A 57,671-nucleotide genomic window follows, 5' to 3' on the forward strand; every position below is an offset into this window, starting at 1 on the left:
AGCCCAGAAAAAAATAAATTGCCGGTGACAGACCAAAAGTTGTCTATCACCGGCATCAAACATCATCTCTAAAAAAGCATTTTTAACAGCAGATAGCTTACCAGCCCCACACCTATGGAGCCATAGATCAACAGTCAGGGCGTGCAGTTATCACCGGCTTTTTTAATGATAACTGTCAGCGCTATCACTCCTATCACAGCTGCTGCTGCCAGTAAAAATATATCTTTCACGGCCTGCTTCCTCTCGTTTTATCCCCTGACCCGTACACCGGTCTTTTTTCTCAGCCGAATGGCCTTAGGGGTAATTTCAACTAATTCATCATCATTTATATATGCTATGCACTCTTCCAGGCTCATGTCAACCGGCGGGGTAAGAACAACAGCATCATCTGAACCAGAGGCCCGCACGTTGGTCAACTTCTTTCCTTTTGCCGGATTCACAACCAGATCCGCAGGGCGACAGTTCTCCCCTATAATCTGTCCCTGGTAGGTATCGATACCCGGGCCAATGAAGAGCTGCCCGCGTTCCTGAAGGTTAAACAACGCATAAGCCACAGTTGTGCTCGTTTCCTTGACCACCATAACACCGTTGATACGCTGCTGCAGTTCGCCCGCATAAGGCCCCCATTCGGCAAAGACATAGTTCATCACACCCATGCCTCTGGTATCGGTCAAGAACTGCGAACGATACCCGAGTAAACCGCGGGTTGGCACCTTGAATTTCATTTTTGCCATCTGATTCTCGACCTGCATGTCGAGCAACTGGCCTTTTAGTTTGCCCAGCTTTTCAATCACGACCCCCTGGTACTGTTCATCCACATCCACCGAGAGCTCCTCATAGGGCTCCATCATTTTCCCATCCTGCTCCATCATGATGACTTGAGGACGGGTGACCTGGAACTCGTAGTCTTCGCGTCGCATTTTCTCAATCAAAATGGAAAGGTGTAGCTCCCCCCTGCCGGAAACCTTGAACCCCACCCCTTCGGTCAGGGTTTCAACCTTGAGGGCAACGTCGGCCAGGGTTTCTCTTGCCAGCCTTTCTTCCAGATGGCGCGAGGTAACAAATTTTCCATCCTGGCCCGCAAACGGACTATCATTGGGAATAAAATGCATGGAGATGGTGGGTGGATCGATCTCAATCAACGGCATTGGCTGCGGATCATCAGGGTCGGTAAAGGTGACCCCAACAGTAACATCCACCATCCCGGCGACAGCGACGATGTCCCCAACAGTTGCACTTTCTGCCGGCACCTTTTTATCACCGTCAAAAAGAAAAATTTTATTAATCCGAACCGGCGAGATGGTCCCATCACGCCGAGCAACAGCAAGATTGGAGCGCAAATCCAACCGACCGTTGGCCACCTTGCCGATACCCAACCGCCCCATATACTGGGAGTAATCTATGGTATTCACCTGCATTTGCAATGGAGCTTCCGGATCACCTTTTGGTGGTGGAACGTGGTCGACAATCATATCAGAGACAACGTGCATCCCTGTTTCTGCAGACACGGGATCATCGAGCTCATTAATAGCATAGCCGGCTTTAGCAGAAGCATAGATGACAGGAAAATCAAGAACGTCATCAGGAGCGTCCAGGCGCACAAGCATGTCAAACACCTGATCAACCACCCAATCACACCGAGCAGCAGGCTTATCGATTTTATTTATCACAACCAGGATGGGCAGTCCTGCTGCCAGTGCTTTTTTCACTACAAAAAAAGTCTGCGGCATAGGGCCTTCCTGGGCATCGACGAGAAGCACTGCTCCATCTGCCATGCGCAGGACCCTTTCCACCTGTCCTCCGAAGTCGGCATGCCCCGGGGTGTCAATAATGTTTATCTTATATCCCTTATGAATATAAGAACCATTTTTGGATGCAATGGTAATCCCGCGCTCGCGCTCAAGATCCATGGAATCCATCAGACGCTCGGCAACTTCCTGATTGTCACGAAACATGCCGCTCTGGCGAAATAACTGATCAACAAGGGTTGTTTTGCCGTGATCGACATGAGCGATAATTGCGACGTTTCGAATGTTTTTCTGCTCCATACTTTCCCGCCTCTGCCAGGAAGATTTGTCTCTCTGTCCCCCCAAGAGGGGGTAGACGACATGCATACATTATCAAGCAATGATAATGTGCTATGATGTCAATTTAGGTAACGTGTAAAAGAAAGCATACACTGTCTTGCATGCCGAAGGTTATCAAAAAAAGCGCTGAGTCTACAGCAAGAGACGTAAAAGCACAAGCAAACTCTTGTAAAAAACGCACTTACAAGCAGATAAACTCCAGCACGATCACATGTACCTGTTGCAGGCATACCCTGGCCTGCTCACCAGTCAGCAAATAATTCTCTGCGGTTGACAGCAGAACGACGAAGAACGGGAACATGCTCGTCAACATAATCTATCACCACTGCCTTTTTCCCTGGAGCCGGACGCATAATTCGGCCGACTACCTGCAATAGACGGCCTGCAAACTTGATGGGGGTTGCTAAAATAAGAGTCGTTAACCCAGGACAATCAAATCCTTCGCCGATGAGCTGGATGGTCGAAATAAGCACTTCTACCTTGCCCTGCAGCACATCCTGCACGATCTGTTCCCGCTGCTCCTTGCCTACCTGCCCGGTGAGCAAAGCGACATGAACATCCCGCGCCCGCAGCAGCTCAGCAAAAATTTCACAGTGCGCAACCCGGTCGGAAACAAGCAATATAGTCCCCTGGTGTCCCTTCTTGATCAACTCTGCCACATCACCGGCAATCTGTAGATTGCGTTGCTCATTTTTGGCCAACGCTTTAATCAGTTTGGCATATTCCCCCCGATAACCATAGGTAAATTCAGTGGCTCGTTGAATAAACTCAGGCAAAACAACCGCTCCGCTGGCAGCCAACTCTTCACTGGCAACCCTGTGGATACGGTCGCCCATATAGGTATAAATCAACTTGGTCATGCCATCTTCTCTACGAAAGGCTGTCGCAGAAAGACCCAACATATAATAGCTATCAAAGGCAGCCACCACGTCTGTAAAAAGACTAGCCGGTACCCGGTGACATTCATCGACAATAATATGACCAAACAGGTGCGGCAAAGTGTCCAGCTGTTTACGGGCGGTATTGACTATGGCAACGGTCACCGGCTGCAAGTCCAGCACTCCGTCACCCGCCTGTCCGGCACTGATATCCAAAAACTGCGCAATTCGTTCTTTCCACTGAAAGAGCAGCTCTTTAGAATGCACAATCACCAGGGTTGGCTGCCGACGTCTGGCAATAATATCAAGAGCCATAACAGTTTTACCAGAACCTGTTCCAGCCTCCAGTACTCCAAAAGAATGCCGACACACTGCCTCCACGGCATCACGCTGATAAGGACGCAGTTCTCCCTTAAACTCCAGAGCAAGGGGATCACATCGCCACCGCTTATCAACCACCTGCGGCGTAGCACCGGCCAGACTACGACAGATGCGGACTGCCTGATTACCAAATCCCCTGGGAAAGCAAAGATCGCCGCCGCATTGCGTATAAAAAGAGAGCGTTGGCTTGAGCTGTTTGCCTATCCACCGGCCATATCGCTGAGCTGCCTTATATTTGGGATTATCAATGGTCAGTGCTGAGCGTATTTTCTCTTGTAACGCTTCAGGCGCCCCTTTAAGGCAACACTCCTTACCCACCACCAGCTCTATCTGTTGCCGGGATGGCTTGCCATGTTTGCCCCTCTCTGGTACCTTGCCGGTGCTCCCTGCCTCCATCTCTTCTCCTAGACCTGGATTTCTCATCATTTCAGGCGGCGTCAGGTTCAAATTTTTTGTTTATGAATAGGTAAGCGCAGACTCCGGGTAAGCGCAGACTCCGGGTAAGCGCAGACTCCGATAATAAATTATATTCATCATCAAAAGACTGAAGAAGATGAGGCTTGATGGACTGACCTTTGGTGAACACTGTGCAAAACTGTTAACTCCATTTGAGCTTGCATAACAAACAGAAATTGTGTGTACTTTAACAAGTTGACACAATGCTCATGAAAAATCCGGGCTAAAAATACCATGCCGAATACCCTTGCCCATCTTGGGGTACAGACCATAGCCACCAAGGCCGTGGATCACACGATTGACGTAAAGTGGATTGCTGTTGGCTGTATTATTCCGGATATACCGTGGATCATACAGCGTATTGTTCACTGGCTTGCTCCCGGCGTTGATTTCATCACCCTGCGCGCATATACCATGGTGCAGGCTTCACTTTTTTTCTGCCTGCTCCTCAGTGGTGCTCTCTGCCTGCTCGCTTGCAACAAGAAAATCCTCTTTTTGGTATTAAGCGGCAACAGCCTGCTCCATCTGCTGCTGGACAGCCTCCAGATAAAATGGGCCAACGGGGTCCATCTGCTCGCTCCCTTTTCCTGGCACCTGACCTCTTTTGGTTTGTTCTGGCCGGAGCACTGGGCCACCCAGGCTCTTTCTCTTTTGGGATGTATTGTACTGCTGTTTTTCGCTTTTTCAGATCGACATCAGGAACTTGACCTGGTCATTAAACCACTCAACACTCTTTTTGCCGGCCTGCTGCTGCTCTTTTACCTTGCAGCACCGCCTCTTTTCATGGACGGCCCTTTTGCAGCCGACAACCACTTTATCCAAACCCTTCGCGATCAAGCGACACGACCCGGCAACACCTTGGCCATTGACCGCGGCAACTATGACCCGCAGACATCAACCATCCAAATTTTTACCGGAGAAAAACTGCACATCCATCCAATGGCGCTTGCTGAAAAAACAAAAATTTCTCTACAAGGAATTTTCCAAGACCGGAACACTGTAAAAGTGACGGCCTATCACGTTCATTCCAGCCAGCGGGACCTTTATTCTTTTGTCGGCATTTTTACGGTACTTGCCATCTGGCTGCTTGCGATCTTTAGAAAAAAAAGTAAAGTAGCTCAACGTAAATAAACCCAGTCACTTTTCACCTACCACCTTCTTTTTATGATACGCTCTATTTTTTATCTCTTGCTGTTTGTATGTGCTGTTACTCTTTGTGTCCCTCTTGTAGCTGGAGCAGCTGAGAAGAGCCGTGACAGAGATATCATTATCACCCTTCCAGCAGAGACAGTACTACACTCATTACAAAAAATGCTCCCCCTGAAAATCAATACTAATAATCCTGATCTGCAGGGACAGATCACGCTGCAATCGTTAAAGAAATTGGCAATAAACGACAATACTCTTTCCGTCCAAGGCGTTGTCAGAGGCAAAAATCTGTCAATGGTAACCACCATTGCCAATCAAAAAATTCGCCTGAAATTGGGAGAAGTTAACCTTCCTGTTTCCTGTGATCTTCTAACTCGATTTGACAAAGGGAAACAACAACTTTTCGTCACCCCATTTTTCCCTGCCCCAGAACAGTCAGACACCGGATCCGATGCAATTCGTCCGCTCTTGAAAGCGCTCGAGGGGCAGGAGTATCCTTTACAACTGGATACACTAAAGCTAACTAACTTTAAACTTGGAGAAAAGCCATTTCCTTTGACCATGGTACCCGTTGATATTACAGGGCGTGATAACGCCCTGATGATCAATCTGCAGCCGCAACCCACACTATAAGAGGGGAAAAATGGAAACTAACTGTCTGTTTTGTAAAATCATTGCAGGAGAGATACCCGCCGACAAACTGTACGAAGATGACGAGATACTGGCGTTCAGAGATATTGCGCCGCAGGCACCAGTCCATTTCCTTGTTATCCCTAAAAAACATATTAAAGGGCCGGCCGCTGTCACCAGCGAGGATGACAAACTGATCGGAAAAATTATGCGCATAGGGAATGAACTTGCCGCCAAAGAGGGTATTGACCAGTACCGGGTGGTGTTCAACAATGGTGAACAGGCCGGGCAATCAGTGTTTCACATCCACATGCACATTCTGGGCGGACGCAGCATGCAATGGCCTCCAGGCTAAAAAGACTTCTTATTCCGGCAGCATCCCGTACAGATAGTTGATAATATCTGTACGGGTCACGATTCCGATGACCTCTTTCCCTTGCTGAACCGGCAGGTGACCGATATTTTTACTCACCATCAATTCTGCAGCTTCGCTGGCAAGGGCATCGGGATGAATAGTTGCGACATCTCTTTTCATAAAGGCCTTTACCGGGCTGTTCCACTGTTTTTCTAATTTCAGCTTTTTCAGATCCCATAGCACAATAATCCCCTGTATCCCCTGCTCGTCAGCAACAATCACTCCCCGAATTTTTTCCTGCTCCATGATGGCTCGCACCTCATGCATGGGTGTTTCTGCAGGCACTGTTGTTACGGGGAAAGACATCATGTCGGCCACCAGCGCGCGTCCACTCTGATCTTCTTTCAGGGCTGCAATAATTTTCTGACGCATGAGCCCAGGTGTGACTCCAGGTTCACTGACAACAGCTGAACCAGCTCCCGGATGTCCTCCGCCGCCAAACGGAGCAAGAAGAGCATGTACATTGATGTCTGCAACACCACTGCGACCGATAATAAACTGCTTTTCATCCTGATTGACAAAAATGGCAAACACGGCATCTGCATTGACAATTTTCCTGTACAACTGAACCACCATGGCAAGTTCTGTGTATTTATGTACCCATACGACGCCGATGCTGACATGGTGGCCTTTAATATCTATCTCCTCTGCATCGCGTAAAAGACGAAACAACACCTTTTTTTGCGTCTCACCATAGGCCATGTTTAAAAAATCAACGGCAATGGTTAAATCAGCTCCCTGCTCGAGAAGAAATGCAGCCACACGAGCATCTGCCGGAGTTGTTGAACTGAAGGTCAGCTGTCCGGTATCTTCATACAGTCCAAGCAAAAACACTGTTGCCTGTAGCGGGGTAAGTTCAATATGCTGCCTTTGTATTTCTTGAACAAATAAAGTAATCGTTGCCCCCACCGGAGCCACATTTTGCCATTGCGAGTTGACATCGCCGAGTCCCATATGGTGGTCCCACAGCAGTATTTCCACATCCAAACGATCCTTTAGCGATTCCATCCGATCAAGCCGCTTCCACTGGTTGGTATCGGCTATGATCAAGCTGTCAACTTTATTCATATCAATTTCGTTTGGCAACACAACGGTGAAAGCCGTTTTGTGCAGGGCAAGAAACCGCTTAACGTTAGGATTAACATTCTTAGGACAAACAGCCACGCAGCCGGGGTAAACAAGTGTCGCCGCCAGGATGGATGCTAATCCGTCAAAATCAGTATTCTTATGGGTCGTTGCTATTTGCATGCAATGCTCTTAAAAAGGAGAAAATAATACCTGCCATAGGCCTGTGTTGCACACCCCTCAAAAAAGAAGATATGCAGTTGCAATGGCTTCCAACCAGTAGTCTCACTTCAGTGTATATAGTTATGGGGAACTGTCAAGCCAAGAAGTCGTGAGCAAGCCCTGCTTCTCTTCCTTTCCGAAGCCATCCAGCTTGTTGATTTGGAAGACATCTGGTAGATTATTTTTTCACAGGCCATGCTCAATGCAGCAGCACCGAGCTTTGTGTCCTTCCAGGCACAAAAGACGTCTTCTTGCTCTGCAACCTCCGCATTGAGCACTTTTTTTCATCCGGATCACAAGGATATGCTGATGCCAGGGCTTTACAATCAAAATGAATTCAAGGACAATTGCGGTTTCGGCCTCATTGCCCACCTTAAAGGCAATGCAAGTCATAGATTGCTACAGACAGCCATAGAGGCGCTGACCTGTATGACGCACCGAGGCGGCATTGCAGCTGATGGGCGCACCGGAGACGGCTGCGGCCTCCTGATCCGGAAACCGGATGCTTTTTTGCGCAGCATTGCCGGCAAATGCTGCGCGAACCCGCTACCTTCGGTGTACGCAGTGGGATCGGTGATGCTCAGCCAGGACAGCTCACTGGCTGAAGCTGCCCGGAAAATACTTGCAGAAACGCTGGCGACCGAAGGACTTGAGGTTGCAGGGTGGCGGGAAGTGCCTACCAATACAGATTGTCTCGGTCCCATAGCGCTCGATAGCTTACCTGTCTTCAACCATGTGTTCGTCAACTGCAATGATTTGCCGCTTGATCAATGCAATGCCAGGCTCCTGCTTGCCCGCCGCAAAGCTGAAATCCGCCTGCAACACGATCCTGACTTTCATGTCGCCAGCCTCAGCACCTCTGTTCTTTCTTATAAAGGGCTGATGATGCCCGTTGATTTGCCTCGTTTTTTTCCCGATCTGGCAGATGAAAACCTGGAAACAGCTATCTGCGTTTTCCACCAGCGTTTTTCAACCAACACCATGCCACGCTGGCCACTGGCCCAACCCTTTCGCCTTCTTGCTCATAACGGCGAAATAAATACTATATCAGGCAACCGCAACTGGGCAGTAGCTCGAACTCCAAAATTCCAAACACCGCTGCTACCGAACCTTGACGAAATCACCCCGCTTGTGAACCGAAGCGGTTCAGACTCTTCCAGCCTTGATAATATGCTTGAGCTTCTGCTTGCTGGAGGAATGGAGCTCCATCGGGCAATTCGCATCCTGATGCCGCCTGCCTGGCAAAACGTCGAACACCTCGACCCGGATCTTCGCGCTTTTTATGAATACAACTCCATGCATATTGAGCCATGGGACGGCCCTGCCGGCCTGGTCATTACCGATGGCAGGTATGCAGTGTGTGCTCTGGACCGCAATGGATTGCGTCCTTCCCGCTGGGTGCTGACCAAAGACGATATTATCACGGTTGCCTCGGAAATAGGGGTGTACAACTATGACCCATCAGCGGTGGTTGCCAAGGGGCAGCTCGGCCCAGGAAAAATACTCTCCATCGACACCCATACCGGACAACTCATGCACACCAGAGATGTGGATGAGCAATTAAAAAAGCAAAAACCATACAAACAGTGGCTTAAAGACAATACTCTTCGTATTGAAGCTACCCTTGAAAAAGAAGATATCGAACGAAAACTGCCGGAAAACATACTCAAAGCGGCTATGAAACTGTTTCAGGTTACCTTTGAGGAACAGGACCAGCTGCTGCGCCCGCTTGCGGAAACCAGCCAGGAGGCAACCGGCTCCATGGGCGACGATACCCCCATGGCGGTACTTTCCAGGCGACAACGGCCGCTTTATGATTATTTTCGCCAACAATTTGCCCAGGTAACGAACCCGCCCATCGACCCGCTGCGCGAGGCGGTGGTGATGTCGCTTGAGACCTGCATCGGTCCGGAGCTCTCGATTTTTGAAGAAACGGAACAGCATGCAAATCGCGTTAAACTGAGTTCGCCAATACTTTCCACAGGCAGCTTCAAGGCGCTGGTTAATCTTGATCGATGGGGCTATCCGGTTCAAAGGCTCAAGCTCTATCATGATCCAGGACAGGAAAATCTGCACACAGCCCTTCAGCGTTTATGTGATGAGGCTGCAAAGGCGGTCAACAATGGTGCAGTAATACTCTTGCTCACCGATGACCATTACGAACCTGACCTGCTCCCTGTCCACTCGCTGTTGGCAACCGGTGCAGTCCACCAGCACCTGACAAGGCTCGGTATACGATGCGATGCAAATATCATTGTCGAAACCGCCTCTGCAAGAGATGCACACCAGGTAGCTTGCCTTCTCGGCTATGGAGCGACGGCGGTCTACCCATATTTGAGTTATTCCGTGCTTAACCAGCTCCACGAAAAAGATGACCTCACAGTCAGCGTGGATCAGGCCTTTAAAAACTATCGCAAAGGAATCAACAAAGGGCTACGCAAGATCCTTTCGAAAATGGGTATTTCCACCATCTCCTCCTATCGGGGAGCCCAGCTCTTTGAGATAGTAGGCCTTGGCAGCGAGGTGGTTGATTATTGTTTTACCGGTACCCCGAGCCGAATCCAGGGAGCGAGTTTCAGTGATCTTCAAGCTGACCAGCAACAATTGGCAAAGATTGCGTTTACCCCTCAAATTCCAGTCCAGGCCGGCGGGGCACTCAAATTTATCTACGGCCAGGAGTATCATGCCTTTAACCCCGACGTGGTCACCACCATGCAAGCTGCAGTCACAAGCGGCAGCTACGATAAATGGCAAACCTGTGCAGAGCTGATCAATACACGCCCACAGGCAACCCTGCGTGACCTGCTTACTCTGTCCGAATCCGGTCCCTCTGTTCCCATTGAAGAAGTTGAACCGGTAGAAGCAATTATCAGCAGGTTTGACTCTGCCGCCATGTCCCTGGGTGCTTTGTCGCCGGAAGCACACGAAGCCTTGGCCATGGCCATGAACACCTTGGGAGGCAGGTCGAACAGTGGTGAGGGTGGCGAGGACCCTGCCAGATTCGGCACCAACAAGGTTTCTAAAATAAAACAAATCGCCTCGGGAAGATTCGGTGTAACCCCCCATTATCTTGCCAACGCAGAAGTACTGCAGATCAAAATTGCCCAAGGGGCCAAACCAGGAGAAGGGGGGCAGCTTCCCGGCAGTAAGGTAACGGAACTCATCGCCCGATTACGCTATTCCATCCCTGGGGTAACGCTTATCTCACCCCCACCTCATCATGACATTTATTCCATTGAAGACCTGGCACAGCTCATTTATGACCTGAAACAGGTGAATCCCGACGCTCTGGTCTCTGTTAAACTGGTTTCCCGTCCAGGCGTAGGGACCATTGCTGCCGGGGTAGCGAAAGCATATGCAGACCTGATTACCATTTCAGGATATGACGGGGGCACAGCGGCAAGTCCGCTTTCTTCCATTCACCATGCCGGATCTCCCTGGGAACTTGGACTCAGTGAGGTTCACCAGACGCTGCGGGCTAACGACCTGCGCGACAAGGTCCGGTTGCAAACCGACGGTGGCTTAAAAACGGGGTTGGATGTTGTCAAAGCAGCCATCCTGGGTGCAGAAAGTTTCGGGTTTGGTACTGCGCCCATGGTTGCCCTGGGATGTAAATATCTGCGCATCTGTCATCTCAATAACTGTGCAACAGGGGTTGCGACCCAGCGCGATGATCTCCGCCGGAATCACTTCTCCGGTACCGTGGAAAAGGCCATGCATTACTTTCGCTTTGTTGCCCAGGAAGCTCGGCAATGGATGGCCTTTCTTGGCGTACGTTCAATCAATGAACTCATCGGAAGGGTTGATCTGCTTACCCCGGTGTCCGGTGCAACAAGCAAACAGAACAAACTCGACCTAACCCCGCTTCTCCATCGCGACCCAGAGCTTGACCTTAAGCCGCAACACTGCACCATCGCCAGAAACATTCCCTTTGACCGAGGTGAGCTGGCGGAAAAAATGGTTAGGCAAATGATGCCGGACATTGAAAAACAAAATGGTGGCACTCACGCCTTTACCCTAACCAACTGTGATCGATCCATAGGTGCCAGACTTAGCGGGGAAATCGCCAAAAGGTACGGTAACACAGGCATGAACGCTAACCCGCTCAAGGTGAAGCTGACAGGTATTGCCGGCCAAAGCTTTGGCGCTTGGAATGCAGGCGGCTTGGAAATGTACCTTGACGGTGATGCCAATGATTACGTCGGCAAAGGGATGGCAGGCGGCAAAATCGTTATCCGACCGCCCCACCAGTCAACCTTCAAGAGCAACGAAACCAGCATTCTGGGCAATACCTGCCTCTATGGTGCCACCGGAGGCAAGCTCTTTGCTGCTGGTCTTGCCGGCCAACGATTTGCGGTTCGTAACTCAGGTGCCCATGCTGTTATCGAAGGGGCCGGCGACCATTGCTGTGAATACATGACCGGCGGTTTGGTCACCGTTCTCGGCGCGACCGGGGCAAATTTCGGCGCAGGCATGACCGGTGGATTTGCCTATGTTCTTGATATGGAGAACACCTTTGTCGATAAATACAATCACGAACTGGTGGAGATACAACGTATTCACTCCGGCTACATGGAGGAATACCGACATCATCTTCACATGGTGATTGAAGAGTATTGCCGGGAAACCAACAGCGACTGGGGCTGGCATCTCCTGGATGATTACATGGATTATATCGGTAAATTTTGGATGGTGAAGCCTAAGGCTGCCGACTTTTCCAACCTCCTCAACCGACTCCGCCAACGCGGTGAATAGCCGATAACAAGCGCACGAACAGACAATGCCATGAAAAACAGATTTGAGAATGCATTCCAGTTTCTTGATGTTGAACGTAAATTACCCCCCAAGGTGAGCATCATCACCCGTAAGGCCGCTTTTCGTGAAATCTATGAAGAGGTCCCCTTGCAGCATGTACAGGATCAAGCCCACAGATGCCTGGAATGCGGTAATCCTTACTGTGAATGGAAGTGCCCGGTCCACAATTTTATCCCCAACTGGCTCAAGCTCATCACAGAGGGAAATATTAATGAAGCGGTCGAGCTTTGCCACCAGACCAACACCCTTCCCGAAGTCTGTGGTCGGGTCTGCCCACAAGACAGGCTGTGTGAGGAGGCCTGTACTTTAAACGACGGCTTCGGAGCCGTGACCATTGGTAATGTTGAAAAATATATTACCGAACGTGCTCTTGCCCAAGGGTGGAGGCCGGACATGTCCCATGTGCAGTGGACAGACAAAAAGGTGGCCGTCATTGGCGCAGGCCCAGCCGGACTTGGCTGTGCCGACGTACTGGTCCGCAATGGCGTCCGCCCGGTGGTGTTTGATCGTTACCCGGAAATCGGCGGCCTCCTGACCTTTGGCATCCCTGAATTTAAGCTCGAAAAAAGCGTACTTCAACGGAGGCGCGAAATATTTACCGAAATGGGGATTCGCTTTGAGCTGAACACGGAAATCGCTAACAGTGAAGCCTTTGCGGAGTTGCTTGCCACCTATGATGCAGTTTTTCTCGGCATGGGGACATACCAGTCACTTAAGGGGAATTTCCAGGGCGAGCAACTGCCGGGGGTGTACGAGGCGCTGCCTTTTCTGATAGGCAATGTCTGCCATAACCTTGGATATTCAACTCAACTTGCTGACTTCATCGACACTGCCGCAAAAAACGTGGTTGTCCTGGGTGGAGGCGACACAGCCATGGACTGTTGCAGAACAGCACTTCGGCAAGGTGCTAAAAGTGTCACCTGTGCCTATCGGAGGGATAAAGCCAACATGCCTGGATCTCGAAAGGAAGTTGTTAATGCCGGGGAGGAAGGGGTCACCTTTCTGTTTAACCGCCAGCCAATGGGTATCGTCGGTGAAAACAAAGTGAAAGGGGTGGACCTGGTCACAACCGAGCTGGGAGAAGCTGATGAAACCGGTCGTCGCCGCCCTGTTATCATTCCTGACAGCAAGCAAACCCTGGAGGCGGATATCGTACTTATCGCTTTTGGTTTTCGACCGGACCCACCCGATTGGCTGATCCAAAGCGGGGTCAAAATCAACAACTGGGGTGGAATTGTGGCAACCGAAACAAGCGCATTCCCAATGCAGACCAGTCACCCAAAGATTTTTGCGGGTGGGGATATGGTTCGAGGGTCAGACCTGGTTGTTACAGCTATCTGGGAAGGAAGACAAGCTGCCAACGGTATACTGCAGTATCTTGGACAATAATTTTGCTTTAGGTGTTGTTTGCGGACAGCTCTTTACCAGCCTGCTCTATAAAGAGCTTCAACACACATTAAAGTTCAATCACCCCATGATTATTATCGACCAGTGAGGGTAAAAGGCTCTGTACCTCGGCAGCACTCCAAAGAGGGGTACCTGAAAGAGTTGCCGCATTAATATGATTCAGGCCCCGGGCAATTTCGGCGTAACTCTTGCCACGCTGACGGAGCCTGAGCACAGACTCGGACAACTCTTCCTTGCTGAATATTTTTTTATCACCATCGACATCAACGGTCCTGTTATCAGTTCCCAGCTCAACCTGCTGCATATTTTCGGCAGGTTCCGGATTATACTCAAGCTGCAACCCGACCATCAAACGCATCAGGTCGTCAATTTGACGATCCCGCCGTGCTAGCTGGCCCCGCATATCTTCCAGCTGTTCACGCAGGAGTTGAATTTGCTCTTTGTACACTTCAAGCAGTTCTGCCAGATAATCGTTGGTTGCCGCCTGGTGTGAACCTGAGACAGCACTTGTTGGTGTCGAAACGGTGGCCTGCTGCGCACCCTGTTTTCCAGCGTTGCCTTCCTGTCCATACGTTGCCAGCAAATTTCGGCCATCATGCCATCGCCGCAGATCTTCCTCACGAAATCGAACCTCCTGCTTCCCTGTGACAGGGTTCAATATCATCTTGTAAGGTAATCCTTTTTTTCGATACCTGCTGATGGTTTTGGTAGAGACATTGAGATATTCGGCAGCCTGCTTCTGTGTTACCTGGAAATCACTATCACTCATTAATACCCACCTCTTTTCCACTCAAATTCTTGGTACGCCCAGTAGCTGATAAGCTAATAAAACGTAGAAAAGGGCATCCTGCAATCTTATCTTGCCGAAAAAGTTATAAAACAATGAGTTAGCCCGGATTTCTCATCAGTTCAGGCAGTGCCGGGTTCAAAGTTTTTGGGAGTGAATTATAGTAGACTATCGGAGTCTACGCTTACCTTTTACTGCCAAAATACTGAAGAAAATGGTACCGCATGGACATGGACTGACATTTGGTGAACATTGTGAAAATTTACAACTCCATCTAATTATAGTTACGAGATATACACTCAACAAAATGTTCACCAAAGGCGAGCTTACGCTGCCTTATTTCCATGATGTCATGGTTATTATGCCTCTATTATCTCGCGCCCGGTCAAAAGAATATTTTCAAAAAACGTATCAAGCTCAGGCTTACCCACATTAAAATTTGTGACTAACAACCTAAGAGCCAGTTGGCCATCCACATAACCAGTACCTACCAATCCCCGTTCTTTTTGCTGCATACGGTTGCGCAGTCTAATATTAAAATCGCCTGCGGACTCACCCGGTGGAGCTTTGTAGCGAAAACAAACATTAAAGGATTCCCTAGGGACGACCATCTCCAACTCCGCCTCAGCGTGTATACGTTCCTCGGCATACATACAAAGTTGCAGATACTCTTCAACTCGCTCAGCCAGCCCTTTACGCCCATAAAATTTCCAATCAAGAAACCACTTTAAAGCATCTACCTTTCTGCCGCATTGCAGCGACTGACTCCCGAGATCCCGCAACTCTCCCCCAACGCCCTTACGAAAGATGTAACTCTCATCACCAGCACTGCATATTTGCTGAAGAATAGATGGCCGCTTGTTAAACAGCACCACGTTACACATAAGGGCTGTCCCGAGCATTTTGTGAAAATCCAGGGTAAAAGAATCCGCGTCCTCCACATGCGATAAATATCGTGATCGCAGCGTATCGCTCAAAATTGCCGCACCACCCCAGGCACCATCCACATGCAGCCAAAAACCATACTGCTCACGTAATGCCAGCATTGGTTCAATCGCATCATATGCTCCACGAACCGTTGTCCCAGCCGTTGCTGCCACAAAAAATGGAATCGCGCCTTCCTCCTTTACCCGTACAATCTGTTGCTCCAGGTCCACAAGGTCCATTCTGCCATGGCTATCGGTTGCGATCTTGATCAGGTTATCCGTTCCTATCCCTAAAATCGCTGCAGCCCGATCCATGGAATAATGGGCATCTCTGTTAACAAAAGCACAAAGTCTTGACTGACCGAACAACCCACAAGACTTACCCTTTTCACAAGCGACATTGCGAGCAGCCATCATGACAATCATATTCGCATTGCTGGAGCCTGTCGTCATCTGGCCGACCCCATCTTCAAACCGGACAAGAGCAAGCATTTCCCGCAGCATGTACTGCTCCATCAACGTAGATACCGGAGCGGTCTCAAAGGTGCATGCAGAGGTATTGGAAACCGCAGTCACTATTTCGCCGATGATGGAAGGGAGATTCGCTCCTGCCCACATCCGGTTAACATAGGCAGGATTGCCTGTTTTCACCGCATAGGTCAGATATTTTTCCACCCACTCGAAGAGCTTGTTCCAATCTCCTTCCGTCTGCTCATCCAGCTGCAGTAGATTGTAGAGCGCCTCGGGTTCGTGATAGGCTACATACCGGCCCTGGGTAAGATTTTCATGATACCGCTCGATGATCTGGAGAAGGTGTTGAAATACGTTTTCAGAATCCATGATTAATACTGAACGCTCCCTATAGGCAGAGACCCACTCCCTGCCGGTGCAGTCAGGGTGAGGCAGAATTATACATTGCTAATTTCGTGTGAATAACGCTCTGGTGCTACTGCCCTATACTACAGTGAAACGGTATTATCGAACAGTAAGTAAGCGTTCTAAAAAATAAGTAAAAAAAAGGCAAGAATGGGAGGGAACAAAAATGACAAGAAGCACTCAAGAGTTGTTGTCGTCAATATAAACCATACCTTCCAAAAGCAGATGATCTATGCGCTCATTAACTAACAATCGGTCTTCCTCAGGGGCCTGATCGACATAAAACAGAAAGTTACCCTCTTTCCAGGAAAGAGCCTCGAAAAAGGCATCCTTTATCTGTCGCCCAAGAGAATACGTCAGGTTGTCTGGATGGATATAGCCTTGTTGGATTAAAATATGCCCAAGTCGCTGCTCTCGATCACCTTCTCGGTGGATGGCGAGGCACTCCTCCAACTGTTGGGAGGTAATCTGCTGTTCCGCCAGCAAAATCTCACCGATCTTTTTCTGACTGGTTTCAAGCATGCCGAAGACCAAGACCCCCTTGGTGAAAAAAAAGCATCCACTGTTCCCCGTGGTGAGGACTTCGAGTTCTCCGGTAAGCCCTGCATGACTAAAAAGTTGAAAAATGTCATCAATGGAAATCGATGCGATATCGCCCTGCAGGGCGACTTTACTTGCCTTACGGAGCTTTTTTCTCCATTGCCCTTCCTCTTGAGGCGGGACATCTTCAACCAGAGGCTGCACTTTTGATCTGAAAAGTGTCTGCAAGACGGATTTCATATGACAAAATGGAGTTAAAGGGATACGAAAAAGCTTATGTTCCAGGAGAGCCTATCGGAAAATAATATTCGCAAACAGCCTCCTATGTACAGTCTCTCATCCAAGGAAAAGATGTCAAGTTTTTTCTCTTGCCAACATGAAACTCCCTGGCAACGAAACAAAGTATTGCCGCCACAGTGGCACAAATGCCACTTCGTGTCTATCATTTCCAACTACTTATATTAATCTTTTTGCCATCGGTAAACTATGGAACTGCTCCAATTTCGAATTCGAGCGCATAAAGTGCTTGCAGACACACACTGGATACAGGTCAAAGATGGCGTGAATATTCTTGCCGGCGAGGACCCAAAAGCGGTGCAGGCAGTGTTTGAGCTCCTGCAAACCATACGACCTCCGTCTTCCGCCCACCTACGGCCGCTCACAACAAACATGAGGCAAAGTGTGAGTCAAAATGGCTACACTAAACGAGTTATACCCAAAAAAAAGACAGCTGCATTTGCAATTTTTTCAGCAGACAACACTCTAGTAAGAGACATTGCTTCCCTGGATGACGCGCTGTACGAACTCGATCGAATTGAAGTGGGACGCCGCATTGATCTCAGCCGTTGGATGAATTTTGTTGAACTGTCAAGCTCAGCCAGATGGAGCGAAATCGATCAGCCGCTACGGCAACTGCTTGACGACCTAACAAAACAATGTCCGTCAAAAATCCTCCAGCCGCTCAAAGAGATGACTGCTCTACGAAAAGGCACAGACCGTCTGCACCGTGGATTAGATCAAACTCTTATTGATCAACTGACAGCCCTTTCACCCGTGATAGGCCCTGCCCAAAAAGAGATGTATGCCGGCTTGCTCCATACGGCCCAGCGTTCTCAACGATTTATCCTTGCCAAAAAAGCAATTTATCCACAAGTACCCTTGTTTATTCACCTCGTCGACCAAGTCGATGGAAATACCCGTCTCCCGCTTACCTTGTTCACCGATTTATTGAACAACAATACCGTTCTTCGATCCAACCCTACGCAGGAAGAACTCAACCAACTGATACAAAGTATGTTTGCCCCACTTTCCTCCCCGGCGAGCATTGCTCTTCAGGGGCAAACGATTTCGCTCATGGATGGTTCCTTATCGCTGCCTCACCTGGTGCAGAGCCTCGCGGCATTGCACCAAATTTTATTTGGCCGGCTACCAATTTTTCTAATCGATTGCCTCAAGTCATCACCACGCACCATTGAGGAAGTACTTTCAACGCTGCAACTGATGCGGGGCAGCAGAAGTCTTGTTGCTGCCAAAAAGAGTCACCTCGCCCTCTGCCAACCACGGTTTCGGCATGCTAACACCATCACTGATCACACGTGGCAGAAATAACCAACCCTGCTCCATTTCTTTACCATTGTCTGTGCCTAACCCGATAGCCCGAAATTGAGAATATTACGTTGAGAACAGGTAAGCGCTATAATCCGAGGCATGCACAATATTTTACAGTGGGTATGGGGTCGATAACGCAAGATACCGACCATTTATGAAAACCGCTGAATAAAAACAGGTTTTATTGGAGGTGTTAATTATCAGGGATAATTTCGTAAAAATATGCTAAAGATCTTTGCAAATTACCCTAACCCACTACTTAAGGGTGGCTTGAAAAAATAGAAAATTCGTTCAACTTCGAGGCGCATCTAAAATTTTACCACAGGCATAGAGTTGATATCGGAGCCTGCGTTTACCTCTGAGGATAAAATTTTGGGTATAGCAAAAAAGTTGGATGAATGAGCAATTTTTCAAGATAGCCCTAACAGATACTTGCCCAGACCATTAGAACACGATGAAACCATTGGAAATTATAAACATTCTTGGTAGTCCGAGAAAAAACGGCACCACTGCTCGTATTGCCAGGGCATTCACTGAAACTGCGGAACGTCGTGGCGCTGTTGTTAAAAACTATTATCTTAACGGCATGCAATATAGGGGTTGTCAAGGATGTGAAGGGTGCCATACACGTTCGGACAAATGCATTCTCCGCGACGATGCGACCCAGATTTTAGAAGATCTGTTCACGGCAGATATCACATTATTCTCTTCCCCTATTTATTTTGGGGACACCTCCGGTCAGTTCAAATCATTTTATGATCGAATGTGGTCGCTCATACGGCCTGAATATATTTCAGACCCTACCGATGCCAGCCGCCTTCCCAAGGGGAAGACAGCACTGCTCATCCTCTCCCAGGTTGATGCCCGTATCGCCCACGAAGACGTGCTGAAGAGATATAGCATGTATCTTAAGCTCTACGGTTTCTCTGTAAAAACGATCATGGCGGCTGACCTGGACATGATGCCCAATACAGATATAAGCAGTTATGCCCTGCAGGCCGAACAGCTCGCCAGAGAACTGATATTGTAATAATCAGTCGTTATTGCTTGCAAGAACATAAGCCAACAATAGCAGCCTACACACCCGGTTGAAGAGTTCAGTCGCACCCCTTCACATATATTTCAGACCGATTGTCAGGCCCCAGGGGCAGCCCGCAGGCATCGCTGCCATCTTCGGGGATCTGATCGGAAAAGACCCGTTTAATCGGGACAACCAACGGGCTGGCAATAAACCTTGCAGCAGTTCCTACCAATGCTCCTTTCCGAAGCCCGAAGTTAATATCATCAAAGCTGCCACTTATCTTTAATGGTGTTGCAAGATTAAAAAATTCCGGCTTCTTTGGTGTTGGTGAAACCGTTAAGTTCACTGTATTTTTTCTGAAATCGACCTGCCCTTTGCCACAGATACGTATTTTACTCGTATCAATGAAAAAAACATCGGGGGTCAACAGTCCATCCTCCACCTTCCATCTGCCGACGGCACAATTCACTTCAGATTGCTCCTCCTCAGTACTTGATACAATAGCTGCGATCAAATTCACCGCCCACAGATCAATAATTCCGGCACCAAGATTATCTAGATGTCCTGAAAAATCAAAATAGCCGTTTCCGTTGGCAAAAATCTGATTAACAGTACTTGCAGAAGAGTAAAGGTCCACATCGAGATTAACCAACCCCGACATTTTCGACTCCGGCTTCTGCCGACGTACATAGATGCCAATATCAAAATTATGAACTACAGCTCGAAAAGTAGCATCTGCTGCCTCTTGGCCCGGCTTAAGAGATGTGGACATCGTTATCTCACCCCCCGGAATTTGTAATGCAAGAGGTTCAATTGCCATCCGCCCGTCGCGTAAAACCGCCTTCAAGGAACCACTACCCAACTGATCTTCCCCAGACAGAACCTGGTCGGCACGAACGGTCAGGCCAATATCAAAATCATCAAGCAAATCCGGATCAAGCAGATTTCGTACTTCTTTTCCTGTCTTTTCTTTTGCTACGGTTTTCTCCTCCGTATCCTCCCCTTGCTCTTTTTCTTGCGAGACCTTTTCGCCTCTCCACGACCAGTCATCAAACACAAAATCATCAAGCTGAATCAATGGTGAATGAAAGTCAACCTCAGCAGTAACCTTTTTTTCTCTGACAAGGGTTGCCGTCCCAACAAGGCTGCTACTCCCAGTAGAAACAGCTAAATTTTTCAAATCAAACCGTTCTTCTTGCAATGTTAGGTCAGTTTCAACACTATATTTAGCCAGCGGCGGCAAATCGACCTGCAAAAGCTGGTCAAGACTTTTTAAATTTTCGCCCTCAATAATGACCTTCAGGGCCAGTGCTCTTTGAGCCGGTACAAGGTCTACCTTACCCACGAAACCAAGCAGAGTATCGGCAACCTCTGCTTGAATCTCCATCCAAGTACTGCTACTGGTGAGAAACTCCTCAATGGAGGCAACAGAAACGTTCAATGAATAAGGGAAGGTGAGTAACTCCCCGGCCATATCAAGCTGTAGAGGAGAACCAGGCATCATGGAACCAGTACATTCTTTCAGCTCGAACGTTGCAGGTTCTTTGGTCCCAGGCGTGTAGTGGGTGACGATAATATTATCAAACCGAAGCTTCTCCACCACAATCGAATCATCGGTCAATTCAAGTTTTTGCGCACCTTCTTTGCTTTTTTCAGGTGGTCGCTTTGCAACAGGCGACTTCTCCTCTGCACTGTCATCTCCAGTAAATGTCCAGTTAACAGCGCCGTTTTTATTTTCTTCAAGAGTGACGATTAATTGCTGAACATTAATTTCGGGAATATGCAGTTTTTTTTGCAAAAGAGGCAGGAGAGCTATCTGTACTCTGGCCTGATCCAGAGAAAGAAATTTCTCTTGGCTAAAACCTGCTGGGTTTTGAATTTGCAGCCCCTTGAGAGTAAAAACAGGTTGCAGAGAAGTAGAGATAACAATGGAACCGTCTATAATGACCGGTCGATGCAGGGCGTTGCTGATAATGCTTTCGACAGGATCTTTGTAAGAAGTCAGGTTAATCGGAATTTTAAAGAAAGTTACCGCACCGATAAGCAGAACAAGACATACAACCACCACCAAAAAACCCTTTACCAGCCAACGAAAAAAAGTCTTCATCACTCCCCCCTAGCCTGTGTATTATGTCAACAATCCGCTCTTTCTGTTTGAGGTAGCTGCACTCACCTCACTACCCCACACAAAAAGAATACTCTGAAATATAACAAGATATCAAGGCCATAAAGAACTAAATCAACTTTTACACTGCCGGGGATACAGCCGACAATGACAAAGAACCTTAAACAAAAGCAAGGCTAGCGGCACCACTATTTTCGAGATACAAGAGACGTAGTTACTGTTCAGCGAAGACTTAAAATTGTCGATTTGCCTCGAACTGTAACTGCTCAGCAGTGCTCCAAATGCTCACAAACTGACTGATTGAGGGAATAAGCCCTGACTTCGATACATTGGTATGCTGGGTGGGCAGATAGTTGAGAGTTGGGGTGCTTGCAGACCAGTTACGAGATATAAAACAAAAAACGCAGCAAAAGCGACAATACAAATTCGCCTATGCTGCGTTTGAAAAAAAGAAGAAATTGGCTGGTTCTAATCGAGCATGGACACCTCTCCGGTTTCCAAATTATAAAAACTTGCCACAACTTTCACCTTACCATCCTTTACCAAATCGGCAACATATGGTTCTGACTGCTCAATCTTAGTCGCCATATTTTTCGCCAATTCCATAGAGGCATTGTTCACTAAATTGCCATCTTTTCCTTGAACGTTTTTTATTGCAGCATCAATGGGTGGTGTCAAACTGGCGATATGCCCGCCTAAACGGGTACCCCCTGCCACTGCCCCCACAGCTCCGCAACTGGTATGGCCAAGTACCATCACCAAAGGACAGTGAAGATGCTTTACTGCATACTCAATGCTTCCAAGGATTTGATCATTGACGATGTTACCTGCAACGCGCAACACAAAGACATCTCCAAGCCCCTGATCAAAAATATCAACCGGAGGAACACGGGAATCCGCACAGGTCAGGATACAAGCGATTGGCTCCTGACCTTCCACTAATCTTCCCCTTGATTCCTCGCAATGATTGGGGTGCTCCAACGAACAGGAAATAAATCTCTTGTTTCCTTCTAAAAGCAGACTCAGGGCTTCGTCTGCCGTGGGTCGTGTGGTTACAATTTGCTCCATCAGTACACCTCTCTTGCATAACAGTATCAGTTAAAGTTGTGCTATATTGGCTCATACTATATACACAATGTGGTCCTTAAACAAAAGAAAAAGAATAAGAAAAATAGATGAATGATGTAAGAAAAATAAATACCAGCGCAAAATGACTTCATATAAATCGCTATTTTTAGATTATCTCCTTATTTTTTATGTCTATAGCCAGATCCTCAACTTCAGGAGAGCCATTTTTTTAACCACGGCCTGATAGGCATTAATGCTCAGCATGGCAAAAAAACTTTTTCCAAGGTACCCTTAAAATGGCTTATTACTCCTGAATGTACATTTCATTTCAAAATTTTATTAATAGCTCCTACACTGACCATGCACTACGAAGGCCCCATCTATAGACCACCAAGTGAAGCAGACTCGTTACTGATCCAAGCTACTGTCGGTTGCCCGCACAATAAATGTACTTTTTGCATGGTGTACAAAAACGGTCCGCCGTTCAAAGTGCGGCCGGTAGCGGCTATCTGCAAAGACATGGAACAAGCAGCGCAGGAGTATGGAGCTAAAGTATCCACTCTTTTTTTCCCGGCAGGCAACACCATTGCCATGAAAACCAAAGACCTCTGTACAATATGCGAGCATGCCTACCAACTCTTCCCCAAGCTGGAAAGAATAACTGTTTATGGCTCGTTTCAGTATATTCACGCAAAAGGACTGGAGGAGTTACAGCAATTAGTACACGCCGGGCTAACGCGAATTCATGTTGGCCTCGAATCCGGTGATGACGAAATTCTACGCCGCATCTGTAAAGGCACCAACAGCACCCAGCAAATTGAGGCAGGACAGTGGGTTATGAGAGCCGGCATGGAACTGAGCCTTTACGCCATGCTCGGAATCGGCGGCAAAGAACGAACCATGCAACATGCGGCAGCAACCGCCAAGGTACTCGATGCTATTGAGCCTACTTTTATCCGCCTGCGAACCTTTCTTCCCAAAAAAGACACACCGCTACTGGAGGATATCCTTAACCACAAATTCTCAATGCTCGGTCCGCATGAGGTACTGCTGGAGACAAAAAAAATGCTTGAACAATTAAACGCGTCATCTCTGCTCACCAGTGATCACTACACCAATTATATCAATCTTGAGGGAAAACTCCCCTCTGCAAAACCCTTGCTCATCAATCAAATCGATCAGGCCCTGCAGAGAGCTGAAACAACGTTTCGGCCGGTGTATATCGGCAATCAGTAATCGATACACTGCCGCCCATTTCTATATATTCGCCTCCCAATCAATAGACTTTACCAAACGACCTTGGAATGATACACACCACCCAACCCTTAGCCGAGAGAATCCGCCCTGAAACACTTGATCAATACCGGGGACAAAATCACCTGGTCGGCAACAAAGGCATTCTCCGCAAGATGCTTGATTCGGAAAACATTTCTTCTTTTATATTGTGGGGCCCACCCGGTGTAGGAAAAACCACCTTGGCAAAAATCATTGCCAAACAGTTAAACCGCCATTTCCATACTCTTTCCGCTGTGAGTTCAGGAGTTAAGGACGTACGTGCTGTTATTGCCAAAGCAGAAAAACAGAAAGTCTTTTACACGCCGAGCCCAATTCTTTTTATCGACGAAATTCATCGCTTCAGCAAATCTCAGCAGGATTCTTTGCTCGGTGCTGTGGAGATGGGGACAGTTGTCCTGATTGGTGCAACCACTGAGAATCCATCGTTTGAAATTATTTCTCCGCTCCTCTCCAGGTGCCAGGTATACGTCCTCAACCCCTTAGAGCATAAGGATCTGGAGGATCTGCTTGACTATGCGGTCGCAACCGACACGGCCTTAAAGACAAAAAGCATTTCCTTTCAGGAAAAAGACGCATTGCTCAAATTTGCAGGCGGCGATGCACGTAAACTATTGAACATGCTCGAGCTGGTTATCAATGCTCAGCAGGAAGAAGAAATAAGTATTACAAACGAGATGGTACTGCGCGAACTGCAGGAAAACCCCTCTCTTTATGATAAAGATGGCGAACAGCACTATGATATAGCCTCAGCACTGATTAAATCGATCCGGGGCAGTGATCCCGACGCAGCCGTCTACTGGCTTGCACGAATGATCGAAGGTGGTGAAGATCCAAAATTCATTGCTCGAAGGTTGGTCATATCGGCCAGCGAGGATATTGGCCTGGCCAACCCCAATGCCCTGCTTTTAGCCACTTCCTGCTTTCAGGCAGTGACACAGGTAGGGATGCCGGAATCGAGGATAATACTTTCCGAAACCGCTCTCTATCTAGCGTCCTCTCCCAAAAGCAATGCAGCCTATCTTGCCATAGGCAAAGCCCAGGCCCTGGTGCGCGAAACCGGTAATCTCCCGGTCCCCATGCATCTGCGAAATGCCCCCACCCAGTTAATGCAGGAAATGGGCTATAAAAAAGGGTATCAATATCCCCATGACTTCCCCGGAAATTTTGTCAATCAACAGTACCTGCCGGACAGCATCCGCCAACATCGCATCTACCAACCACAGACCACCCCGGCAGAGGTGACTATCATGGAACGATTAAGCTACTGGTGGAAAAGAAAGTATCGATAATAAATAACGCCTGCACCCCTGCAACAGCGAACTCTCTTTTTACTGATCAGCGGCAAGGGTAAAGCGTGCAGATCATCTTCCCTACGCTCAATTTAATAAGTTGCGCACAAAAACAAATACATGTTATAATTATTTGATTTTAGAATGTTTTTCTCAGTACCGCTCTCCCTGGAACAATGGAGCCACGCTTTTACCCATTTTCATGTATATCAGCAGGTAAACAAGCACTCATCTTCTTGCTTATAATACCACGCAGTTTTGCGTCGACTATAATTTCAACGACCTTTTCAGGATATACGAATGCAGGATACTTCCTCAGAATTATACGAAAATTACTTCAAAGCTCTTATGGAAATCAGCCAAGCGGTGATTTCTGATCACTACCTTGACGATGTCCTCAAGTTGATAGTCTTGGTTACTGCCCGAGTCACAGGGGTGGAAATTTGCTCTCTTTGGCTGCTCGATGAACAAAATGGGGAAAAAATCATCAGGTTAAAAACAACCCAGGCTATAGATCAGGTATACGTCAAAGACAGGATACTGCACTTGAATGAAGGGGTTGTCGGCATGGTAGCAACCCAGCAACGCCCATTAATTATAAAAGATGTTAAAGAGTATTCCCTGTTCAAAGAAAAGGAGATGGCCCAGAAATTAGGACTGGTAGCCATGGCCGGAGTACCGCTCAAAGTAGGAGATGATGTAATCGGTGTACTCAACTGTTTTACCGACAAACCTCATGATTTTCCCAAATCAGAAATCAATCTAATCGCCACCGTAGCCAATCAGGCAGCCCTGGCTATCCACAACACTAAACTTGCAATGGATGCCCGTAATATTCGCGAACAGTTACGAACTCGAAAACTAGTTGAGAAAGCCAAAGAAATTATAATTGCCCGTCGTAAAATCAGTGCAGACGAATCCTTCCGCTGGATTCAAAAGAAAAGCATGGATACAAGACGTTCCATGAGTGAAATTGCAGAGGCTATTATTTTATCGGAAGAATTATCCGAATAGAGGAAAAATATCCCCACCTTGTATCTCACTCAAATCAAGGGCATCTTGAATAACCCGGATTTCTCATCAGTTCAGGCAGTGCCGGGTTCAAATTTTTTGGTAATGAATTCGTCCTTCCCAATAGCCTCACGTCTCAACAGATCTGATACCCAACAACAAAACCTGCGTTTCACTTTACTAGTATCAAAAAAACCTTGACAAATTTTCAGTTTCGCTAATAATAGGCCGCAACAATTTATTTGAACTGATAAGTTCACAAGCGTACAATGGCGTATGCTAAATATATAGTTGTAGCGACAAGGGTGTCTCTATTCGGATAACGAGAGGGCACCCGTGTTTTTTTTTGTGCGACTGCTTGTTATCCTGGTGCCCTTCTTCCCACTTTGGATCATAAACAACAAGGAGTAGCAGGTAGATGCGTTTTTCAAAAGCTAATGACGTCCTCGGAACCGTAAATCGTGGCAATTCAGCTGAGTCAGGACTTTGCACCCTTTGCAGAGCAGATTGTCAGGGCAAATGCGAAACCTGGCTGTCCAGCATGCTCGGCAGAAAACTTCTTTACCCAAGAGATTTTGGTTTAGTTACCGCCGGGGCCAACAATACCAGGCATGTCGGCGTTTCTTACAACTCCCTTCGCATCCAGGGATATGCGTATGGCTCAAAAGGACTCCATAAAGATCTGCCCGTAGACGCGGACAACTGCATCTTTCCAAATGTTAATCTTGAAACCGAATTCGGTAACGAGATTAAAACCAAATGTAAAATCCCTCTTATGACTGGAGCGCTCGGCTCCACCTTTATTGCCGCCCATTACTGGGACTCTTTTGCTATTGGCTGCTCCCTGGTTGGTGTTCCCGTCGTTGTTGGAGAAAATGTTGTTGGAGTCGACAAGCAGTCCGAAATAAGCAATGGCAAGATCACCAAAGCCCCGGAACTGGATCGTAGAATCGAGACATATCTCAGGTACTACAACGGCTATGGCGCCATAATTATCCAATTGAACGTTGAGGACACCAGAAACGGTGTTGCCGAATATGTCGCGGAAAAATATGGCGACAAATGCATCATCGAGTTGAAATGGGGCCAAGGCGCTAAAGATATCGGCGGAGAAATCCAGGTCAAAAGCCTTGATTATGCCAAATTTTTGAAAGAAAGGGGCTATGTTGTCGACCCCAACCCTCTGCTTCCTGAAGTAGAAGAAGCATACAAGGCCGGAGCTATCAAGTCCTTTGCCCGCCACTCCCGTCTTGGTGGAACCGATCTTGCGAACGTAGATGACGTGAAAGAAGACTTCATGAAAAGCGTCGACTACTTAAGGAGTCTTGGTTTCAAAAGAATTTCCTTAAAAACAGGCTCGTACGGGATGGAAGAACTGGCCATGGCCATCAAATTCGCCACCGATGCCAAGCTCGACCTGTTGACCATTGATGGCGCAGGAGGGGGAACAGGAATGAGCCCCTGGAATATGATGCAAAGCTGGGGGATTCCTTCAGTCAATCTACATTCAAAGGCATATGAATATGCATCCATACTGGCTGCCAAAGGGAAAAAAGTGGTAGATCTTTCTTTTGCAGGCGGTTTTTCCTATGAAGACAGCATCTTTAAGGGCCTTGCTCTTGGAGCACCATATGCCAAGCTGATTTGCATGGGTCGCGGCATTATGATCCCTGGTTTCCTTGGCTCTAATATCGAGGGTGTCCTCAGACCGGAACGAAAATCTGCGGTCTATGGCAACTGGGACAAACTACCCAAGACAGTCACCAACATCGGCTCTTCTGCAGAAGAAATTTTTGCCTGTTACCACGATGTTGAAAAACTGGTCGGTAAAGACGAAATGAAGAACATTCCTTATGGCGCGATTGCATTCTGGACCATGGCCGACAAGATTGGCTGTGGGCTCCAGCAGCTTATGGCGGGAGCGAGAAAGTTTAGTTTAAATGAAATAGCACGCGATGATATTATTTCCGGTAACAGAGAAACCGCTCGTGAAACAGGGATCCCATACATGACTGAAGTCAACAACGAATCCGCCTTAAAAATTCTCAATACCCTCTAAAAGACATTCAGACCGATCCAACCTTCGGGCAGGCTGTAAAAGCCTGCTCGAAAATTTTCATGTAACTATTCAGCGAATATCTAAAAACTGTCAATCTACCACGAACTGCAACTGTTCAGCAGTGCTCAAAATGTTCACAAGCTGAACTATTAGGCAGATAAGCCCCGATTTCGATGCATCGATATGCCGGCCGAGCAGATCGTGGAGGGAGGTAAGCGCAGACTCCGTGGGGTGCTGCTGAATATTTACTATTTTTTCACTTTTACCCACAACAACCTGGCCACATCACCCGAAGTGTTGCTCCACCCAGCTGCCATATCCCGGCTCAGATTAACAAGCGTTCCTGCTTCCACCTCTTTTACGGCATCATTACCGCAATCCATCATAAGTGTACCGGCAAGAAGAAAACCGAATTCATCTCCTTTGTGATGGAAAAAATGAGATTTAAGCACAGTGCCTGGCGCAAACTCTATCAGATAAGGGTCAAATCCCTCTTCTCTGTTTGGGGGAATAATTTCTTTTACTGTAACACCGTTGCCACTCACACCTGGGATGGCGATTTCCACCCCCTCTGATTCCGGGTAAAAAATCCGGTCACATTCGCTCTCTTCACTGCCGAAAAAAGAGGCTATATCAACAGAAAGTAATTGACTAATCTTGAGTAAAGCCGGAATAGAAGGGTAAATCTGCCCGCTTTCCACCTGTGAAATGGTACTTGGTGTCACCCCAACGTGCTTTGCCAGTACAGTTTGCGGCAAGCCTCGACTGGTTCGGTAAGATTTAATCCGCTTCCCCAAATCATGCTTACCCCCCATTTGCCCGCTTTTATGATCAAAAACTGCCTTTCCGTCGCTCATCCGATAACTATGCGCCTTATTGGGAGCTTTCAGATCCCTGCCTTCCGCCTTTTTAACGGTAAGATAATTGGTGCCCCGCTTAACACTAAGTTCCATCACGACCTGAGCGATCTGGCTCACCCCTGATATAAGTCTGCTACTGTGCGCTTTATACTCCAACACCCAATAGGCGATAGTATTCAATTCGTACAGCTTAGGGCAGGTTCTGGTATAAAATTTGAGCGTCTTTTCCTCGGAGTCCCACAGATCCTGAATCCCAGTCAGGCTTTCAAAAATATAATTCACCTTTCCGCCACACATGCTGTATACCGTGCCTAGCGTATCAGCCACAACATCTGGATTTTCCGGTTTCTTGACAGGGATAACCTTGAAAGGAGTATCAGCTTGCAGTTTTTTATAAAATTTCAAAAAAAGTTCACTGCCCCCCCCCTTACCATGGGTGAAACAGTCCAGTATCGTCAAGCGGTTGTTTTCTGCCAGGTCCCCTAATACAGAAAGAAGATTTTTGGGAGATCTATCAAAGCTGACATACACAACATGGGCTCCGTCTTGGAAAGAAGAGCGCATAAAACTAAAGAAAAAATCTGGCGCAAGACTGCCTGACTCATCATGCCATACCACATTATCCCCTGTTCGCAACCCACCAAGAAGGCCATCAAGCTGCTCATTTCCCGTACTCTCTATCATACTGGTATCCTGTCTTTCAAAAATGTACTGTTGTACTTCGCAAACAGAATCATAGCAAAAGTTGCATAAAACTCAAATGAGAACAAGACGCAGAGGAACCGGGCGTGTTGAAATATCGGTTACGACAAAGAGAATTTGCTGCCAAAGGGAAAGAATTTCCAGGCGTTAGTGCGGGGCATGAGACAACGATTTATTTTTCAAAAAAGGGCTAGCCCAATTATGAAAGACCGCGCAAAAGACTACTCAGAAACCCCTAACCACGTAGAGGATTCTGAAATAGCTATTGAAATAGAGAAATAATATCAGCAAACCATGCAGATGTTACCCACACCTATCACACACTGACTCCACCAATCGCCTCTTCAACCAACCCGCCCTCCGACATACAGTCAAGATAACAGCTTGACTGCATAGGATTATACTCGCTGAGCCAACGCAGTCCCTTTTGCGTAATAAGCGTGTAGTGAAGGTCGGGATCGATTTCGATAACCCCCATGCCTTTCATTACCTTCAAAACGGGCTTAAGGGCAGAAAAATCCATATCCATTTTTTCAGCGATTTGTTTTGCGGGTACAAGTTGGGGATGGCTCTCCTGCAAATTATCCCAAAGAATAGTGAGAACGTGGAGAATTTGGCCTTTCTGTAACATAGAGACCTCATAGAGCTTTTTTTAGCATCTGAAAAACGATGGTCACTCACCCTTTACCTTCTAACCGGCAACACGACTGACCAATTCGCTTCCGCACGACTTCATATGGTGGATGCTTAAAAAAATAAACTCAACATTGCAAACAAAATATTAGTTTCAGTTAAAAATAATTTATTAATAAAGCTAAACTTAACCAAAACATCAAACTAAGGCACGGCCACTTTCAGCAACACCATTACTTCTCGTAATTCGATCAAAAAAAATTCCTGTAAAAGTTTCTTGTTCAGCGAATATGGGATGACCGATCAGGACTAAACGGGCATGCTTATTACCCTTTTCTTGTTCGTAGCGGTACGCCAACAATGTAGTTGCCGGAATCATCTAGTTGAAAACGTTGCCCGACTACGGTTTGCTCAACGGTCAGGGACCGGTTGCCTATCTGAAGAATGGTTCCGGCAAAGACCGTACCGTGAACATCAATGGTGAGAGTTCCTATATCAGGACCATTCGCTTTATTTTGTTTTCTATTTCCTGCGTCCTGAACCCCTTGACCACTTTTTGCCCCTTCAACAGGACTTGAGTATAGACCGGTTCCAGGAATCATATTTATCCGCAGGTAGCGTAGCTTCATTTCTTCCAGGCTCCCTTTGAGGGTCCTGAGTTTTTTGGTTCTAGCCGTACCGGTAAATTGTTTGAGGCGCTGCATAATTAACTGTTTATCATCTTTAAGGCGCTGAAAAAGTTTTCTCGAATAAAAGAGTCTCTCCGCACTGACTCCGGCCCCGATAAAAACCGGGTCAGCTCCGGATGCACCGGCATCCCCCAGTGTAATACTCCCTTCAGCAACCAGTTCTCCACCGACCACCGCACTGTGTTCCCGACACCGTATGTTTGCACCGCAATAAACCTTACTGTAATAGCATTGCTTACGGATCACACAGTTGCCGTTACAGCGAATCCGCCCCTGTTCGATAAAATGAATGTCAACATCACCCGTCCCTGTCACGGTGCTGACATTTCCGGTGATTCCTCCTTTGATGACAATATTAGCCATGCTGGTCACCTGGGTGGACATGACACTTCCCTTCACTTCTAAATCACCGCCGGTTTTCACCTGGAAACCGGGAAGAACCGAACCGTGAACAACAACACTGTTTCTCGATTCTATGTTACCGGTCGAATAATCGATATCTCCGGGAATCTCAAGCTTGCTGCAGACCTTGATCACATTGTTGTTCACAACAGAAAGGACACCGTCACTGGTCGCCAATACCTGCTGTTTTTCAGGCAAATAAACAGCATGATCAATGGTCTCAATTTCAATATCCCTCCCTTGCCTCTGGGCTATTCGTTCGCCAAGGACGCTCATTCCGGGTCTGCCTTTTGTTGCCGGCACTTTGGTAGCAATGACTTGGCCAGCAGCAACCGGAACCATTATCTTTCGTTCCCTGAAGTCGATGCTCCCATCGGGAAGCAGTTCTCCGGCAATCGGTCCGATTTCCAAATGAAATGTGAGGTGGGCGTTGATTCCAGGAGTTGGTTCTCTCCCTTTTGCCAGGGTAATGCTTTCCAGTTCACCGTTTTGAGTACGGATGTATTCCCTGGCCAGGTTCAGTTGCTTATACATGACTCCATGCACAATCCCCGCATCGATGAGTAATCGATACAGATCTTCGCTGGAGATAAGATTGTAATGAAATAGAAGCGGTTTTATTATAACGGCTGCTTCCATCTTGTTTTTGGATAACCGAAATAACGGCTCAACCCAAACATGCAGCACTTTTTCTTCACTTTCCTCTGTTGAACGAAATTCTATACGTGGATAGCCAATTGTCCCTGCCAGCACTTCCTTACCATCTTCAGAAAGGTAGACATGCTCTCCGGCAGTGACAGTTCTTCGCACAAGCTGACTGGTTTCCGGCAAACCAGAGTCGCTAAACTCAAGCATCACCTGATCTCTTTTTACCAACTCGGTTACAGGAAGTTTTTCCAGGGGATAGGTATCACTAATTTTAATTTTATTTTTCGAAAAACAGAGAGTTGGCTCAATATACTCGGTGAATGCAAAGTCTGTGGTTGGCGCAAAATCCATCTTTATTCAGCCTCTTTTTTGTACTTCTGTTAAATTTGCCGCAAACATCCAATTGATATCTCAACACATCTGTCAGTAACCGCAGTACTGTATTGTAGCAATTTTAGACGATTTTGTATAATTGCCTGTTCCCCCGCTCTCCCGGAGTCTTGCGCTTACCTCGTTATGCATAAAATTTTATCACAGGCCTCGAAGACATAGCGTACCTGACCTCGAACTTAATAACGAATCATTCAATATACCCTCTAATATCAATGATAGTTATGAAACAGGATTCGCATAATCATGAATCCTCTTGATGCGACCCTGGAGAATACCAACGGTAATTCTTGCCTCCTAGACCGTATTTCTCAGCAGTGAAGTTTTTCGCAGATCGAGGCGCAGGACACGCAGCAGGTAAGCGTAGACTCCGATAGCAAGCTACCGCAAATGGCCTGCAACAAAGAGTCTGCGGAAAAATCCGCTGACCCGGAGGCTGAGTTTTTTTGATTATCGACGAAAAAACAGTCTGTTTTTTTTAGCGCTACTGTATTTTCTATAAATATCAAAAATTTAAGTCGAAATTCAAAAAACTCATGAGAAATTCGGGCTAGAAAATACATGTACTCAATGCCTACAGTTACAGTCATGGTGATGATCATGGTGGTGGTGCTTGTGTGTATGTTCTTCTGCTCCAGATATTCGGTTGTAGATCCCGATTAACCAGGGCCACACGATGAGCAGCACCAGCGCCAGAGCGGAAATCGTAGCCACAAGGCCATGGGTTGAATGTTCGCCACCAGCCACCCAGCTCGCAATATCCAATCCAAGGTGTATATAAATCCAGTTGACAACCAGGCCTAAGGCAAGCGAGCAAAACATGATGCTTCCCACATAGATAATGGCTACCTTTCTCCCAAACAACTTGGCAACCACCGTGATGGTAGCCATATTGGTTGCCGGTCCGGCCAAAAGAAAAACCAGGGCGGCCCCAGGAGAAAGCCCCTTGAGGGCAAGGGCCGCAGCAATGGGAGTTGAAGCGGTGGCACACACATAGAGAGGAGTGGCCAAGGCAATCATAATGACCATGGAGAGCAGGCCGTCGCCCAGGTAGGAGGTAATAAATTCCGGGGAGAGGGTCACGGTTATAATGCCCGCAAGGCCGATGCCAAGCAATAACCAGGGTCCAATATCACTGAGGAGACTGCCAAAAGCAAAGGACATCCCCTGACGAAACTTCTGCCACACGACAACTATCGCCCTTGCCTCTTCAGTACCATGATCCTCACAGCCGCAATCCTGCGAGCAACAGGATGTCGATGCCATAGGCAGAGGTACAGCTGCCTTTTTTGATTCTTCGGATTCCGGCTGAACATCCCTATCAAAAAGGTTGACCAGCAGACCGGTGCAGGTGGCAGTAAAAAAGGCTGCTACCGGCCGCATCACGGTCATGATGGGATCTAACAATGCGTAGGTCACTGCCATTGAATCCACCCCCGTCTCCGGGGTGGAAATCATAAAAGAAGTAACCGCCCCTTTTCCTGCTCCCTGCTTCTGCAGGCCAGCAGCAGCAGGAATGACCCCGCAACTGCAAAGTGGTATGGGAATACCAAACAATGATGCCTTTACAATACTACGTTTTCGACTCCCCCCCAGATGCCGTTGAATGAAATCATCTGGAATAAACCCCTTGAGCAATCCGGCCACAAAAAAACCGAATAACACAAACAGGGACGACTCCAGCAAAATATCCCAAACCGCTGCCAAGACTTCAAAAGCTGCCCCGGTTATAGTTTCCATTATGTCTTCCTAGTATTTAATTCCACATCTACCTTTCGGCAATATATATACGAACAGGGGCTTGAAATATAACTTTCAAGCCTATGCTGATGATTACCCACAATCACCCCGAATATGTTCCAAACCGTCCCATAGCAATTCCCTTACATGGTCATCATCTAAGGAGTAAAAAATATGTTTCCCTTCTTTTCTCGATTTCACGATCTTTGCAGCCCGTAGCACTCGTAACTGATGAGAAATTGCCGACTGATTCATCGCTAAAATTTCAACCAACTCACAAACGCACAGTTCCTTGTGAAAAAGAATTGAAAGAATTTTTATTCGACTAAGCTCACCAAAAACCTTGAAAAAATTGGCAAGTTCCTGCATTTCCACATCTAGAGGCATTTTCCATCGTATTTCCTCAAGGGGCACTTGCTCATCACACACTGCATCATTCATATCCGCTCCTTCATTCATATCCACTCTTCCTATAAACATATGCGCACACATTCATACGATATACAAACAGTAATCACCACCCTTTTTTGGACAAGGGTAGTCATCACTTTCAACCATCAAAGAAATTTCGTCCAATAGCCGCTGGAAAACGGGTAGCCCCTTGCTTTCAGCGAGTTACTCCGAAGCCTCCCAGCCAAGTTGGTGCCATCCAGGCAAAAAATGCTTTCTTCTCTTCTCTTACAGAAGCAGTACGTTGTGTTTTCTACAAATATATTGAGTGGAACACTCCATAATCGGAGAAGACGACGATAACAACCCCAGATAGACGCATAATCATCGGCCCCAATCGATGATGATCCAAGGAAGTTATCATCTTTGATGCTGTATACAAGAGATAGATGCCCCCTCCCACTGCAAAGACGATGGAAATGGCATACACACCAAAAACGGCAATCGCTGTAACCATGCTCCCCGAATTGATCGCATAACCATACATGACGGCAGCAGTGGGACACGGCACAATCATATTCACAAATCCAACAACAAAAAGCCCACCGGCAAAATGTTTCTTGCCTTTGCTTTCTCTATAAATTGCTCGACCCGCGATTGCCGGCAGTGGTAGCTCTGGACCAAAAATATCGATGATCGTGTTATTTGTTCCTCGTTTTCCTTTCTCGATTGCCGGCAAAAATCGTCTATGCTAGACAAGTCAACACGAAAAACAAAAAACACTTAAATAGGGACTGCAAAGGCAAGCAATGGAGCTTAGAGGTTTATCAGAAATTATTGTTGAATTTTACGAAAAACTCTCGTCCTGGGAAGACTCTGTGGTCCGGGACAGTGGGCTAACCACGGCCCAGGCCCATACCATCGAAATCGTCGGCCATGCAGGCTCAATCAAAATGAAAGATCTGGCCGAGAAACTAGGGGTGACCACAGGAACCTTGACCGTGGCCGTGGACAGGCTGGAAAAAAAAAGACCTACTGGTACGAAAACCCCATGAACGGGATCGTCGGGCTTATCTTATCGAATTGACGCCTGAAGGGAAAAAATACTTTGCCCAACACCATCAATTTCATATCAATATGACCGAAGAACTAACGGTTGATCTTGCCCCTGAAGAAATTGATCAACTGGGCAGTATCCTCGAAAAAATATTGAAAAAAATTTGAAGCCTCAACTTATCATGTAAAAACGAGGCCGGGCTAAAGCTGTCTCCTGTAAACCGCAAAATAATGAGGAACAGGCGGTGTCTGGTCATCATCATAGCTTATAAATTCCGCCTCAATTAACCCTGCTCTTATAAATCCGTCAATTTCATTGCGGTCGAGTGGGACCGGGAATGTACCAGGATCCTCATTTTTCTGTCCACTACGGCAAGAAACAATGAGATCCCCTCCAACAGCGACAAGATCTGTTATGGCCTGGATAGCACGGTTACGATTTGCACCGGTTAAAATCTGAACTGTATTACATTCATACACCAAGTCAAATGACTGGCGCCAACTAGGCGGCCTGTTAAAAAGATCGGCAATCTGATAATCGACCAAGCTGTCAGGGAACCGGTGACGACACATATCGATGGCTGAGTTTGAAATATCAAATGCGGTGACGTGATATCCATTTCCTGCCAAAACCTCTGCATCATCACCTAATCCACACCCTACAAGGACAGCCTTTTTTCCGGCTCCCCCTCTTTGCTGCTTAAGCCAGGTGAGCAACATCGGATTAGGCTGCAAATCTGCCCAGTAAATTTTCTGTATATCACCGCCTGCACGAGCGTAAAACTCCTCAAACCACCCATCGGGATCACCCTGTTTGGCATACAATCTTGCCAGATCCTGGGTTTCTTCTTTTGTATGTCCCATCTCCCCTCACCTGTGAATTAGCCAACCGATGGTTTAATATTTTGGTTTAAACGGAACAGGTTATCAGGATCATATTTATTTTTAATCTCAACAAGTCGGCCCCATACCTCATCGGTGTAAGCGTCTTTGACTCTTTCTTCCCCTTCATCGCTAAGAAAATTGACATACACACCTTGGGAAAACGGTTCTGTAGCCTGATGAAAGTTTTTTGCCCAGGCCATGCACAGGTCATCATCAGCACTGTTCTGCCAGCGCGTATGAATATTAAGGACAAAAGGTGTACCACGATGGGCAAATGCTGTAAGAGTTTCACCAACCCGACTGGGAGCACCTTCCATGTGAGGAATGAATATTTCGCACTCCTCTGTCGGCATTCCTTTTGCGTAAGACAGTATTCGACCGACGCAGTCATCGGAAAGCTCTTTCAGATGGTGAGACTTCCAGTAGTTCCTGGCTCCATGTGTGACCAGACCATCAAACCCGGCCTGCCACTCTACCCATGGTGTCATACCTGCAAATTCACCATGTGATGGAGTGATATCCTGAATGGGTTTAATTAACTCCTCACCTTCAGCCTGGCTGCCCAGCCAAACAAAAGGAACAAGAAGCACCAATCTGCCATGAACTGTTTCCGGCAGAAAAGGAAGCGGTGGTGCTTTTCTGGCGACCAGCCAAACGGTCATTTCGTCTGGGAGGGTTCTTACATATTCCCGATGAAACCGGAAGTATTGCTCGGCATCCATGAATTTTTTCACAATGATACCTGCAAAAACCTCTGTACCTATGTCTGCACACTGGAACTCAAAGGAAGTCACAACGCCAAAGTTGCCGCCACCACCACACAATCCCCAAAATAAATCAGTATTTTCATCTTTACTTGCAACCAGCAACTCCCCGCTAGCTGTAACGACTTCTGCCGAGAGAAGGTTATCGATGGAAAATCCATATTTCCTGCTTAACCAACCAAACCCCCCGCCAAGCGTTAATCCTCCAACTCCTGTATGCGATACGATTCCAGCCGACACAGCCAGTCCGTAACGCTGGGTTTCCTTATCGACATCACCAAGTAATGCGCCGCCGCCGACACGAACAGTTTTACTCGTCGGATTAACGCTCACAGTACGCATATTGGAGAGATCAATTATTATCCCATTGTCACACGTTGCTTTTCCTGCTGAGTTATGCCCACCGCCACGAACCGCAACCAGCAGGTTGTGTTTTCTCGAAAACTTTACAGCTTCAATAACATCATTTGAATCAGCACATTGAGCGATAATGGCTGGGTATTTATCAAACATTCCGTTCCAAACTTTTCGGGAATCATCGTATCGCGCATCCCCGGGAACAATGAGCTCACCGGTAAGGTTGTTTCGTAATTCTTCAATGCCTGTAATCGTTTGAGGTTTCATGACACTATCTCCATGTTACGCAGACTCTATGCACCCCATAAAAACTGAAATATACATTTAACCTAATCAAGAAATGTGACAGGACAAAATAGCAGGATTACTATTCTAAGTGGCAAACCGGCTACCCTGTACCTCCCATGGCCTTTCCTCCCCATTTCACAATAAGGTTATTTTTAATAGGTCAAGGCTGTAAGTAAAAACGAGTTGTTCACATTGCGCCGAAATTTTGGTTGTTTACAAGTTGTATCAAGCTGCATACAACGAATTATGTAAAGCTTGATACAGCAACCCACAGCAAACAAACAAAAGGGTAAGCAAGGTGTATACATTATTTTTGCTTGATGCCTAAATCAGCGAGCAAAATTACCTCACAATTAAACGTTATGCCACGTTGTGGTGACTGTCAACTCAAGGAGAACTCTTAATCGGACAACTATCGGCAAGCCTGGCGGAAGTAGCACGTAGCCTGATGTGGTCAGGAAAAATCATTCCGTTGGCACTCAAGGATGGAAAACCAGTAGGCTTTTTAACACTCCACGAAAATGCAGGAGCTTAAAGCTTGTCTACATTTTGTTGCTAAAAAACGCACAACGAACTACCCAAAACAGATTAGTTTAATAAATGAAAGACGTTATACATATCTCAATACAAACAGACGGTGAAAAAAGTGGTGAAAATTATTCGTAACGTGATAGCTGCCATCGTATTTGTTTTCATAGGCATTCTTATCGCTTCAAACTATGAGGTGAGAATCCTAGAAGTTTCAGACGGAAACAACGCCATGGTGAAGGCAGGTGAACTTGTCGGTAAAGTCGCGTTTGACTTCAAGTTCGTCAATAAGCACGTGGTCATCCTAAAGAAGTAGGACAGAAAGCCCTGAATATCAGGAAATATCGAAAAAATGCCAGTATACAGGGAGGCAAGTGGCACAGGAAAAAGGAAAGTGGTAGCGAGCTAACTCGGTTACCAGTAAGGGGGAAAGCCCTACATGCTCCGATTTGAGCAAAGGCTCATCTCGATAACTCCAATAGCCTCCAAATAGTTTGAAAACGTGGTACGTCCTCTATTATTTCGCCCTATTACTACTCGGCGTACAATGCCGCATTGGAACAAAATTACAAAATATCAAACTGTAGAAAAGTTTACAAAATATTTGTACTGTGGCGCAAAACACCAAGTTTTAAACCAGGACACTAAGCAACCACCGACTTCAAGCGAGTTTCACACCCAAACGTTTGCCCGATGGCCCCGCCCGGAAGGAAACTTTGAAAAGCAATGACAGGAAACCGGTATCCTCACCGGCAAGTTCTGCTTGAGATAAAGGGTGTAGCCGTAGGATTTCCATACGTCCTGCCAGTGAATCTCCTAACCTGGGTACCAGCAAAACATTTGCTGAGCCAGTCAGGATGAAACGACCAGGATCCCGCCTCCTATCCACTTCCGCTTTTAGAGAGGTAAATAACTCCGGTACCCGTTGCACTTCATCGAGGATTACCCGCTCTGGTAGATCCGCTACATAGCCGACAGGATCAGCTTGAGCTGCAGCTCGCTGTACATCATCATCAAAGGTGTAATACGCAAAGTTTTCTTCTTCCCCGACCCATCGCGCCAAGGTAGTCTTTCCGCATTGCCGCGGTCCATGGATCAGCACCACCGGCGTATCAGCCAAGGCTTCTACAACACGAGCACGAAGAAAACGGGGATATAAATTCTGGTTTATCATAGCGGCTAATCGTAAATGAACAGCCGACCAATTGAAAGTTTACTCGCGACTAATTGAAAATGGAGTATGGCCAGATCACTCTTTAACAAACTTTTTATGGCAGTCAAGATCAGGATATCCGGAGTTACCCATTATTTACTTCATCTCCCATGGCTTTGCCTTCTTTGAATTTGATAACCGTTTTAGCCTGAATAGTCATAGCTTTACCGTTCTGCGGGTTTTTACAATAGAGGAGGGACTATGTCGCTGTAAACAGACATACACCAGTAGGCTCCGGGAATGTTCAAGGCACTTGGTAGTTGTGGCAGTAAAATGACCGAGGGAGCTGCTGCCTCGACGTTTTTTTTTGGATATCATTAGAGGAAACCTGAACAGGAGGCTGTGATAGTATGGCCTGTTATTCAGATTTGTTTTTCATGAAAGGTCTAGTTTTGAAGCGATTTTTCATGACAGAGAAACCTTTTTCGTGCCATAATGAATTTAATAAAGGGAAAAGGAATTCACAACAATGGCCATATATAACCAAAATTCACATACTGGAACCATTTTTCGTGGTTTTTCTATCCCAGAAAAAGGATCATTCCTGGCAGGGTACGCTGAACTCATTGCAGCGCATGGGCTAAAAGTGCCTTTGCCTGATACCCTTTGTATCATAGGGACCAAGCATAAAAAATACGTAGATGGACGCTGGAATGTGTTTACGCCACGTCATAGGCCGGAAGATACGCTTTATGGGCACCTCACATTTGCTCTAAAATATGAAGCGATTGATTTAGGACTCCTTAACGCCTTGTTCCAGGTGGTCAGCGCGACAGACATTGCATCCATAGTTCGATCAGAGCCAACCGGTATTTATAGCCGGAAAATCTGGTTTTTATGGGAGTGGTTACGTGAAAAACGGCTCGATCTTGAAGACGCGGCAAAATGTAACTTCGTCTCCTTGGTTAATAGCAAGCTGCAGTTTGAAGGCATACACGTCCTTTCCAAACGTCACCGGATCCGGAACAACCTGCCGGGAACTAAACATTTCTGTCCTCTTATCAGAAAAACAAAAAAGCTTGAACAATTTCTGGGTAAAAAGCTTTCAGAGGCAGCTGTCAACAACATTAGCCATACGCATCCCGACCTTTTGAGCCGTGCAGCAACTTTCCTTCTCCTGAAAGACTCCAAAGCCTCATACACCATCGAAGGGGAGAGCCCACCACATAACCGCATCGAAAGGTGGGGCAGAATTATCGGTGAGGCAGGAAGCCGCCCTTTAAGTGTCGAAGAGTTTGAGTACCTGCAAAAGCAGGTTATTACGGATAGCCGTTTCATTGAACCGGGACTGCGTACGGAAGGTGGTTTTGTCGGTGAACATGACCGGGTATCAGGCATGCCCATGCCGGATCACATTTCCGCTCGTCCAGACGATCTGAAAACGCTCATGTCAGGCCTGCTTGATACCTACGGGCATCTTCGGGAGAATGAATTTGACGCGGTCCTCATGGCGACGATCATCGCATTTGGCTTCGTGTTCATTCATCCTTTTGAAGATGGCAACGGCCGGATTCACCGCTACCTGTTTCACCATATCCTGGCCGAGAAAGGTTTTGTGCCCAAAGGGCTCATATTTCCGGTGTCAGCCGTTATCCTGGAACGTATCGATGAATACCGGAAAACCCTGGAGCACTATTCAAAACCCAGGCTTGGCTTAATTAAGTGGCGTCCAACAGAAAAAAATAACGTGGAAGTGCTCAATGAAACACTTGACCTATACCGTTATTTTGATGCGACCAAGCAGGCTGAATTTTTCTTTGAATGCGTTGAGGAAACAGTGTCACAAATTTTGCCTGAGGAGGTTGAATATTTACGAAAATATGACCTGCTCAACGCGTTTATTAAGAATTATATCGATATGCCGGACAACCTGGTTGACCTGCTGATCCGCTTTTTGTCCCAGAACAACGGTAAGCTCTCAAAGCGTGGTCGAACCAAAGAGTTTGATAAACTGACAGATAAAGAAATACAGGCTATTGAGATAAAATACGCAGAAATATTTAGATAATTGATGCATCAGACATTTCTGCACCGCCATGAGCTAGAATTTACGGCTCATTTTTCGAGTAAAAACAATTTATTGTTTCGCTTCTCCCTGAACTTGAGGAACCTCTCAAAATGAAAGTTGAAACCGGATTATACAACTCTGCCGGCGAGGTCACCCAAGAGGCCCTGAGGCTTCTCAAATCTCGTAAGGATCTCAATGAAAGCCGAATTAACGCTCTAAAATTAGACATCTAAAAAGGAAATTCCTCTTTGGATGATGATGATGGGAATGGAGATGACGAAAAAGCTTTTCAACTCCATCACAAAGAGTGGTCGGCAGCAACTTTGATTATGTTCTTTTAACTCTATATCCAGGCTTTCTATTGTTACGCATTACAGCAACAATATAAATGAAATCATGGTGTTCTTGCTACATTACAGAAAAAAAAACAGTGAAAGAAGATATCGTCTGAATCCATGTTGAAAGAGGGACCATGTGGAAGGTAAATCTCTTGAATGGCGTTGTATGCTTGTGTATTCCAAGGCAATCCGGCCACTGATTCCAGAGGATTCCGCCATCGTTTTCGGAGGGTAACGACGCATAGAATCAGATGGTAGAAGAAATCTTTTTGGACGAATACTTCAAGGAGATTTTCATACCCAAAAAGATACAGATCCGCACGGCACCACACTTGCTTCAATAGCTACGGCTCAATTAGTGGCATATTCCACTGCATATTTCAGCTTAAATACATGTTATATAATAAATATTAGTAGTAAATATTGTGGTAAAAAAGGGCTTTCCATGAAGGAAAAAATTGGATCAATGGAGCCAATGCTCCCACCTGAAAGCGCACGTGACCTTAACGATCTTGCGCTTGACTTGGTCTCTAAAGCCAGTGATTTTGCAGGAATGCTGAATCCTGTTGTAGCGCGGTCAGAGGGGGATTTGGTTCGTTCCATAAATTGCAATTACTCCAACTTGATTGAGGAGCATGACACGCATCCTCATGATATTGACCGAGCCATAGCACAAGACTATTCAAACGAGCCTGAAAAACGTGCTCTGCAAAAAGAGGCTGTAGCCCATATCGCTGTACAAAAGATGATAGATGAAGGAAAGGCACCGGCATTACCTTTTTTTTCAGGAAGTACCTTTACCCATGTGAAAGAGTTGAAGGAATACTCGGACCTCATCAACAAAAAAACGAGAGAGCAAAAAAGGCCGGATGTCACCTATATGTCACCCGACATAAAAAAAGCACTTAGCCGAAATCGACTAAGTGCTTGATATAACTGGCACGCCAGGCAGGATTCGAACCTGCGACCTACGGCTTAGAAGGCCGTTGGTGTATACTATCCCGTCATGTCCCAAAACCACCTAAACTATCCATTTAATTTAACTTTTCATTTTTCATATATCTGCTATAATACCTTAAATATCCCGCAATATACCCCTAAAAACCGCCAAAAAGTTACCTAATGGTTACCTGAAAATGAGGTCGAAATATGGCTATCCTGGTTGGCTGCAGCAAGTGTAATTCTTTTTATTCACTTAAGAACAAGGTATGCCCTACTTGCAATCTTTCTTTAGCAAAATCTAAACGTTACAAGGTAAATGTCAAGAAGCAGAACGGTAGAAGAATCACTCGAACGATTGATGGTTCACTCTCCCTTGCAAGGACCGTTGAGTCTAAGTTGAAGGTTGAGATTGTGGAGAAAAAGTTACTTCACATCCAAAGAGCTCCTCACATGCAGGATGTTTTTGAAAAATATTTACCATACGCCAAAGCACACAAGAAGAGTTGGAAAGAAGATGAACAGAGGTACAACAGGCACATCAAAGAATATCTTGGCGGTAAGAAACTGGACACAATTTTTGCAAAGGATATCCAGAAGGTCTTGAATGAGATGATGGGCCAAACCAACAACAGAGGAAAGCCCTACTCTGCCCAAAGCATCAAGCACGTCTTCAACATTATGAGGCGGTTGTTCAATTGGGCTATTCAGATGGACATCTATGAAGGAGCCAATCCATGCAAAAAAGTAAAGCCCCCAAAAGTCAACAATCAGGTTACTGAGTGTTTGAGTAAAGAAGAGGTGGATCGCTTACTCAAAACCGTACAAATATGGGGAAATAGGCGTGCTGCTTTAATCATTCATTTTGCTCTATTGACGGGACTCCGGCAAGGCGAAATTTTGGGACTACGGTTTGCAGACATCGACCGAAATGGTGGATTTTTAAAACTCGAAGACCCAAAAGGAAAACCAACGGTTCTCCCTCTTGGCGATGATGCTTTGAAAATCATCGAAGAGGCAGAGAAATTATTGCCAACCCCAGACTGCGAGTGGGTTTTTCCAAACAAATGGGGTAATCGGAGGGTATCTTTCAACAAAATCTGGAACAATATTAAAGATAAAGCCAAGTTACCTAAAAATTTCAGATTCCATGGTCTGAGACATACTTACGCCTCGTATATGGCGAGTTCTGGCGAAGTGGACCTTTATACTCTTCAAAAACTTCTCAATCATCAATCCCCTCAAATGACCCAGCGGTATGCTCATCTGTTAGATGAGGCTCTTAGAAAAAGTGCGAATATAGCTGGAAAGATTCTCAACGGCAGCAATAATGATGAGAGCATTGTGGAGTAACGTCCTTTAGGTGCCTTAGGTTAATATTGCCTATACTAACCTCTACCACAGCGATATCGTGCACCTCCTTAACCTCTCATGGAAATATCAGCTTTCAAGTCACGTGATTATTGTTAGGATTTCGACAGAGCATAAACAGGAAAAAGGTTAACCGCCGCAATTTACCGTCTATTAACCTTACCGTATCGAAGTTCTGAATTCCCAACTGCGACAACGGATGAATTTTTTACTGGAGGTATTTTTTACTCATGTGATCGGGTGCATCCGACGTTTATGGAATCATTTAACACGCCGTATCCTCTTCTCTCGTGAGACCCTTTTTTCCTGCGCACTTTTCTCATACTGATCAAAGAACGAATCAAATTTTGGGCTATATCCGGATTCCCCAACCGGTATAAACGCCTGTAGCCGTTACAGGCAGTGGCATTGACTGCACTTTTATACGGTTCGAAACTTGGCCGGTATCTGTGCAGGAATATCGACATCCCCGACTGTGAGAAAAATCATGTCGAAAAAGGCGTCTAAGGTGCGAAATCCACTGGCCCTATTTTTCACGATTTTAATGATCCTGTTGAGGCCTTCAGCAATGGCATTGGTGAGCCTGGTTTCCACAAAAGGAAGGAGCCTATGCTTATGCTTTTTTATGGTCTTCACGAAATCTTTAATCGGTTCCAATCGACTTCGATTAGCCGTTTGACACCAGTTGTCAAGGAAGTCAGCAGCTTCCTTTCGATCTTTGAAATCCCAGAACTGCTCAAACTCATCACTGAGCACCCAAGCCCTGTGGATACGCCGGTTGCCATTCATGTACAGTGACTTGAGCCGCTGCACACCATCAGCATCTCGTTTTGAAGAATGGCTGTAAAGTAGCCAGCGAAGCCCTTTCAGGGTTGCCCTTCCATCCTTGTCGGCCTTCCTCCACTGCTCCTTGCGTACTTCATCAACCGCAGCATTTAATGCCTTTACAATGTGGAAGCGATCCAGGACCAGAGTAGCTTTGGGTCACCAGTGTTCAATGGCTCCAATATATGTCCGGCTCATGTCGCAGCACGCAGCGATTATCTGTTTACGCTGATACTTGCTGAGTTCATTGACAAAAAAACGATCAATGGTTTCCCTGCCTTTGCCTTGTCCTACCCAGAGCACCTTGGAGCGTTTCAGGTCATAAACGATAGTCGCAAACTTCCTGCCCTTGCAGTAGGATATCTCGTCGATCCCGATATGCGTCAACCCTCTAATCTTGTGCCCCTGCCGCACCCTTGTAATAGTACGATGCAGCATGTCCGAGAGCGTAGATGTTGAAATCTTCAGTAACCCGGCAGCTGCCTTTTGCGTCATGGTGGAGCAGTAGATCAGGAGCGAATATTCAAACCGATAGGTAACCCTGGCATGTCGCGCCGCCCATGGAATGTTCTCCTGGATACGCCCATGTTTTTTGCATTTGATTTCTCTTGGCCGGTAGACAAGAAACACCTTCTTTCCACAGACGGGGATATCACGCCAGATACGCGGTTGTTCCAATTTGTGTACAATCTTGCCGCGTCGATCGCATATGGGGCACCTTGCACCGTTTTTGTGTGGTTTGACCTCCAACCATAGCTCTCTGTACCAGTCGAGGAAGGAGAAACTGACGACACGATACCCTTTAATATTCAGTAATTTTGTAATAAACTTCAGTATGCTCATAGGTCCTTTGTAGTTTCAAGTGAGTGTGGTGACCTACTTGAATGGGGCCTATGAGTATATCTGTCAATCCTTCGGCGGACATTTCATTTTTATCTGCGAGCACAACCCAGTTCTAACGATAAACGGACCACCGTAATTCTCTCCTTTTTCAACTCCCCCCTTAAAGTAAGGGGAGTTAAAAAAGGAGAGAATTACTAAGAGTAAATAATTGATCCAGCCCAATGAAATGCGGGCATCTTTATCCGATCCAGACACCCCGCCTCAGCGTTGGGAAATCCGGATAGACCCAAATTTTGAGTTATACTTTGCGCAGCGTAGTTTCAAGATGTTGTTGGCATAATCAACTTTCCACCAAGCGCCTGACCTCTTGAGACGAATATTGCTGATAAACTTGTTGGCACTTTCTATTGCGCCACTGCCAAGCGGATAGCCACCACGCCGTAAGCGGCCATACTCAATCCTATCCTTGTTATTCTTGAGATAGTTGACCAAGTTGTCCCGCTCTGCCATTACCTCTGCAGTTTTACACTTCATCCTGTTCAGTCCGGCAATCACATGAGAAGCATTATTATGAAATAAGCGCACCTTGGTCTGTTCTATCCACGAACGGGCCTTTTCTGTTTCAGGAAAGTGAATTTTGGCAAAATCATGTAAATGTTCCGAGCAGTGATAATAATCGAGAACTTGCCGACATTCAGGGAAATACCCTTTGACACAGTCCCATATCCACTTCGCTCCATCACCAACAAAACACAGGCGGACTTTGTCCAGTGGAATGATATCCTTCCTCCTCAGGTCAGCCAGAAACTCGCTGAATTCATTGACGTTACTGATTTGATGCCAGCTTAAAAGATGGACAACTTTATCTTTGTCCAACAAATAACCACGAATACCTTTCGCCTCGCGCCAGCAGTGAGGCTGCCTTTTTTTTTCAGTCCTGATTGGAACCATGGCACCGTCAGCAGAAAAGACGAGTACAGGTCGACGGTAATTGTCTTCAGAGATACACTCTATAATCTGAGCAACTTCCTCGGCAGTTGGAGTAATCTCGGCAAGGCTGATTTCCGAGGCGACCTGATTGGTAAGTTTATGCACTGTATCCGCAGAAATATCAAAACGATATATTTCGTTCATCATCTCCGCAGCTTCCTCAAAAGTTTCCTTGGCGCCGAAAAGGGCTGCTATTTTCTGCATATCATATTGGTACTTACCATCCCTGAGGTTAAGAGTATCCTCATATGGGGTATGAACAGCCTTGCACTTTGGGCAGACATAATACGGGCAGTTAATTGTTATTGTTCCAATTGTGGTAACGCACTCTCTTCTATTGTCATATTTTTTATGCACCCTGGAACCACAACCGGTACACGCTAGCGAGGTGATGTGCCTGCCAAGTTCGCCTTGAATAATAATCTGAACCAGTTCCGGGTCTATTGCAGGGTACTTTCTTCTAATGTTTTCGATTATCTCAAAAAGGGTATTATTAGGCGCATCAACACACTGGATAATATGATCAATTTTTCGATCAAGACTTGTATCGTACATGTCTTTATAGCTCTCTTTCCAAGTCTGTGCTTTTTGCGCTGTCGCCATGGCATAACCTCCTGATTTTGCAGAACATTACACCATAAAAGCGTTAATTTTTGAACTAAAAATTCAACTTAAGTGTCTAAAATTACTAACTAAATCGTCCCTCAGTGTGATCGGCTTACGCATTCCATAAACGTCGGATGCACCCCATGTGATCAACTACCGCCCTTTTTCATTGTTTCTTCAATACTCAATGCTATATAATATTTTTATGCAATAGCAGTATTCGTCCAGAGCAAAACTAGTTCAACATCTGATTGTACAAGGACTTTCATGGAAAATTATCTACAGCCTATGGATCGACGAACTCATGACCGGTACCTAATAAATGAAGGTGAAGATATACTCGTTGACTTTAAGGGAGATACAATAAAGGGTGTCTTTACCGTAAGGGATCTTAGCGAGGGAGGTTTAGCATTTTTTGCAGATGGCGTAAAGGGAGATGAGATGTGCAAAAGTGTTCACATTGATTTAGTTTTTGGAAATCATGATGTGATTTTCCGTTCTCTTGTATCACAGATTGTCTTCTGCTGCGACCCTACGAGGTATGGCTTGAAATTTTTGTTCCTTTCTAATTTTGAAAAAAGAGCTTTAAGGGTGTTTATTAATAAATATTGTCAGTAAGTTTTTTTCTACCCAAAACGTAATTATTCAACGAGAAGAAATAATATAAAAAACAGTGCGTTCTCATAGTTTAGCCTTATAGTTAAAGAGTTGAGACATCAACAGGTTCTTACATGCCTGGGGATTCTTATAGTTTAATAGGTGCCGTTGCCGGTTTGCTTGCAGGCAGGGTAATGACCTATGCAAGCTCCGTCTTCAAGGTAACATTCTAGTAGGGATTATCGGCGGCTTTCTCTTCAGACTCTTGGCAATCACTGCCGGTGGCCTGACAAACTCAATATTGTCTGCTGCTGAAAGTGGTCTGTTTTTGAAGATAACTGCCGGATAACTTGCGAGAACCACCATGGAAAAGAGCACGCTAGTTGCTAACACTGGGAAGGTACTGCTGGTTCGTGGCAGCGTAGTAGATATCAGTTTCCAGGTACATCTGCCTCCCATCTACACATTGCTGCACGCAAAAGAAGGGGCAATTGTAATAGAAGTGCTCGCTCAACTCGACACCCATCGTGTCCGTGGAATTGCGTTGACCCCCACACAAGGCCTCGCCCGCGGAGATGTGATCAAGGACACGGGCGGGCCACTGAAAGCTCCAGTCGGTAAGACCATTCTCTCGCGAATGTTCGATGTCTTCGGAAACACTATTGACCAGCAACCCGCGCCGACCGACGTCATGTGGCGCACAGTCCATCGCAACCCACCGACGCTGTCACAGCGCTCTTCCAAATCCGAGATTTTTGAAACAGGCATAAAGGTCATTGATGTCCTTGTGCCGCTGGAGCGTGGCGGCAAAGCCGGACTTTTCGGTGGAGCCGGTGTCGGTAAAACGGTGTTGCTGACCGAGATGATCCACAACATGATCGGACACCAGGAGGGTGTAAGCATTTTTTGCGGCATCGGCGAGAGGTGCCGTGAAGGTGAGGAGCTGTACCGCGACATGCGGGATGCTGGCGTTTTACCGAACATGGTGATGATCTTCGGTCAGATGAACGAGCCGCCGGGCAGCCGGTTCCGCGTGGGCCACGCCGCCCTGACCATGGCTGAATATTTTCGGGACGATGAGCACCGTGACGTGCTTCTGCTGATTGATAACATTTTTCGTTTTATTCAGGCTGGTATGGAGGTGTCAGGTTTGATGGGCCAAATGCCGTCGCGTCTGGGATACCAGCCGACCATGGGCACGGAGTTGTCCCATCTTGAAGAGCGCATCGCCAATACCAACGCAGGAGCAATTACCTCCATCCAGGCGGTCTATGTACCGGCAGACGACCTGACCGACCCGGCAGCGGTTCACACCTTTTCGCATCTTTCATCATCCATCGTACTGTCACGCAAGCGCGCAGGCGAAGGGCTGTACCCCGCTATTGATCCACTGCAATCCAGTTCCAAAATGGCTACACCCAGCATCATCGGCGAACGACATTATCATCTGGCGCGGGAAATCAGGCGGACACTTGCCCAATATGCTGAACTAAAGGACATAATCGCCATGCTCGGCCTTGAGCAACTGTCGCCGGAAGATCGCAATGTCGTTGCCCGTGCCCGTCGATTAGAGCGTTTTCTCACCCAGCCATTTTTTACAACCGAGCAGTTCACAGGCCTTACAGGAAAACTTGTTACCTTGGAAGATGCTTTGGATGGTTGTGAGCAAATTCTGAGTGATGAGCTGAAAGACTACCCGGAAAGTGCGTTCTACATGATCGGAACCATTGACGAGGCCAGGAAAAAAGCCACACCGAAACCAGAAAAGGAGGTCGAAAATGCAGCCGTCACTCATGACGCTTAAAATTCTCCTGCCGTTTCAGATCTTCGCCGACAAAACAGGCATCACACGTATCGTAGCTGAAACCAGGGCCGGATCGTACGGAATTCTACCGAGGAGACTTGATTGCGTCGCGCCTCTCGTGCCTGGGATATTGATTTACGAAAACGATGAAGAGGGCGAAATTTATGTGGCCGTCGATGAAGGGATTCTGGTGAAAACCGGCCCGAATGTATTTGTTTCTGTACGCAATGCCATCGACGGAACAGACCTCAGACAATTGCAGGAAGCGGTGGAGCTGGAGTTTCTAGACCTGAATGAACGTGAACAGAACGTTCGCTCGGTGCTGGCAAAAATGGAGAGTGGTTTCATCCACCGCTTTACAGAGTTTCAGCATGGCAGATAAACTCGAAAAACGGCCGTCAAAGTCGAATCCGCCGTTCATCCAGGAGGTTGGCAGGAAGGCCAAGAACAAGCTCAAGGCGCAGCGAAAGACCACCCGCAACGTATGGTTTGGCCTGGGAATGATGGGGCTTGTCGGCTGGTCGGTGGTGGTTCCGACCCTGCTCGGTGCGGCGCTTGGCATCTGGCTGGACGGGCGTCACGCAAGCAGTCATTCCTGGACCCTGATGCTGCTGATTATTGGCTTAGGGCTCGGCTGTTTCAATGCCTGGCACTGGGTGGCCAAGGAAGACAGAGAAATACAGGCGGACCAGGAGGATAATGATGAGTGAAACTTTGACGGTATTACTCGTTATAGTGGCCGGTTTTATTCTCGGACTACTGTTTTTTGGGGGCCTGTGGTGGACCGTGAACAGGGGACTGTCATCCCGGCGGCCAACCCTGTGGTTCATGGGAAGTTTTGTGCTACGAACAGCCATTGTCCTGGCGGGTCTGTATCTTGTCGCTGGCGATGATTGGCAGCGGTTACTGCTCTGCCTCTTCGGATTCATCATAGCGCGGGCCATCGTGCGCCGATACACCGACCGGCAACCCAACCAACAGTGCCTGCCAGCAAAGGAGGCCGGACATGCGACTGACTCCTGACGAGATTATTTTCTGGCAATATGGCTTTTTTAAGCTCAACGCAACTATTGTCTTCACCTGGATGCTGATGTTCCTACTCGCTGTCGGCGCAAAACTGATCACCCGGCATCTCTCCACGGACCTGACACGCTCCCGCTGGCAGAACCTGCTGGAGATCATCGTCACCACCATCGAAAAACAAATTTCCGAGGTGGGCCTCAGTCAACCACGGCCATATCTTGGCTTTCTCGGCACCCTCTTCCTGTTCATCGCTGCAGCCAGCCTCTGTACCATCTTTCCGGGCTATGAACCGCCCACTGGCTCGCTGTCAACCACAGCGGCACTCTCACTGTGCGTCTTTGTTGCGGTACCCTTTTACGGCATTGCGGAACAGGGGCTGCCTGAATATCTGCACTCCTACATGAAGCCGACACTCATCATGCTGCCCTTCAACATCATCAGTGAGATTTCACGCACCCTCGCCCTGGCTATCCGCCTGTTCGGCAACATGATGAGCGGCACCATGATAATCGCCATCCTGCTCACGATTACGCCCTTTATCTTTCCTATTCTAATGACTTTGCTCGGGCTGCTTACCGGCATGGTACAGGCATATATCTTCAGCATCCTGGCTGCAGTGTATATCGCAGCGGCGGCACAAGTCAGAAAAACCAGGCAAAAAGTCGATAACGACAGAAACCACCAACATGTACACATCTTACCCTAGGAGCTGCTATGTATGACATGACTATTATCGCGGTGGCATCGATCGTCATCGCCGGTATCACGACTAGTTTTGGCACCATGGGGCCTGCTCTGGCTGAAGGCAGAGCGGTCGCCACAGCGCTTAGTTCTCTCGCCCAGCAGCCAGATGCCTCCTCGACGATCACCCGGACCTTATTCGTCGGCCTGGCGATGATAGAATCCACAGCTATTTACTGTTTCGTGGTCTCGATGATCCTCATCTTCGCCAACCCCTTCTGGAACCATGTCATAGCCCAGGCAGCAGGGAAATAGGCATATGTTAATCGACTGGTTCACCGTGGGAGCACAGGTAGTCAATTTCGCCATTCTGGTGTGGTTGCTCAAACGCTTTCTGTACAAGCCCATCATCGATGCCATTGATGCCCGTGAAAAGCGAATAGCACTTGCACTTGCAGACGCCGATGCGAAAACGGCCGAAGCCCAAAAGGAACGTGACGAATTTCTGGCAAAGAGTGAAGAATTTGATCGGCAACGGGCTACGCTTTTCATTCAGGCAACAGAAGAGGCACATGCTGAACGCCGACGACTCTTCGACGAGGCGCGGCAAGCCGCTGAGGAATTGCGGGTGAAACGACAAGAAGCAATACGAAACGAAGCCTCTCTCTTGCATGAGGCCATCAGCCGCCGAACCCGTGAAGAGGTTTTTGCTATCACGCGCAAAACCCTTGCAGACCTTGCCACAACCAATCTGGAAGAACGGTTGGTGGAGGTGTTCACTCGTCGTTTAGAAGAGATGGATGACAAAGTGAAAACAGATCTTGTTGCATCTTTGACGAAAACATCAGATCCGGCGATAGTACGCACAGCCTTTGAGTTGCCTCCAGCGCAACAGGCGGTATTGCAAAATGCTCTCAACGAGACGTTTTCGACTGAAATCCGCATCCGCTTTGAGACTGCACCCAATCTGATCAGCGGCATTGAGCTCGCCACCGATGGCCAAAAGATTGCGTGGTCCATTGCCGATTACCTGCTGTCCCTGGAAAGGGCTATCGACGAACTGCTCCAAGAGGAGAAGCAAACTGAAGCTAAGCTTGAACCATCTACTCAGGAAAGAACAAACCCATGAAGATGGCAGCCGAAATTCTTGAGAACCTTTTCGACAGCACCTTTGCCGAGATACGCCAGGCGCGGGAAATCTTTGCTCCGCAACTGCAGCTGCTGGAGACAGGGACGATCATCAGTGTCGCTACCGGCATCGCCAAGGTATCGGGCCTCCCCGGGGTCGGCTCCGATGAACTGGTGATGTTTCCAGGGGGTGTTCTCGGTGTCGCTTTCAACGTGGACGCAAACGAAATCGGCGTTGTTCTCTTTGGTGATTACTCGCACCTGCATGCCGGCGATGAAGTGCAGCGTACAGGTAGAGTAATGGACGTCGGTGTCGGTAAAGGATTGCTGGGGCGGGTTATCGATCCGCTCGGGCGTCCCCTCGATGGTAACGGCCCAGTGGCCGTGAGCCGGCGTCTGCCCATCGAACGTCCCGCTGCCGCCATCATGGATCGCGCGCCAGTAACGGAGCCGCTCCAGACCGGTCTCAAAGTTATCGATGCACTCATCCCTGTTGGCCGGGGTCAGCGGGAGTTGATTCTTGGGGATCGTCAGACAGGTAAGACTACCATTGCCATCGACACAATTATAAATCAGCGTGACAAGGATGTCCTCTGTGTCTATTGCTCCATCGGCCAGCGGGGATCAGCCATTGCCAAAGCTCTGGCGACCCTGCAGCAGAAAGGCGCCATGGAGTACACCGTTCTTGTCGTTACTGAGGGAAATGATCCACCTGGTCTCTCGTATATCGCTCCTTACGCTGCAACCAGTATTGCCGAGTTTTTCATGGAGGCAGGACGGGATGTGCTGATCGTGTACGACGATCTCACCCATCACGCCCGAGCCTATCGTGAGCTGTCGCTATTGCTGCGTCGTCCTCCCGGACGCGAAGCGTTTCCGGGAGATATCTTTTATATCCACTCGCGGCTGTTGGAGCGTGCAACACATCTACGCCAGGAACTCGGGGGCGGCTCTCTCACCGCTTTGCCCATTATCGAGACAGAAGCGCAAAACATTTCAGCCTACATTCCAACCAATCTGATTTCCATCACCGATGGGCAGATCTACCTCTCGCCCGCCTTGTTCGAACTTGGCGTGCTGCCCGCGGTTGACGTCGGCAAATCTGTTTCACGGGTTGGGGGCAAAGCGCAGCGAGCAGCCTATCGGGCGGTAGCAGGAGACCTCAAGCTCGCATATGCGCAATTTGAAGAGCTTGAGACCTTCTCTCGGTTTGGCGCTCGCCTCGATGAGGCTACCCGTAGCATAATCGAGCATGGAAAGCGGATTCGTTTCTGCCTCAAGCAACCGGAATCGGAACCTTTATCGATGCCGACCCAAATTGCGGTGCTGCTGGCGTTGACCGCCGGACTTTTTGACAGCGTGCCATTTGACAAGATTAAGGATGCTGAACACGCTGTGCAGGAAGCCGCAGCCAACATCCCGGCTGAGGTACGTGCACGTCTGGATAGCGCTGGAAAAATGAGTAACGAGGATCGCGAATCAATTCTTTTCATCGCCCGTGAATCATGCGTACGTTTTCAGCGTGCTGCTGGATCTGCCTCCAAGCGGGATGATTAGGTATCAGACATGACAAAACAGGCCAAACCATGACAGAGGAGTGACTACGAATGCTGATAAAATTCCGATATTGGTGGCAGGAACAACGGTCGAGCTTCTGGTTCGTTCCCAGCGTGATAGTCCTGGACGCCGTAGTGCTCGCCACAATCCTGATAGTTATTGATACGACCATAGACCTTGGGGTTGTCGAAGGGTGGCCACTGGTCTTTGGTTCCGGTGCGGCTGGTGCCCGTGGCTTGCTCACCACTGTTGCCAGCTCGATGATCACGGTAGCCGGATTAGTGTTCTCCATTACTCTCGTGGCCCTTTCCCTGGCATCCAGTCAATACACATCACGAGTCATTCGTAATTTTATGCGCGACCGCGTCAACCAGGGTGTTCTCGGCATCTTTGTCGGCATTTTTGCCTACTGCCTGGTTGTACTCAGGACCATCCGTGGTGGGGATGAAGAGATGTTCGTTCCTGCGCTGGCAGTGCTGGTTGGTTTGCTTTTCGCCTTCGTTGGTATCGCCGTTCTGATCTTCTTCATTCACCACATCTCGATATCCATCCAGGCATCGAGTATTATTGCCGGGGCCGCAGAGGAAACAATTGCAGCCGTGGATCACCTGTTTCCAGAACGACTGGACGACGATGAGGAAGAAAACAAAGACGGTGATTTTTCGACATCTCTGGCCCATCGACCCTGGTATGCCGTTCCGGCCAGGAAGAGCGGCTACATTGAGAGTGCCGACATGAACATACTCCTCGATATTGCAAGGGAACAGCGAATCATTTTACGGATGGAGCGCGGAGTCGGAGAGTTTGTCGTCGAGGGGGCACCACTGGTCTCAGTCATGAATCTGATTAATCCGAAAGAAGAGCTGATAGCCAAGTTGAACTCGATCTATGCTATCAGCCGCCAGCGCACTGTAGACCAAGATGCCTCCTTTGGGATTCGGCAGATAGTGGACATCGCCATGAAAGCACTGTCGCCTGGCATCAATGACACAACCACCGCGATTATGTGTATAGATTACCTGGCGGCGATAATGGTTCGAATTGCTGCGCGCCGAATGTCGCCCCCCCATTATCTCGATAACGGCGAACTGCGAGTCATTGCCCGAGGCCCGAGCTTTGAGAGCCTACTGTCAGAAGCCTTCGACCAGATACGACAGCACGGTGCAAGCAACATTGCGATCTTGTTGCGTATGCTCGGTGCACTGCAAACCATTGCACATCAAACAACCAATGCCTGCCGGTGTCGGGAAGTCCATAATAAAGTGCAGTGTATTGCAGATCTGGCCGAACGTACCATTACGTTCCCCTACGACCGGGAACGGTTTCAGAGCCGACTGATACAGGTGCAGAAGTCGCTAATGTCGTGCTGACATTGAAAGGGGGTAAATATATGCTGCCATCTTTTCCTGATCTCATCAGGCGGTTTGGTTATAAACAACAGTGTTGGAGATGACCAATCCACAGATAATCTCGATAGGAAAATAGAACCGCGTGTCTTTCCAAACATAGCAACAAAGCCACCTGAGGCGTTATGAGTGACACTATAGCGAGCCTGCGTCGACAATTAAGCGGAGCTGAAGATCTGCAATCTGTTGTCCGCACCATGAAGGCCGTGGCTGCTTCAAGTATAGGACAATATGAAAAATCAGTGCGTGCGTTGAGCGACTACCATAGTGTTGTGGAGCTCGGATTGGAGGCATGCTTCCGGTATACAACCTCTCATCCTATATTTGCCAAGGACACCCTGCCTCAAGATGCACAGAGGACCAGTGCTGTCGTTTTTGGTTCAGACCAAGGACTGGTAGGCCGGTTTAATGATGAGGTGGCCAGTTATGCGGTGCAGACACTCTCAGCCTTGCCGATCAAACCCGAGATATGGATGGTTGGTGAGCGTGTCCATGCTCATTTGGCAGATGAGGAAATGCACCTGATGGGACAATTCGCCATACCGAACACCGTCAAAGCCATCACGCCGTTCGTCGGAAAAATTCTTATGGAGATAGGGACGCGCCACAGTCAGAATGATGGAGCTGAGTTATATCTCTTCTATAATCGGCCTGCCAGCGGTTCCGCCTATACACCAGTCAGCCAACGGCTGCTCCCTTTGGACGAAGAGTGGCAAGACAACCTTGCAGAACGTACTTGGCCCTCTGAAAACCTGCCGGAGGTCATAGGGGGCAGTATAATGACCTTGCAGATGCTCATTAGGGAATATCTTTTCGTCTCGCTCTTCCGGGCGTGTGCCGAGTCGCTGGCAAGTGAGAACGCAAGCCGTCTGGCAGCGATGCAACGTGCCGACAACAACATTAACGAATTAATGGAGGACCTCAAGAGAACATTCCATCACTTGCGCCAGAGTGGTATTGACGAGGAGATGTTTGACGTTATTTCCGGTTTCGAAGCGTTGAATGGAAAGGAAACCTAATGCACAACCAAAAGTCAAAGAAGCTGAAATGTCGAGGAGTCGAACGAGGGGAACAAAAGTAGCTGAAAGGAAAAAATCAATAACAAAACACAGGGGGCAATATGACAAAATCAGACCGCACCATGACACAAAAGATGGGGATCTGGATCGATCGCAGAGAGGCCATTTTAGTCTCATTACAAGACGCCAAGACATCTATTGAGCGGATCGAATCAAATGCCGAAAGTCACTTTCGTCCATCAGGTGGGTGGAAGGCCTCTGGGACGAGTGTGGCCCAGTCTATATCAAAAGAAAAAACAGCGGACGAGCGCCGCAAGCAACAATTTCATAAATTCTACCAGGAGGTAATCGAGAAGACTGACAAAAGCGACAATATCTACATTTTTGGCCCAGGGGAGGCGAAACTTGAATTGGTAAAAGAAATTGAGAAAATAAAAGACCGACACGAAAGAATTGCAGCAGTCGAAACCTGCGACAGCTTAACTGAAAACCAGATAGTTGCCCAAGTGAAATCATTTTTTTCATCGCTATAGTATCAGCTCGGCTGAGTAAGAGCAATTTGCATCGACACTAATCGACAACAGAACCAGGCGACGCATATTGACAGCAGGGGACGTTGGCTTATAACCTGTTGCCCCTTCGTGGTTACAGCTTGCTGCAAGCACTGCATTTCCCTGCAGCAAGTGAGCTTCATGGCATGCTGTTCAAAGTGATGGCCTCGTATGTCAACTTTTTTGCAGAGACCATCTCCACAGTCAAGATAACTTTTTGCGAGAGCATCGAAAACCAATGAATATATCAGACTGGCTGGATGAAAAAGAAGCAGAGGGTGCAGATGTATCACAAATCGTATTGCCGAGAAATATGGCGTTTGATCAAG

The 57,671-nt window shown here is 47.4% G+C and carries 46 protein-coding genes and 4 pseudogenes (1 of these 50 only partly in view); 30 read left to right on the plus strand and 20 right to left on the minus strand.

The annotated features are described in order from the left end of the window. Positions 1 to 248 precede the first annotated feature (248 nt). Both typA and JWH17_RS05570 read right to left on the minus strand, forming a co-directional pair. The gene (gene typA / locus JWH17_RS05565) at positions 249 to 2,048 is read right to left on the minus strand and encodes a translational GTPase TypA (RefSeq protein WP_205221593.1); all 1,800 of its coding nucleotides are present in this window, start codon (positions 2,046 to 2,048) and stop codon (positions 249 to 251) included. Positions 2,049 to 2,329: 281 nt separating this feature from the next. Then, positions 2,330 to 3,742 (minus strand): DEAD/DEAH box helicase, encoded by a 1,413-nt coding sequence (locus tag JWH17_RS05570; RefSeq protein ID WP_205221594.1) that lies wholly within the window; start codon positions 3,740 to 3,742, stop codon positions 2,330 to 2,332. A gap of 294 nt (positions 3,743 to 4,036) precedes the next feature. Here JWH17_RS05570 and JWH17_RS05575 point away from each other — a divergent pair, with 294 nt between their 5' ends. From JWH17_RS05575 to JWH17_RS05585, 3 genes are read left to right on the plus strand one after another with little or no spacing between them, the layout of a single operon-like run. Next, positions 4,037 to 4,933, plus strand: a complete 897-nt coding sequence (locus JWH17_RS05575; RefSeq protein ID WP_205221595.1) for a hypothetical protein — start codon at positions 4,037 to 4,039, stop codon at positions 4,931 to 4,933. Between the two features lie 33 nt (positions 4,934 to 4,966). Continuing rightward, complete coding sequence (locus JWH17_RS05580; protein ID WP_205221596.1) at positions 4,967 to 5,584, plus strand: hypothetical protein; 618 nt, start codon at positions 4,967 to 4,969, stop codon at positions 5,582 to 5,584. A gap of 10 nt (positions 5,585 to 5,594) precedes the next feature. Beyond that, positions 5,595 to 5,936, plus strand: a complete 342-nt coding sequence (locus JWH17_RS05585) for a histidine triad nucleotide-binding protein (protein WP_205221597.1) — start codon at positions 5,595 to 5,597, stop codon at positions 5,934 to 5,936. Positions 5,937 to 5,945: 9 nt separating this feature from the next. Here the strand turns inward: JWH17_RS05585 and JWH17_RS05590 are convergent, their stop codons facing one another. After that, entirely contained in the window at positions 5,946 to 7,244 is a 1,299-nt protein-coding gene (locus tag JWH17_RS05590) for a CBS domain-containing protein (protein WP_205221598.1), read from the minus strand. A gap of 345 nt (positions 7,245 to 7,589) precedes the next feature. On the opposite strand from JWH17_RS05590, the gene gltB reads away from it, so the two are divergent. Further along, a complete protein-coding gene (gltB, locus tag JWH17_RS05595; RefSeq protein ID WP_438941062.1) occupies positions 7,590 to 12,038 on the plus strand; it encodes a glutamate synthase large subunit in 4,449 nt (1,482 codons plus the stop codon). A gap of 30 nt (positions 12,039 to 12,068) precedes the next feature. After that, the gene (locus JWH17_RS05600; protein ID WP_205221600.1) at positions 12,069 to 13,487 is read left to right on the plus strand and encodes an FAD-dependent oxidoreductase; all 1,419 of its coding nucleotides are present in this window, start codon (positions 12,069 to 12,071) and stop codon (positions 13,485 to 13,487) included. 67 nt (positions 13,488 to 13,554) lie between these two features. On the opposite strand, the gene JWH17_RS05605 is transcribed toward JWH17_RS05600, so the two are convergent. The 3 genes from JWH17_RS05605 to JWH17_RS05615 all read right to left on the minus strand — a co-directional run bounded on the left by JWH17_RS05605 (position 13,555) and on the right by JWH17_RS05615 (position 16,862). Further along, positions 13,555 to 14,274: a helix-turn-helix domain-containing protein gene (locus tag JWH17_RS05605; RefSeq protein ID WP_205221601.1), complete on the minus strand. Its 720-nt coding sequence runs from the start codon at positions 14,272 to 14,274 to the stop codon at positions 13,555 to 13,557. A 377-nt stretch (positions 14,275 to 14,651) separates the two neighbouring features. After that, entirely contained in the window at positions 14,652 to 16,058 is a 1,407-nt protein-coding gene (locus JWH17_RS05610) for a pyridoxal phosphate-dependent decarboxylase family protein (RefSeq protein ID WP_205221602.1), read from the minus strand. 216 nt (positions 16,059 to 16,274) lie between these two features. Further along, positions 16,275 to 16,862, minus strand: coding sequence for a DUF4388 domain-containing protein (locus JWH17_RS05615; RefSeq protein ID WP_205221603.1), 588 nt, complete (start codon positions 16,860 to 16,862; stop codon positions 16,275 to 16,277). A gap of 258 nt (positions 16,863 to 17,120) precedes the next feature. Here JWH17_RS05615 and JWH17_RS05620 point away from each other — a divergent pair, with 258 nt between their 5' ends. Further along, positions 17,121 to 18,242, plus strand: coding sequence for a hypothetical protein (locus tag JWH17_RS05620; protein ID WP_205221604.1), 1,122 nt, complete (start codon positions 17,121 to 17,123; stop codon positions 18,240 to 18,242). 454 nt (positions 18,243 to 18,696) lie between these two features. Beyond that, positions 18,697 to 19,272 (plus strand): flavodoxin family protein, encoded by a 576-nt coding sequence (locus JWH17_RS05625; RefSeq protein ID WP_205221605.1) that lies wholly within the window; start codon positions 18,697 to 18,699, stop codon positions 19,270 to 19,272. Between the two features lie 67 nt (positions 19,273 to 19,339). Here the strand turns inward: JWH17_RS05625 and JWH17_RS05630 are convergent, their stop codons facing one another. Together JWH17_RS05630 and JWH17_RS05635 are read right to left on the minus strand one after the other, a co-directional pair. Further along, positions 19,340 to 21,370 (minus strand): AsmA family protein, encoded by a 2,031-nt coding sequence (locus tag JWH17_RS05630; protein WP_205221606.1) that lies wholly within the window; start codon positions 21,368 to 21,370, stop codon positions 19,340 to 19,342. A 486-nt stretch (positions 21,371 to 21,856) separates the two neighbouring features. Then, the gene (locus JWH17_RS05635) at positions 21,857 to 22,456 is read right to left on the minus strand and encodes a carbonic anhydrase (RefSeq protein ID WP_205221607.1); all 600 of its coding nucleotides are present in this window, start codon (positions 22,454 to 22,456) and stop codon (positions 21,857 to 21,859) included. 360 nt (positions 22,457 to 22,816) lie between these two features. On the opposite strand from JWH17_RS05635, the gene JWH17_RS05640 reads away from it, so the two are divergent. From JWH17_RS05640 to JWH17_RS05655, 4 genes are all read left to right on the plus strand, one after another. Then, on the plus strand, positions 22,817 to 23,692 hold the full coding sequence (locus tag JWH17_RS05640; RefSeq protein WP_205221608.1) for a radical SAM protein: 876 nt from the start codon (positions 22,817 to 22,819) through the stop codon (positions 23,690 to 23,692). Between the two features lie 68 nt (positions 23,693 to 23,760). Beyond that, entirely contained in the window at positions 23,761 to 25,041 is a 1,281-nt protein-coding gene (locus JWH17_RS05645) for a replication-associated recombination protein A (protein ID WP_205221609.1), read from the plus strand. A gap of 300 nt (positions 25,042 to 25,341) precedes the next feature. Then, positions 25,342 to 26,055 carry a GAF domain-containing protein gene (locus tag JWH17_RS05650; RefSeq protein ID WP_205221610.1) on the plus strand — a complete coding sequence of 238 codons (714 nt, stop codon included), beginning with the start codon at positions 25,342 to 25,344 and terminating at the stop codon, positions 26,053 to 26,055. A gap of 415 nt (positions 26,056 to 26,470) precedes the next feature. After that, positions 26,471 to 28,111, plus strand: coding sequence for a glutamate synthase-related protein (locus JWH17_RS05655; protein WP_205221611.1), 1,641 nt, complete (start codon positions 26,471 to 26,473; stop codon positions 28,109 to 28,111). 248 nt (positions 28,112 to 28,359) lie between these two features. Here the strand turns inward: JWH17_RS05655 and JWH17_RS05660 are convergent, their stop codons facing one another. From JWH17_RS05660 to JWH17_RS05685, 6 genes are all read right to left on the minus strand, one after another. Further along, positions 28,360 to 29,655, minus strand: coding sequence for a helix-turn-helix transcriptional regulator (locus JWH17_RS05660; RefSeq protein WP_205221612.1), 1,296 nt, complete (start codon positions 29,653 to 29,655; stop codon positions 28,360 to 28,362). A gap of 334 nt (positions 29,656 to 29,989) precedes the next feature. Further along, the gene (locus tag JWH17_RS05665) at positions 29,990 to 30,304 is read right to left on the minus strand and encodes a hypothetical protein (RefSeq protein ID WP_205221613.1); all 315 of its coding nucleotides are present in this window, start codon (positions 30,302 to 30,304) and stop codon (positions 29,990 to 29,992) included. Between the two features lie 328 nt (positions 30,305 to 30,632). Then, positions 30,633 to 32,396 carry a flagellar assembly protein A gene (locus JWH17_RS05670; RefSeq protein WP_205221615.1) on the minus strand — a complete coding sequence of 588 codons (1,764 nt, stop codon included), beginning with the start codon at positions 32,394 to 32,396 and terminating at the stop codon, positions 30,633 to 30,635. Between the two features lie 606 nt (positions 32,397 to 33,002). Beyond that, positions 33,003 to 34,175, minus strand: a complete 1,173-nt coding sequence (locus JWH17_RS05675; RefSeq protein ID WP_205221617.1) for an SO_0444 family Cu/Zn efflux transporter — start codon at positions 34,173 to 34,175, stop codon at positions 33,003 to 33,005. A gap of 93 nt (positions 34,176 to 34,268) precedes the next feature. Beyond that, on the minus strand, positions 34,269 to 34,634 hold the full coding sequence (locus tag JWH17_RS05680; protein ID WP_205221619.1) for an ArsR/SmtB family transcription factor: 366 nt from the start codon (positions 34,632 to 34,634) through the stop codon (positions 34,269 to 34,271). A gap of 244 nt (positions 34,635 to 34,878) precedes the next feature. Then, a complete protein-coding gene (locus tag JWH17_RS05685) occupies positions 34,879 to 35,304 on the minus strand; it encodes an urease accessory protein UreH domain-containing protein (RefSeq protein ID WP_205221621.1) in 426 nt (141 codons plus the stop codon). Between the two features lie 70 nt (positions 35,305 to 35,374). Here JWH17_RS05685 and JWH17_RS24850 point away from each other — a divergent pair, with 70 nt between their 5' ends. After that, positions 35,375 to 35,620 (plus strand): MarR family winged helix-turn-helix transcriptional regulator, encoded by a 246-nt coding sequence (locus JWH17_RS24850; protein WP_205221622.1) that lies wholly within the window; start codon positions 35,375 to 35,377, stop codon positions 35,618 to 35,620. Between the two features lie 202 nt (positions 35,621 to 35,822). Here JWH17_RS24850 and JWH17_RS05695 read toward each other — a convergent pair whose 3' ends face one another. Together JWH17_RS05695 and JWH17_RS05700 are read right to left on the minus strand one after the other, a co-directional pair. Next, a complete protein-coding gene (locus tag JWH17_RS05695) occupies positions 35,823 to 36,485 on the minus strand; it encodes a class I SAM-dependent methyltransferase (protein ID WP_205221623.1) in 663 nt (220 codons plus the stop codon). A 17-nt stretch (positions 36,486 to 36,502) separates the two neighbouring features. After that, the gene (locus JWH17_RS05700) at positions 36,503 to 37,894 is read right to left on the minus strand and encodes an FAD-binding oxidoreductase (protein WP_205221624.1); all 1,392 of its coding nucleotides are present in this window, start codon (positions 37,892 to 37,894) and stop codon (positions 36,503 to 36,505) included. A gap of 667 nt (positions 37,895 to 38,561) precedes the next feature. On the opposite strand from JWH17_RS05700, the gene JWH17_RS05705 reads away from it, so the two are divergent. Continuing rightward, entirely contained in the window at positions 38,562 to 38,759 is a 198-nt protein-coding gene (locus JWH17_RS05705) for a hypothetical protein (protein WP_205221625.1), read from the plus strand. Positions 38,760 to 39,107: 348 nt separating this feature from the next. Here JWH17_RS05705 and JWH17_RS05710 read toward each other — a convergent pair. Together JWH17_RS05710 and JWH17_RS24555 are read right to left on the minus strand one after the other, a co-directional pair. Continuing rightward, positions 39,108 to 39,617 (minus strand): annotated as a pseudogene (locus tag JWH17_RS05710) (ATP-binding protein); the annotation flags it as partial. A gap of 124 nt (positions 39,618 to 39,741) precedes the next feature. After that, positions 39,742 to 39,828, minus strand: a pseudogene (locus tag JWH17_RS24555) (hypothetical protein); the annotation flags it as partial. Positions 39,829 to 40,125: 297 nt separating this feature from the next. Between JWH17_RS24555 and JWH17_RS05720 the strand changes: the two are divergent. The 3 genes from JWH17_RS05720 to JWH17_RS05730 all read left to right on the plus strand — a co-directional run bounded on the left by JWH17_RS05720 (position 40,126) and on the right by JWH17_RS05730 (position 44,294). Continuing rightward, positions 40,126 to 41,664 carry a Fic family protein gene (locus JWH17_RS05720; protein WP_205221627.1) on the plus strand — a complete coding sequence of 513 codons (1,539 nt, stop codon included), beginning with the start codon at positions 40,126 to 40,128 and terminating at the stop codon, positions 41,662 to 41,664. Positions 41,665 to 42,447: 783 nt separating this feature from the next. Then, the gene (locus JWH17_RS05725; RefSeq protein WP_205221628.1) at positions 42,448 to 42,933 is read left to right on the plus strand and encodes a hypothetical protein; all 486 of its coding nucleotides are present in this window, start codon (positions 42,448 to 42,450) and stop codon (positions 42,931 to 42,933) included. Positions 42,934 to 43,151: 218 nt separating this feature from the next. Then, positions 43,152 to 44,294, plus strand: a complete 1,143-nt coding sequence (locus JWH17_RS05730) for a tyrosine-type recombinase/integrase (protein WP_205221629.1) — start codon at positions 43,152 to 43,154, stop codon at positions 44,292 to 44,294. Between the two features lie 438 nt (positions 44,295 to 44,732). Here the strand turns inward: JWH17_RS05730 and JWH17_RS23670 are convergent. Beyond that, positions 44,733 to 45,980, minus strand: a pseudogene (locus JWH17_RS23670) (ISL3 family transposase). A 288-nt stretch (positions 45,981 to 46,268) separates the two neighbouring features. Next, positions 46,269 to 47,573, minus strand: a pseudogene (locus JWH17_RS05745) (ISKra4 family transposase); the annotation flags it as partial. A gap of 270 nt (positions 47,574 to 47,843) precedes the next feature. Between JWH17_RS05745 and JWH17_RS05750 the strand changes: the two are divergent. The 14 genes from JWH17_RS05750 to JWH17_RS05815 all read left to right on the plus strand — a co-directional run. After that, positions 47,844 to 48,194: a PilZ domain-containing protein gene (locus JWH17_RS05750; RefSeq protein ID WP_205221632.1), complete on the plus strand. Its 351-nt coding sequence runs from the start codon at positions 47,844 to 47,846 to the stop codon at positions 48,192 to 48,194. 343 nt (positions 48,195 to 48,537) lie between these two features. Next, positions 48,538 to 49,977 (plus strand): F0F1 ATP synthase subunit beta, encoded by a 1,440-nt coding sequence (gene atpD / locus JWH17_RS05755; protein ID WP_205221633.1) that lies wholly within the window; start codon positions 48,538 to 48,540, stop codon positions 49,975 to 49,977. Beyond that, positions 49,952 to 50,359, plus strand: a complete 408-nt coding sequence (locus tag JWH17_RS05760; protein WP_205221634.1) for a F0F1 ATP synthase subunit epsilon — start codon at positions 49,952 to 49,954, stop codon at positions 50,357 to 50,359. The genes atpD and JWH17_RS05760 overlap by 26 nt, the downstream gene beginning before the upstream one ends. Then, positions 50,349 to 50,687, plus strand: coding sequence for an AtpZ/AtpI family protein (locus JWH17_RS05765; RefSeq protein WP_205221635.1), 339 nt, complete (start codon positions 50,349 to 50,351; stop codon positions 50,685 to 50,687). Before JWH17_RS05760 ends, JWH17_RS05765 begins: the two co-directional genes overlap by 11 nt. After that, positions 50,677 to 51,000: an N-ATPase subunit AtpR gene (locus JWH17_RS05770; RefSeq protein ID WP_232370928.1), complete on the plus strand. Its 324-nt coding sequence runs from the start codon at positions 50,677 to 50,679 to the stop codon at positions 50,998 to 51,000. Before JWH17_RS05765 ends, JWH17_RS05770 begins: the two co-directional genes overlap by 11 nt. After that, positions 50,984 to 51,706, plus strand: a complete 723-nt coding sequence (locus tag JWH17_RS05775) for a F0F1 ATP synthase subunit A (protein ID WP_205221636.1) — start codon at positions 50,984 to 50,986, stop codon at positions 51,704 to 51,706. Before JWH17_RS05770 ends, JWH17_RS05775 begins: the two co-directional genes overlap by 17 nt. A gap of 8 nt (positions 51,707 to 51,714) precedes the next feature. Beyond that, complete coding sequence (locus tag JWH17_RS05780) at positions 51,715 to 51,996, plus strand: F0F1 ATP synthase subunit C (protein ID WP_205221637.1); 282 nt, start codon at positions 51,715 to 51,717, stop codon at positions 51,994 to 51,996. A 4-nt stretch (positions 51,997 to 52,000) separates the two neighbouring features. Next, positions 52,001 to 52,810 (plus strand): F0F1 ATP synthase subunit delta, encoded by an 810-nt coding sequence (locus JWH17_RS05785; protein ID WP_205221638.1) that lies wholly within the window; start codon positions 52,001 to 52,003, stop codon positions 52,808 to 52,810. Continuing rightward, positions 52,807 to 54,366 carry an alternate F1F0 ATPase, F1 subunit alpha gene (locus JWH17_RS05790; protein ID WP_205221639.1) on the plus strand — a complete coding sequence of 520 codons (1,560 nt, stop codon included), beginning with the start codon at positions 52,807 to 52,809 and terminating at the stop codon, positions 54,364 to 54,366. Before JWH17_RS05785 ends, JWH17_RS05790 begins: the two co-directional genes overlap by 4 nt. Positions 54,367 to 54,416: 50 nt before the next feature. Further along, positions 54,417 to 55,736 (plus strand): DUF2254 domain-containing protein, encoded by a 1,320-nt coding sequence (locus JWH17_RS05795; RefSeq protein ID WP_232370929.1) that lies wholly within the window; start codon positions 54,417 to 54,419, stop codon positions 55,734 to 55,736. Between the two features lie 161 nt (positions 55,737 to 55,897). Continuing rightward, positions 55,898 to 56,791: a F0F1 ATP synthase subunit gamma gene (locus JWH17_RS05800; RefSeq protein ID WP_205221640.1), complete on the plus strand. Its 894-nt coding sequence runs from the start codon at positions 55,898 to 55,900 to the stop codon at positions 56,789 to 56,791. Between the two features lie 101 nt (positions 56,792 to 56,892). After that, a complete protein-coding gene (locus tag JWH17_RS05805; RefSeq protein ID WP_205221641.1) occupies positions 56,893 to 57,324 on the plus strand; it encodes a hypothetical protein in 432 nt (143 codons plus the stop codon). An 83-nt stretch (positions 57,325 to 57,407) separates the two neighbouring features. Then, positions 57,408 to 57,584: a hypothetical protein gene (locus JWH17_RS05810; RefSeq protein WP_205221642.1), complete on the plus strand. Its 177-nt coding sequence runs from the start codon at positions 57,408 to 57,410 to the stop codon at positions 57,582 to 57,584. Beyond that, positions 57,581 to 57,671, plus strand: the 5' end (the start) of a protein-coding gene (locus JWH17_RS05815) for a hypothetical protein (RefSeq protein ID WP_205221643.1). 215 nt of this gene lie beyond the right edge of the window; the window shows 91 of its 306 coding nt (coding positions 1-91); the start codon lies at positions 57,581 to 57,583; its stop codon lies off the right edge, out of view. The genes JWH17_RS05810 and JWH17_RS05815 overlap by 4 nt, the downstream gene beginning before the upstream one ends.

This window comes from Desulfogranum marinum (genome assembly GCF_016918565.1).
GTDB classification, from domain to species: domain Bacteria; phylum Desulfobacterota; class Desulfobulbia; order Desulfobulbales; family Desulfobulbaceae; genus Desulfogranum; species Desulfogranum marinum.

What these genes read in the sequence shown, in the direction of transcription:
- JWH17_RS05600 (WP_205221600.1), top strand. Translation starts at nt 12,069, where the DNA reads ATGAAAAACAGATTTGAGAATGCATTCCAGTTTCTTGATGTTGAACGT.
- JWH17_RS05730 (WP_205221629.1), top strand. Translation starts at nt 43,152, where the DNA reads ATGGCTATCCTGGTTGGCTGCAGCAAGTGTAATTCTTTTTATTCACTT.
- JWH17_RS05635 (WP_205221607.1), bottom strand. Translation starts at nt 22,456, where the DNA reads ATGGAGCAAATTGTAACCACACGACCCACGGCAGACGAAGCCCTGAGT.
- JWH17_RS05805 (WP_205221641.1), top strand. Translation starts at nt 56,893, where the DNA reads ATGACAAAATCAGACCGCACCATGACACAAAAGATGGGGATCTGGATC.
- JWH17_RS05580 (WP_205221596.1), top strand. Translation starts at nt 4,967, where the DNA reads ATGATACGCTCTATTTTTTATCTCTTGCTGTTTGTATGTGCTGTTACT.
- JWH17_RS05640 (WP_205221608.1), top strand. Translation starts at nt 22,817, where the DNA reads ATGCACTACGAAGGCCCCATCTATAGACCACCAAGTGAAGCAGACTCG.
- JWH17_RS05610 (WP_205221602.1), bottom strand. Translation starts at nt 16,058, where the DNA reads ATGGATTCTGAAAACGTATTTCAACACCTTCTCCAGATCATCGAGCGG.
- typA (WP_205221593.1), bottom strand. Translation starts at nt 2,048, where the DNA reads ATGGAGCAGAAAAACATTCGAAACGTCGCAATTATCGCTCATGTCGAT.
- JWH17_RS05655 (WP_205221611.1), top strand. Translation starts at nt 26,471, where the DNA reads ATGCGTTTTTCAAAAGCTAATGACGTCCTCGGAACCGTAAATCGTGGC.
- JWH17_RS05645 (WP_205221609.1), top strand. Translation starts at nt 23,761, where the DNA reads ATGATACACACCACCCAACCCTTAGCCGAGAGAATCCGCCCTGAAACA.
- JWH17_RS05660 (WP_205221612.1), bottom strand. Translation starts at nt 29,655, where the DNA reads ATGATAGAGAGTACGGGAAATGAGCAGCTTGATGGCCTTCTTGGTGGG.
- JWH17_RS05770 (WP_232370928.1), top strand. Translation starts at nt 50,677, where the DNA reads ATGATGAGTGAAACTTTGACGGTATTACTCGTTATAGTGGCCGGTTTT.
- JWH17_RS05750 (WP_205221632.1), top strand. Translation starts at nt 47,844, where the DNA reads ATGGAAAATTATCTACAGCCTATGGATCGACGAACTCATGACCGGTAC.
- JWH17_RS05700 (WP_205221624.1), bottom strand. Translation starts at nt 37,894, where the DNA reads ATGAAACCTCAAACGATTACAGGCATTGAAGAATTACGAAACAACCTT.
- JWH17_RS05795 (WP_232370929.1), top strand. Translation starts at nt 54,417, where the DNA reads ATGCTGATAAAATTCCGATATTGGTGGCAGGAACAACGGTCGAGCTTC.
- atpD (WP_205221633.1), top strand. Translation starts at nt 48,538, where the DNA reads ATGGAAAAGAGCACGCTAGTTGCTAACACTGGGAAGGTACTGCTGGTT.
- JWH17_RS05620 (WP_205221604.1), top strand. Translation starts at nt 17,121, where the DNA reads ATGGAACTGCTCCAATTTCGAATTCGAGCGCATAAAGTGCTTGCAGAC.
- JWH17_RS05675 (WP_205221617.1), bottom strand. Translation starts at nt 34,175, where the DNA reads ATGGAAACTATAACCGGGGCAGCTTTTGAAGTCTTGGCAGCGGTTTGG.
- JWH17_RS05650 (WP_205221610.1), top strand. Translation starts at nt 25,342, where the DNA reads ATGCAGGATACTTCCTCAGAATTATACGAAAATTACTTCAAAGCTCTT.
- JWH17_RS05575 (WP_205221595.1), top strand. Translation starts at nt 4,037, where the DNA reads ATGCCGAATACCCTTGCCCATCTTGGGGTACAGACCATAGCCACCAAG.
- JWH17_RS05780 (WP_205221637.1), top strand. Translation starts at nt 51,715, where the DNA reads ATGTATGACATGACTATTATCGCGGTGGCATCGATCGTCATCGCCGGT.
- JWH17_RS05760 (WP_205221634.1), top strand. Translation starts at nt 49,952, where the DNA reads ATGCAGCCGTCACTCATGACGCTTAAAATTCTCCTGCCGTTTCAGATC.
- JWH17_RS24850 (WP_205221622.1), top strand. Translation starts at nt 35,375, where the DNA reads ATGGAGCTTAGAGGTTTATCAGAAATTATTGTTGAATTTTACGAAAAA.
- JWH17_RS05765 (WP_205221635.1), top strand. Translation starts at nt 50,349, where the DNA reads ATGGCAGATAAACTCGAAAAACGGCCGTCAAAGTCGAATCCGCCGTTC.
- JWH17_RS05775 (WP_205221636.1), top strand. Translation starts at nt 50,984, where the DNA reads ATGCGACTGACTCCTGACGAGATTATTTTCTGGCAATATGGCTTTTTT.
- JWH17_RS05680 (WP_205221619.1), bottom strand. Translation starts at nt 34,634, where the DNA reads ATGAATGAAGGAGCGGATATGAATGATGCAGTGTGTGATGAGCAAGTG.
- JWH17_RS05605 (WP_205221601.1), bottom strand. Translation starts at nt 14,274, where the DNA reads ATGAGTGATAGTGATTTCCAGGTAACACAGAAGCAGGCTGCCGAATAT.
- JWH17_RS05670 (WP_205221615.1), bottom strand. Translation starts at nt 32,396, where the DNA reads ATGGATTTTGCGCCAACCACAGACTTTGCATTCACCGAGTATATTGAG.
- JWH17_RS05570 (WP_205221594.1), bottom strand. Translation starts at nt 3,742, where the DNA reads ATGGAGGCAGGGAGCACCGGCAAGGTACCAGAGAGGGGCAAACATGGC.
- JWH17_RS05790 (WP_205221639.1), top strand. Translation starts at nt 52,807, where the DNA reads ATGAAGATGGCAGCCGAAATTCTTGAGAACCTTTTCGACAGCACCTTT.
- JWH17_RS05590 (WP_205221598.1), bottom strand. Translation starts at nt 7,244, where the DNA reads ATGCAAATAGCAACGACCCATAAGAATACTGATTTTGACGGATTAGCA.
- JWH17_RS05725 (WP_205221628.1), top strand. Translation starts at nt 42,448, where the DNA reads ATGAAGGAAAAAATTGGATCAATGGAGCCAATGCTCCCACCTGAAAGC.
- JWH17_RS05665 (WP_205221613.1), bottom strand. Translation starts at nt 30,304, where the DNA reads ATGTTACAGAAAGGCCAAATTCTCCACGTTCTCACTATTCTTTGGGAT.
- JWH17_RS05625 (WP_205221605.1), top strand. Translation starts at nt 18,697, where the DNA reads ATGAAACCATTGGAAATTATAAACATTCTTGGTAGTCCGAGAAAAAAC.
- JWH17_RS05630 (WP_205221606.1), bottom strand. Translation starts at nt 21,370, where the DNA reads ATGAAGACTTTTTTTCGTTGGCTGGTAAAGGGTTTTTTGGTGGTGGTT.
- JWH17_RS05695 (WP_205221623.1), bottom strand. Translation starts at nt 36,485, where the DNA reads ATGGGACATACAAAAGAAGAAACCCAGGATCTGGCAAGATTGTATGCC.
- JWH17_RS05720 (WP_205221627.1), top strand. Translation starts at nt 40,126, where the DNA reads ATGGCCATATATAACCAAAATTCACATACTGGAACCATTTTTCGTGGT.
- JWH17_RS05785 (WP_205221638.1), top strand. Translation starts at nt 52,001, where the DNA reads ATGTTAATCGACTGGTTCACCGTGGGAGCACAGGTAGTCAATTTCGCC.
- JWH17_RS05585 (WP_205221597.1), top strand. Translation starts at nt 5,595, where the DNA reads ATGGAAACTAACTGTCTGTTTTGTAAAATCATTGCAGGAGAGATACCC.
- JWH17_RS05800 (WP_205221640.1), top strand. Translation starts at nt 55,898, where the DNA reads ATGAGTGACACTATAGCGAGCCTGCGTCGACAATTAAGCGGAGCTGAA.